This window comes from Streptomyces sp. NBC_01497 (genome assembly GCF_036250695.1).
Classification (GTDB): domain Bacteria; phylum Actinomycetota; class Actinomycetes; order Streptomycetales; family Streptomycetaceae; genus Streptomyces.
On the sequence record NZ_CP109427.1, the window covers coordinates 7247955 to 7305625 of the forward strand.

Annotated in this window: 47 protein-coding genes and 3 pseudogenes (1 of these 50 only partly in view); 24 read left to right on the plus strand and 26 right to left on the minus strand. The window is 73.1% G+C overall.

Going from position 1 to position 57671, the window contains the following annotated elements; genetic code table 11:
* The first annotated feature begins 280 nt into the window (after positions 1-280).
* The 7 genes from OG310_RS30705 to OG310_RS30735 all read left to right on the plus strand — a co-directional run bounded on the left by OG310_RS30705 (position 281) and on the right by OG310_RS30735 (position 8089).
* On the plus strand, positions 281-1345 hold the full coding sequence (locus OG310_RS30705; protein ID WP_329459091.1) for a phytanoyl-CoA dioxygenase family protein: 1065 nt from the start codon (positions 281-283) through the stop codon (positions 1343-1345).
* On the plus strand, positions 1327-2673 hold the full coding sequence (locus OG310_RS30710) for a DUF6271 family protein (RefSeq protein ID WP_329459092.1): 1347 nt from the start codon (positions 1327-1329) through the stop codon (positions 2671-2673). The genes OG310_RS30705 and OG310_RS30710 overlap by 19 nt, the downstream gene beginning before the upstream one ends.
* 8 nt (positions 2674-2681) lie before the next feature.
* Positions 2682-3908, plus strand: a complete 1227-nt coding sequence (locus OG310_RS30715; protein ID WP_329459093.1) for a type III PLP-dependent enzyme — start codon at positions 2682-2684, stop codon at positions 3906-3908.
* On the plus strand, positions 3905-4645 hold the full coding sequence (locus tag OG310_RS30720; RefSeq protein WP_329459094.1) for a GNAT family N-acetyltransferase: 741 nt from the start codon (positions 3905-3907) through the stop codon (positions 4643-4645). Before OG310_RS30715 ends, OG310_RS30720 begins: the two co-directional genes overlap by 4 nt.
* A 5-nt stretch (positions 4646-4650) precedes the next feature.
* A complete protein-coding gene (locus OG310_RS30725) occupies positions 4651-5931 on the plus strand; it encodes an MFS transporter (protein WP_329459095.1) in 1281 nt (426 codons plus the stop codon).
* Between the two features lie 170 nt (positions 5932-6101).
* Positions 6102-6869 (plus strand): SAM-dependent methyltransferase, encoded by a 768-nt coding sequence (locus tag OG310_RS30730; protein ID WP_329459096.1) that lies wholly within the window; start codon positions 6102-6104, stop codon positions 6867-6869.
* A gap of 341 nt (positions 6870-7210) precedes the next feature.
* Positions 7211-8089, plus strand: coding sequence for a lysozyme (locus OG310_RS30735; RefSeq protein WP_329459097.1), 879 nt, complete (start codon positions 7211-7213; stop codon positions 8087-8089).
* 150 nt (positions 8090-8239) lie between these two features.
* Here the strand turns inward: OG310_RS30735 and OG310_RS30740 are convergent, their stop codons facing one another.
* The 3 genes and pseudogenes from OG310_RS30740 to OG310_RS30750 all read right to left on the minus strand — a co-directional run bounded on the left by OG310_RS30740 (position 8240) and on the right by OG310_RS30750 (position 11923).
* The gene (locus OG310_RS30740; RefSeq protein ID WP_329459098.1) at positions 8240-8953 is read right to left on the minus strand and encodes a phosphatase PAP2 family protein; all 714 of its coding nucleotides are present in this window, start codon (positions 8951-8953) and stop codon (positions 8240-8242) included.
* Positions 8954-9195: 242 nt separating this feature from the next.
* A complete protein-coding gene (locus OG310_RS30745) occupies positions 9196-10974 on the minus strand; it encodes a hypothetical protein (protein ID WP_443078910.1) in 1779 nt (592 codons plus the stop codon).
* Between the two features lie 224 nt (positions 10975-11198).
* Positions 11199-11923 (minus strand): annotated as a pseudogene (locus OG310_RS30750) (ABC transporter permease).
* A 341-nt stretch (positions 11924-12264) separates the two neighbouring features.
* On the opposite strand from OG310_RS30750, the gene OG310_RS30755 reads away from it, so the two are divergent.
* A complete protein-coding gene (locus OG310_RS30755) occupies positions 12265-12933 on the plus strand; it encodes a DedA family protein (RefSeq protein ID WP_329459100.1) in 669 nt (222 codons plus the stop codon).
* Between the two features lie 207 nt (positions 12934-13140).
* On the opposite strand, the gene OG310_RS30760 is transcribed toward OG310_RS30755, so the two are convergent.
* Entirely contained in the window at positions 13141-14148 is a 1008-nt protein-coding gene (locus OG310_RS30760) for a COG4705 family protein (RefSeq protein ID WP_329459101.1), read from the minus strand.
* A gap of 498 nt (positions 14149-14646) precedes the next feature.
* On the opposite strand from OG310_RS30760, the gene OG310_RS30765 reads away from it, so the two are divergent.
* Positions 14647-15219 (plus strand): NADPH-dependent FMN reductase, encoded by a 573-nt coding sequence (locus OG310_RS30765; protein WP_329459102.1) that lies wholly within the window; start codon positions 14647-14649, stop codon positions 15217-15219.
* 311 nt (positions 15220-15530) lie between these two features.
* Here the strand turns inward: OG310_RS30765 and OG310_RS30770 are convergent, their stop codons facing one another.
* From OG310_RS30770 to OG310_RS30795, 6 genes are all read right to left on the minus strand, one after another.
* Positions 15531-16499 carry a hypothetical protein gene (locus OG310_RS30770; RefSeq protein ID WP_329459103.1) on the minus strand — a complete coding sequence of 323 codons (969 nt, stop codon included), beginning with the start codon at positions 16497-16499 and terminating at the stop codon, positions 15531-15533.
* Positions 16500-16725: 226 nt separating this feature from the next.
* Complete coding sequence (locus OG310_RS30775) at positions 16726-17958, minus strand: cytochrome P450 (protein ID WP_329459104.1); 1233 nt, start codon at positions 17956-17958, stop codon at positions 16726-16728.
* 52 nt (positions 17959-18010) lie between these two features.
* Entirely contained in the window at positions 18011-19243 is a 1233-nt protein-coding gene (locus tag OG310_RS30780; RefSeq protein WP_329459105.1) for an NAD(P)/FAD-dependent oxidoreductase, read from the minus strand.
* Positions 19240-19440: a ferredoxin gene (locus OG310_RS30785; protein WP_329459106.1), complete on the minus strand. Its 201-nt coding sequence runs from the start codon at positions 19438-19440 to the stop codon at positions 19240-19242. Before OG310_RS30785 ends, OG310_RS30780 begins: the two co-directional genes overlap by 4 nt.
* A gap of 128 nt (positions 19441-19568) precedes the next feature.
* The gene (locus OG310_RS30790; RefSeq protein WP_329459107.1) at positions 19569-20228 is read right to left on the minus strand and encodes a TetR/AcrR family transcriptional regulator; all 660 of its coding nucleotides are present in this window, start codon (positions 20226-20228) and stop codon (positions 19569-19571) included.
* Complete coding sequence (locus OG310_RS30795; protein WP_329459108.1) at positions 20225-21445, minus strand: cytochrome P450; 1221 nt, start codon at positions 21443-21445, stop codon at positions 20225-20227. Before OG310_RS30795 ends, OG310_RS30790 begins: the two co-directional genes overlap by 4 nt.
* Positions 21446-21571: 126 nt before the next feature.
* Here OG310_RS30795 and OG310_RS30800 point away from each other — a divergent pair, with 126 nt between their 5' ends.
* The 3 genes from OG310_RS30800 (at position 21572) to OG310_RS30810 (ending at position 24915) form a co-directional block, all read left to right on the plus strand.
* Positions 21572-23044, plus strand: a complete 1473-nt coding sequence (locus tag OG310_RS30800; RefSeq protein ID WP_329459109.1) for an MFS transporter — start codon at positions 21572-21574, stop codon at positions 23042-23044.
* Between the two features lie 175 nt (positions 23045-23219).
* Positions 23220-23603, plus strand: a complete 384-nt coding sequence (locus tag OG310_RS30805; protein WP_329459110.1) for a BlaI/MecI/CopY family transcriptional regulator — start codon at positions 23220-23222, stop codon at positions 23601-23603.
* Positions 23604-23979: 376 nt separating this feature from the next.
* Entirely contained in the window at positions 23980-24915 is a 936-nt protein-coding gene (locus OG310_RS30810) for a M48 family metalloprotease (protein WP_329459111.1), read from the plus strand.
* A 426-nt stretch (positions 24916-25341) separates the two neighbouring features.
* Here the strand turns inward: OG310_RS30810 and paaI are convergent, their stop codons facing one another.
* Positions 25342-25794, minus strand: a complete 453-nt coding sequence (paaI, locus tag OG310_RS30815; protein WP_443078768.1) for a hydroxyphenylacetyl-CoA thioesterase PaaI — start codon at positions 25792-25794, stop codon at positions 25342-25344.
* Positions 25794-26489 carry a type 1 glutamine amidotransferase domain-containing protein gene (locus tag OG310_RS30820; RefSeq protein WP_329459112.1) on the minus strand — a complete coding sequence of 232 codons (696 nt, stop codon included), beginning with the start codon at positions 26487-26489 and terminating at the stop codon, positions 25794-25796. The genes paaI and OG310_RS30820 overlap by 1 nt, the downstream gene beginning before the upstream one ends.
* A 233-nt stretch (positions 26490-26722) precedes the next feature.
* On the opposite strand from OG310_RS30820, the gene OG310_RS30825 reads away from it, so the two are divergent.
* Positions 26723-27547 carry an LLM class F420-dependent oxidoreductase gene (locus OG310_RS30825; RefSeq protein ID WP_329459113.1) on the plus strand — a complete coding sequence of 275 codons (825 nt, stop codon included), beginning with the start codon at positions 26723-26725 and terminating at the stop codon, positions 27545-27547.
* Positions 27548-27825: 278 nt separating this feature from the next.
* On the opposite strand, the gene OG310_RS30830 is transcribed toward OG310_RS30825, so the two are convergent.
* The 4 genes from OG310_RS30830 to OG310_RS30845 form a co-directional block, all read right to left on the minus strand.
* Positions 27826-28362: a gamma carbonic anhydrase family protein gene (locus tag OG310_RS30830; protein ID WP_329459114.1), complete on the minus strand. Its 537-nt coding sequence runs from the start codon at positions 28360-28362 to the stop codon at positions 27826-27828.
* A 230-nt stretch (positions 28363-28592) separates the two neighbouring features.
* Positions 28593-30890, minus strand: coding sequence for a prolyl oligopeptidase family serine peptidase (locus tag OG310_RS30835; RefSeq protein WP_329459115.1), 2298 nt, complete (start codon positions 30888-30890; stop codon positions 28593-28595).
* 417 nt (positions 30891-31307) lie between these two features.
* On the minus strand, positions 31308-32510 hold the full coding sequence (locus tag OG310_RS30840) for an FAD-dependent oxidoreductase (RefSeq protein WP_329459116.1): 1203 nt from the start codon (positions 32508-32510) through the stop codon (positions 31308-31310).
* Positions 32507-33220 carry a TetR/AcrR family transcriptional regulator gene (locus OG310_RS30845; protein WP_329459117.1) on the minus strand — a complete coding sequence of 238 codons (714 nt, stop codon included), beginning with the start codon at positions 33218-33220 and terminating at the stop codon, positions 32507-32509. The genes OG310_RS30840 and OG310_RS30845 overlap by 4 nt, the downstream gene beginning before the upstream one ends.
* A gap of 157 nt (positions 33221-33377) precedes the next feature.
* On the opposite strand from OG310_RS30845, the pseudogene OG310_RS38615 reads away from it, so the two are divergent.
* Positions 33378-33910: pseudogene (locus OG310_RS38615) on the plus strand (GMC oxidoreductase); the annotation flags it as partial.
* A 175-nt stretch (positions 33911-34085) separates the two neighbouring features.
* Here OG310_RS38615 and OG310_RS30855 read toward each other — a convergent pair.
* A complete protein-coding gene (locus OG310_RS30855) occupies positions 34086-35207 on the minus strand; it encodes a lipid II:glycine glycyltransferase FemX (RefSeq protein WP_329459119.1) in 1122 nt (373 codons plus the stop codon).
* Positions 35208-35337: 130 nt separating this feature from the next.
* On the opposite strand from OG310_RS30855, the gene OG310_RS30860 reads away from it, so the two are divergent.
* The gene (locus tag OG310_RS30860) at positions 35338-35541 is read left to right on the plus strand and encodes a hypothetical protein (RefSeq protein WP_329459120.1); all 204 of its coding nucleotides are present in this window, start codon (positions 35338-35340) and stop codon (positions 35539-35541) included.
* A 253-nt stretch (positions 35542-35794) separates the two neighbouring features.
* On the opposite strand, the gene OG310_RS30865 is transcribed toward OG310_RS30860, so the two are convergent.
* Entirely contained in the window at positions 35795-36457 is a 663-nt protein-coding gene (locus OG310_RS30865; protein ID WP_329459121.1) for a TetR/AcrR family transcriptional regulator, read from the minus strand.
* Positions 36458-36687: 230 nt separating this feature from the next.
* On the opposite strand from OG310_RS30865, the gene OG310_RS30870 reads away from it, so the two are divergent.
* Positions 36688-38112: an MFS transporter gene (locus OG310_RS30870; protein ID WP_329459122.1), complete on the plus strand. Its 1425-nt coding sequence runs from the start codon at positions 36688-36690 to the stop codon at positions 38110-38112.
* A 626-nt stretch (positions 38113-38738) separates the two neighbouring features.
* Here OG310_RS30870 and OG310_RS30875 read toward each other — a convergent pair.
* Positions 38739-40145, minus strand: coding sequence for an FAD-binding oxidoreductase (locus OG310_RS30875; protein WP_443078911.1), 1407 nt, complete (start codon positions 40143-40145; stop codon positions 38739-38741).
* Positions 40146-40510: 365 nt separating this feature from the next.
* Here OG310_RS30875 and OG310_RS30880 point away from each other — a divergent pair, with 365 nt between their 5' ends.
* Positions 40511-41476, plus strand: a complete 966-nt coding sequence (locus tag OG310_RS30880) for a pyridoxal-phosphate dependent enzyme (RefSeq protein WP_329459124.1) — start codon at positions 40511-40513, stop codon at positions 41474-41476.
* A gap of 42 nt (positions 41477-41518) precedes the next feature.
* On the opposite strand, the gene OG310_RS30885 is transcribed toward OG310_RS30880, so the two are convergent.
* Complete coding sequence (locus tag OG310_RS30885) at positions 41519-42418, minus strand: helix-turn-helix transcriptional regulator (protein WP_329459125.1); 900 nt, start codon at positions 42416-42418, stop codon at positions 41519-41521.
* Positions 42419-42545: 127 nt separating this feature from the next.
* On the opposite strand from OG310_RS30885, the gene OG310_RS30890 reads away from it, so the two are divergent.
* Entirely contained in the window at positions 42546-43565 is a 1020-nt protein-coding gene (locus tag OG310_RS30890; RefSeq protein ID WP_329459126.1) for an aldo/keto reductase, read from the plus strand.
* 45 nt (positions 43566-43610) lie between these two features.
* Here OG310_RS30890 and OG310_RS30895 read toward each other — a convergent pair whose 3' ends face one another.
* The 3 genes from OG310_RS30895 to OG310_RS30905 form a co-directional block, all read right to left on the minus strand.
* A complete protein-coding gene (locus OG310_RS30895; protein WP_329459127.1) occupies positions 43611-44219 on the minus strand; it encodes a TetR/AcrR family transcriptional regulator in 609 nt (202 codons plus the stop codon).
* Between the two features lie 164 nt (positions 44220-44383).
* On the minus strand, positions 44384-44800 hold the full coding sequence (locus tag OG310_RS30900) for a VOC family protein (RefSeq protein WP_329459128.1): 417 nt from the start codon (positions 44798-44800) through the stop codon (positions 44384-44386).
* A gap of 10 nt (positions 44801-44810) precedes the next feature.
* On the minus strand, positions 44811-45239 hold the full coding sequence (locus OG310_RS30905) for a helix-turn-helix transcriptional regulator (RefSeq protein WP_329459129.1): 429 nt from the start codon (positions 45237-45239) through the stop codon (positions 44811-44813).
* Positions 45240-45674: 435 nt separating this feature from the next.
* Between OG310_RS30905 and OG310_RS30910 the strand changes: the two genes are divergently transcribed.
* Positions 45675-46031 (plus strand): VOC family protein, encoded by a 357-nt coding sequence (locus tag OG310_RS30910; protein ID WP_329459130.1) that lies wholly within the window; start codon positions 45675-45677, stop codon positions 46029-46031.
* A gap of 198 nt (positions 46032-46229) precedes the next feature.
* Positions 46230-48644, plus strand: coding sequence for an excinuclease ABC subunit UvrA (locus tag OG310_RS30915; protein ID WP_329459131.1), 2415 nt, complete (start codon positions 46230-46232; stop codon positions 48642-48644).
* A gap of 231 nt (positions 48645-48875) precedes the next feature.
* Here the strand turns inward: OG310_RS30915 and OG310_RS30920 are convergent, their stop codons facing one another.
* Entirely contained in the window at positions 48876-51467 is a 2592-nt protein-coding gene (locus OG310_RS30920) for a SpoIIE family protein phosphatase (protein WP_329459132.1), read from the minus strand.
* 321 nt (positions 51468-51788) lie between these two features.
* Between OG310_RS30920 and OG310_RS30925 the strand changes: the two are divergent.
* Positions 51789-53396: pseudogene (locus tag OG310_RS30925) on the plus strand (MDR family MFS transporter); the annotation flags it as partial.
* Between the two features lie 257 nt (positions 53397-53653).
* Here the strand turns inward: OG310_RS30925 and OG310_RS30930 are convergent.
* The gene (locus OG310_RS30930; protein WP_329459133.1) at positions 53654-54091 is read right to left on the minus strand and encodes an Lrp/AsnC family transcriptional regulator; all 438 of its coding nucleotides are present in this window, start codon (positions 54089-54091) and stop codon (positions 53654-53656) included.
* Between the two features lie 261 nt (positions 54092-54352).
* Between OG310_RS30930 and OG310_RS30935 the strand changes: the two genes are divergently transcribed.
* Positions 54353-55507: an acyl-CoA dehydrogenase family protein gene (locus OG310_RS30935; RefSeq protein WP_329459134.1), complete on the plus strand. Its 1155-nt coding sequence runs from the start codon at positions 54353-54355 to the stop codon at positions 55505-55507.
* A 263-nt stretch (positions 55508-55770) separates the two neighbouring features.
* Positions 55771-56256, plus strand: coding sequence for a macro domain-containing protein (locus tag OG310_RS30940; RefSeq protein WP_329459135.1), 486 nt, complete (start codon positions 55771-55773; stop codon positions 56254-56256).
* 348 nt (positions 56257-56604) lie between these two features.
* Here the strand turns inward: OG310_RS30940 and OG310_RS30945 are convergent, their stop codons facing one another.
* Positions 56605-57192 (minus strand): TetR/AcrR family transcriptional regulator, encoded by a 588-nt coding sequence (locus OG310_RS30945; protein WP_329459136.1) that lies wholly within the window; start codon positions 57190-57192, stop codon positions 56605-56607.
* A gap of 95 nt (positions 57193-57287) precedes the next feature.
* On the opposite strand from OG310_RS30945, the gene OG310_RS30950 reads away from it, so the two are divergent.
* Positions 57288-57671, plus strand: the 5' portion of a protein-coding gene (locus tag OG310_RS30950) for an SDR family NAD(P)-dependent oxidoreductase (RefSeq protein WP_329459137.1). It continues 378 nt past the right edge of the window; the window shows 384 of its 762 coding nt (coding positions 1-384); the start codon lies at positions 57288-57290; its stop codon lies beyond the right edge, outside the window.

Here is a 57671-nt window from a genome sequence, read left to right on the forward strand (position 1 = left end):
GAACCCCGCCTCCCAGCGCCGGCGCCCACCCTCTGCCCGTCTGTCCGACCGCCCGTCTGAGGCTTCGGAGAGGCCCCCACCAGTCGGTGTGACAACGGCGCCCTGTCCCACGGCTGTGCGCGGCAGCCACCGGCCCGGCTCCGAACCTGACGGGTCCTCGGAAGCCGTTCCCCCCACTGACCGTGTGTGCCCCCACACCGGATCCCTCCCGGCCCCGTTCGCGTGCCGGAGGCGATCCGTTCAGTGACATCGACACAAGAACGAGCCTTGGAGCGACTCCATGCAGGCATCTGACCGCTATCTGTACCGGGTCCCGTCGGACGTCCCGTATTTCAGCAGGGACGCCGACACCTATCTGGCACAGACACCGCTGCGGGAACTCCGCAAGGAGCACAAGCTCCGCGTGCTGTCGGAAGAGGACTTCACCTTCTGGCAGACCTACGGCTACATCGTGGTCAAGCAGGCCGTACCGACCGCGGTGGCGGAACAACTGCTGGAATTCGCCTGGGATTTCCAGGGCCTCGACCCCCAGCGGCCGGAGACCTGGTACGAGGAGCGGGAATACCGCTCGGACCTCGACCGCGAACTGCACATCTACGGCTTCGTGGAGGCCTACCAGCACCAGCTCATCTGGGACAACCGCCAGGCGCAGCGCGTCTACGACGCCTTCGTCGACGTCTGGGACTGCGAAGAGCTCTGGGTGACGCTGGACCGGCTCAACCTCAACCCGCCCAACGTCAGGACCCGTGACCGCGCGCTCATCCCGTCCACCGAGCGCGGCTTCGACATCAAGCTGCACTGGGACATCGACTCCACGCTCGGCGTCGTGCCGCAGCGCGTGCAGGGCATCATCGCGCTCAACGACACCAAGCCGGACCAGGGCGGCTTCCAGTGCAACCCGGAGCTGTTCCGCCACTTCGACCGCTGGAAGGTGGACCAGCCCGCGGACCGGGACCCGATCAGGCCCGCATACGACCCGGCCGAGTTCCCGGTGGTACGTCCCGACCTGGAGGCGGGCGACCTGCTGATCTGGAACGGCGCCCTGGCCCACGGCGTGGCACCCAACATCTCCACCGACGGGGTGCGCGCCGTGCAGTACCTCTCGATGATGCCCGCGCTGGAGTCCCACGAGGAGCTGCGCCGCTCCCGCGTGAACTCGTGGCGCACCCTGAGCACCCCCGAATGGAACGGGACACTGCTCGGCGACCGGGACAAGCACGAGTCGCTGCGGTACGGCCCGGCCGAACTGAGCGATCTGGGCTCCAAGCTGCTGGGCCTCACGTCCTGGACCGGTGAGCGGTTCGACGAGTCGACCGGGGACGGGACATGCGCAGAATCTGCCTGACACTCCCCACCAACCGGGAGTGCGCCGGGACGATAGCGGCCGTGCACGAGGAAGCCGCCCACGCCGCACGCCACTTCGACGTCGAGGTGCACCTGCTCGTCCTGGACTCCTCCGGCGCCGCCGACTTCGCCGCGCACGCCGAGGCCGTCCGGCGGGCGCCCCGGGTGCCCGGTGTGGTCGTGCACCACCTCGGGGAGAGCGGACAGCGCGACTTCCTGAGGCGGGTGATCCGCCACGCCGACGTGCCCAAACCGGACCTGATGCTCGACCTCATGCTCCCCGGGGGCGTCTCCTACGGTGCGTGCACCAACCGGGCGTTCCTGATCGCCGCAGCGCTCGGCTGCCGGTCCGTGCATCGCAGGGACTCGGACAGCCGCTACCAAGTGCTGGACGGCGCACCCGTGTTCCCCATCCACCACGAGCTGATGTCGCTCGGCAAGCGGGCCGGCGACGCGGCCGGCGGCGTCACGTCGAGCGACCTTGACCCGCGGTACGCGGACCGGCCGGTGTCGATGGTGGCCGGCTCCTTCGTGGGCGAGCTCTCCGTCGACATCGGCGAGATCCAGGAGCTGGACCCCGAGGTCTACGTCGACGTCGTCAGCCTCTGGGCGCCCGTCGACTGGAGTGACAAGCAGAAGCGGGACCTCGTCGCGGAGTCCTTCCGCGGCGCGGGCACCGAGGCGTTCACCGCCGACCGGGCGACCCTCACCGTCGTCGACCCGATGCGGATCGACATGTGCAACATCAGCTTCCACGCGGTACAGGAGCAGTTGCCGCTGCCGCCGGCCACCGACACCATCGGCAGCGACTACTTCCTCATGCACGTCGTGCATGACGCCGGACTGCCCGGTGTGCTGCACAACCGCGACATCGTCAACTTCTACACGCCGGAGCGCCGCACGGGCGCCGGCTTCACCGCGTACCAGACGCGGTTCGTGAAGTTCTTCCTGTCGATGCTCTACTTCAACGCGCTGTACGACCGGATGGCGCGGACCGGCGGGGCGCTGCTCGACGCGGACCACCGGCTGCGGGTGCCCCTGATCGCGGAGATGGTCCGCGAGAGTGCCGCTCACGACCGTACGGAGAACGTCGAGCGGCTGGACACGCTCGATGCGGCCTACCGCAAACTGGGCGGGAAGTACGCCGACTTCGCCGACTCCCTCGCCGGCCGCAGGGAACGGCTGCTGGACGAGGCGCGCGGCGACATCGAGGACTTCGCGTTCCTCATCGAGGAGTGGGGCCCGCTGATCGACGCGAGCCGTGCCCTCGGACTCGGCGGGACCGGCGGACCGGACCCGGCCCGCCCCGGGGACGGGCAGCCGGCTTGAGACCGCCGATGACGCGACCGAACGCGTCCCTGCGCGCCGCGCTGGCCGACTCGGCCGAGGACACGATCATCTTCGACCTGGGTGGCGTACGTGAGCGCTACGAGAGCCTGGTCCGCGAACTGCCCGGGGTGGCCGTCCGGTTCGCCATGAAGGCCTGCCCCGTCGACGAGGTGCTCGACTGCCTCGCCGAGTGCGGGGCCGGATTCGATGCGGCGAGCCCGCGGGAGATCGTCCAGGCCCTCGCCACCGGTGTGCCGGCCGACGCCGTGCACTACGGCAACACCATCAAGTCCGACCACAACATCGCCGACGCCTACCGCCTCGGCATCCGGGACTTCGCGACCGACAGCCGGGAGGATGTCGCGGCGATCGCCGCCCGTGCTCCCGGCTCCCGGGTCTTCTGCCGGCTCGCCACCGACGGGGAGGGGGCCCTGTGGGGCCTCAGCAACAAGTACGGCTGCTCGGCCGACGACGCGGTGCGCGTCATGGAGTCCGCGCGGGACGCGGGGCTGGTCCCCTCGGGGCTCTCCGTCCACGTCGGTTCGCAGCAGATGACGGCCGGGGCATGGCGGAGCGCCTTCGAGCGGATCGGCGATGTGCTGGCCGCGCTGCGCCGCCGCGGCATGGTCCTGGACCAGGTGAACCTCGGCGGCGGGCTGCCCGCGTCCGGATACCTCGACACGCGGGGCAGGCCGCTCGATCCGCCGACGGACAAGATATTCGCGGTGATCAGGGAAGGCACCCAGCAGTTGCGGGACGAGTTCGGGGAGCACCTCACGTTCCTGGCGGAACCGGGCCGTTACCTCGTCGCCGACCAGGGCGCCATCCGGGCGCACGTGGCCCGGCTGACCTCGCGCGAGCAGCCCGGCGGTGAGCGCGCGCACTGGCTCTACCTCAGCTGCGGCAAGTTCAACGGCCTCTACGAGATGGACGCGCTGCAGTACCGGCTCGTCTTCCCGACGCACCCGGACGGCCCGTACGTACCGGCGGTCGTCGCGGGGCCCACCTGCGACAGCGATGACGCCTACGCGCACGAGCACGGCCTCGTCCAGGTGCCCGAGGCGCTCGCCTCGGGCGATCCGGTGTGGGTGATCTCCGCGGGCGCCTATGCGACCAGCTACATGACGCAGGGGTTCAACGGCTTCAGCCCACTGCCGTACGTCTGCGTGGGCGACGGGAGCACCGAGGCGTCCCCTCCCCACGAGCCGGCCGCGCGGAAGGTGCCTCTCGGATGAGCCCGACCCGCCACGGCGTACGCGTACGGCACCTGTCGGACGACGACTGGGACGCGGTCGTCGCCCTGGAGTTCCACACCTACGACCCGGCCGGTCTCTCGGAGGGCCGCGCCGCGCTGGAGTCCCGGGTCCGCGCGTCGCCGTCGACGTGCTTCGTCCTGCACCTGGAGGGGCGGCTCGCCGGCTACGCGCTGGCGCTGCCCTACCCGGAGTCCGCCTACCCGGAGCTGGCCGGCACCGACGAGACCGCGTTCGAGTCGAGCAACCTCCATCTGCACGACCTCGTCATCGCCGAGCACCTGCGCGGCCGCGGCCTCGGCAGGCACCTGCTGCGCCACCTGAGTGCCACGGCCGCCGCGCACGGCTTCGAGCGGATGTCCCTGGTCGCTGTCGGCGGCAGCGACACCTTCTGGGCGGGCAACGGATTCACCGCGCACCAGGGGATCGTGCCCTCCGGGAGCTACGGGGCCGACGCCGTGTACATGAGCAGGACCGTGGTGGCCGGCCGGGCGCAGGCGGTGGACGGGACGGCCACCGCGGGCATGACGGCCACGGCCGGCCGGGCCGTGGCCGGGGCGGTGACCGTGACCCTGGACCGGACTCCCGCGGCCGCCCGGGGCGGCGGGCAGGAGGCGCGGGCCGTGCGGGTGCCCGCGCCGGTGCCCGGCGCCGGGAAGCCGCACGCCGCCAACATGAGCGCGCCGCGCGGCTCGTCAACGCACCGACAGAAGGGCTGATACGCGTGTTCCGCGTCCACGATCCGTTCCGACGGGCACAGCTGGCGATCGCCGCGCTGTTCTGCACCCTCGGCTTCCAGTACGCCACCTGGGCCTCACGGGTCCCGGCGATCAAGGCGCACCTGGGCCTGAGCACGGCCGAGGTGGGCCTGCTGCTGATGGCCACCGGGGTGGGGGCGGCCGCCTCCTTCCCGCTGGTGGCATGGCTGATGAGGCGGCTCGGATCCCAGCGGCTCGCGCTGCTGTCCGCCCTCGGCCTCGCCCTGCTGCTGTTCGCGCTCGCGTCGGCGCCGAACTACCCGGTCGCCCTGGTGATCATGCTGGCCGACGGTGTCCTCGTCGGCGGGCTCAACGTCTCGATGAACGCGCAGGGAGCCGCTCTCGAAGTCCGGTACAAGCGCAACGCGATGGCCAGGCTGCACGCCACGTTCAGCGCCGGGTCCCTGGGGGCCGCCCTGCTCGCGTCCGGTATGAACGCCCTGACCTCCGCCGTCCTCACGCACTTCGCCGTGGCGGCCGTCCTCCTGCTGCTGCTGGTCGGATACGCGCGATCCGGGCTGATGGCGGAGGAGGGAGCAGGGGCCGCCGACGGGCAGGACGGGCAGGTCGCCGCCGCGGGGGCGGACAAGCCGGCGAAGAAATCCGGCCGGTGGTCCCTGCCGACCCGTATGACCCTGTGGATGTGCTGCGCGATGGCGTTCGGCACCGTGACCGAGGGCGCCATGAACGACTGGTCCGCCCTCTACCTCAAGGACGTCGCGAAGGCGTCGGCGGAACTCGCGCCCCTGGGCATCGCCGTCGTCTCCGGCATGATGGTGCTGGCCCGCATCTTCGCGGACGGCTGGCGCAGCCGCTGGGGCGACGGACGCATCGTCACGTTCGGCAGCGCCCTGGCCGGGGTGGGCCTCGCGCTCGCCCTGCTGAGCGGCGGCACGGTGCCCGCGCTGATCGGGTTCGCCTGTGTCGGCCTCGGCATCGCGGCCGTCACCCCCTGCGTCTACGTGGCTGCCGCGGCGCAGGGCTCGGACGCCCTGACCCTCGTCGCCGCCATGGGGACCACGGGTCTGCTGGGCGGTCCGCCGGTCATCGGATTCATCGCGAACGCCGGCAGCCTGGTGTGGGGCATGGGCGCGGTGGCCGGATGCGCCCTCGTCGTCACGCTCTGCGCGACCCGGATCAGCTGGCCGAGCGCGGCCGTGGGGACCGACGCGGCACCCGGGCCTGACGATGCCCCCGGGGTCCCCGAGGGGCGGATCGCGCCGCTGGCCGAGGCGGCGGAGAGCTGACCCCGCGCCACCGGGCGTACTGGTGGTCCCGCCGGGACCGGCGCCCGGCCGGTGAGCGGGACCGGGCATGATCGGGACGGTACCGGGCGCGTCGAGCACCCGGTACCGTCCCCTCGCGGGGTCCCGACGAGGGGCCCGCACGAGAACAGACGGACACCGGAGAGCAGGACATGACGACCGACAGACCCGCATCGCCCATCGACACGAGCACCCCCCACCCGGCGCGCGTGTACGACTACCTTCTCGGCGGCAAGGACAACTACCGCGTCGACAAGGAGATGGCGGAGCGGCTGCCCCCGGCCGTCGCCGAGGGGGCCCGGCACAACCGGGCGTTCATGCACCGCGCCTTGGCCTGGGTCGCCGGCACCGGGATCGACCAGTACCTCGACATCGGCACCGGCATCCCGACCGAGCCGAACCTCCACCAGATCGTCCAGCGCGCCGTGCCGACAGCGCGCGTCGTGTACACGGACTACGACCCGATCGTGCTGCGCCATGCGGAGGCCCTGCTGGTCAGCGCCGCCGGCGGGAGCACCGACTACATCCAGGCCGATGTGCGGGAACCGGGCGCCATCCTCGAACACGCCCGTACCGTGCTCGACTTCGACCGGCCGGTCTGCCTGTCGCTGATCGCGCTGATGCACTTCGTCACCGACGACCAGGATCCCTACGGCATTGTCCGTACCCTCGTTGACGCGATGCCGGCGGGCAGCGTCCTCGTGTTCTCGCACGGCACCTTCGACTTCCATCCGGCGAACGACGCGTACTCGTCCCGGATCGACTCGAAGTGGCGCACCCTCGCGGAGATCGAACCGTTCTTCGACGGCCTCGAACTGGTCGCGCCCGGCATCGTCCCCGCGCCGCGGTGGTACCAGGACACGGCGGCGCCGCAGGACGAGGTGTCCGGCATCTACGCGGCCGTGGCCCGCATCCGCTGACCGCCTGATCCCCTCCCGGGCATCGGCTCACCCACGGGCCCCGCCGCGCTTGCCGCCCCGAGCCGGCCGCGGCGGGGCCCCAGGGGTGGCGGGGCAAAGCCGACGCTGCGCCAAACTCCGTACGAACGGGGCGAGTTGACTGAGCGTGTTGCGCCGCCAGGCCGGTGAAAGTTTCTTTCAGCGTCCGTGGTGGTCGCCGCTTTCGCAGGTATAGACCAACGGCGTGGGCCGATGCCCCTTCACAGCCGCTTCCCTCAGGCCCCACTCTTTCGGCATGCGACGCCCGCACGGTGGGCACGTCGTGAGCGCACCGGAATCTCCCCCCACTGCTGGAGGCACTGATGGACCTCGCACGCACGTTCCGCCGCAGATCCGCCGCCCGCCGCGTACTGTCCGGCGCCGCCGGGACCCTGATCGGACTCGCGGGCCTGCTCGTCGCGGTACCCCAGACGGCGTCCGCCGCCCCGGCCCCCGCGGCGCCCGCCGCACCGGCCGCGCACGACCCGGGACTCGACTGGATGGGCTCCACCGTCCGCGCCCACGAGGGCGGCGCCGCGCAGCCCCCGTCCGACCGGAGCCCGGGCCCGCTCGTCACCCAGACCGCCGGTATGGACGTCAGCCACTACCAGGGCACCATCAACTGGACGTCCGCGTACGCGAACGGCGCCCGGTTCGTGTACATGAAGGCGACCGAGGGCACAACGTACCGTGACCCGAACTTCTCGGCGAACTACACCGGTTCGTACAACGCCGGGTTCATCCGCGGCTCGTACCACTTCGCCACTCCCGACTCGTCGACGGGCGCTGCGCAGGCCGACTACTTCGTCGCGCACGGGGGCGGCTGGTCCAAGGACGGCAAGACCCTGCCGCCGATGCTCGACATCGAGTACGGCTCGACGTCGACGTGCTACGGGCTCAGCCAGTCCGCGATGGTCAGCTGGATCACGTCCTTCGTGAACGAGGTGCACGCCAAGACCACCCGCTGGCCCACCATCTACTCGACCACCGACTGGTGGACGACGTGCACCGGCAACACGGCGGCCTTCTCGGCCAACGACCCGCTGTTCATCGCCCGTTACGCCTCCAGTGTGGGGACGCTGCCGGCCGGCTGGCCGTTCTACACGTTCTGGCAGTACGCCGACTCCGGGACGTTCCCCGGCGACCAGGACCGGTTCAACGGCCCGCTCAGCGGCCTGACGAACCTCGCCAACAACGCCTGAGCCGGGCGTGGCGTGGCGTGGCGGCCCGCGCGGTCGCCACGCCGTGACTCCGGCCGCGTGGCGACGAGCGCGCCGCAGGGCGGGACGCGGTGGGACCGGGGGACCGGCCGGACGGCTGCCCGGGCGTGGCTGCCGGGGGGCGGGGTGGCCTTACGCGCTGCCCATTCCTTCCCGGTCCCGCCCGCTGCGGCGATGCCGCGCCCGCCCGCCGATGGCGTCGGGCCCCGGGGCGGCGTCCGGTGCCCCGGACGCGAGCAGCGGCCTCAGCGGGCCGCCGCCGAGCCGGGCCACCAGCGGCGTTGCCGTCCGGGCGAGCAGGCGGCTTGCGACGTACGCGAGCGGCAGCGACAGCAGCGCCGAACCGAGCACGTCGTGCGGGTAGTGCGCGCCGACGTACACCCGGGTGAACCCTTCGAGCAGTGCGAAGACGGCGGCGACGGCGCTCAGCCGCCGGTCGAGCAGCCACAGGGCCGCGACCGTCGCGAACGCCGTGGTGCTGTGCCCGCTGGGGAAGGCGTAGTCGCCGCGTACGGGGCACGCCTCGACGAAGAAGTCGTGCGGCAGGGAGTAGCAGGGGCGCACCTCGGTGACCAGCTTCTTGACCACCTCGGCGACGGCGAACGTGGCGGCCACCGAAACCGGCGCGGCCAGCGCCAGGGTCATCGCGCGGGCGCCGCGCCTGCGGGCACTCCACCAGCCGATCACCATGAGCACCGCGAAGACGGCGAGGCCCGCGTTGGTCCAGAGGGCGACCGGTTCGTTCAGCCAAGGGGTGTGCCGGGCGAGACCGGTGACATCGGTGAACAGCGAACCGTCGATACCGGAGCCGTCGTAGGCGAGCGTGGCCGCCGTGTGCGTGGTCATTGAGGCCGCTTCCTGCGTGCGTGTCGCGCGGGCGCGGCGGGTCGAACCTCCCGGCCCCACATTCGTCTACGCGAGAGTAGACGATGAATTCCGGGTGGCCAAATCATGAACGAAGGACGAACGCAAGGGGTTCCCGGGTCCCGGGGCGCCGCAGGAGCGGCCACCGCGCGTGGCGGCCGGGGCCTGCCGGGCGGCACCCGCGCCGGTCCGGCCGGGCGGTGGCGGGGCTCACCGTGCGGGTGTCAGTGGGCGTGCGTGGTCGGCAGGAGCGCTGTGGTGATGGTCATCGGCCCGTCCGTCACGGCGATCAGATGCACGGGCACGTGAGGGCCGCGCGGCACCGCGTACAGGCCGTGCGGCGGACGCAGGACGTACGAGGCCGACGCGTGCGGGCCGAGGGTCCCGGGTCCGGACCTGACCGGCCACCAGGCGGACGCCCCCTGCCCCGCCCGGCTCGCGAAGTGCGGGGTGAGCCGGACGCCGGTGGTGTTCTCGGCCCGTACGGCCAGCGAGGTGACGCCGTGCCGGGCGCCCTCCGCGAACCGTGCGGTGACCTTCATGCGCAGCGGAGGCGGGCTCGCGGCCGCCACTGTCGCGCACAGTGCGGCGGGCAGGACGAGAGCGGCCGCGAGGGCGACGCGCCCCCGGCGGCCGGCGAGGGGCCGCGGCAGGCGGGGCCGCCACGCCGTCGCGAGCGCGCCGGCCGGCACGGTGGCGGCCGCCGCCAGCCACAGCGGTGTCATCAGCAGGAAGTAGCCGTCCTGCGAGCGGGTCGCCAGATAGAAGGGGAGCCAGGGCAGCACGGTCAGCGCGGGGCCGAGCCGCCGGATGAACAACGTCAGCGCGGCCAGCAGCCCCAGCAGCAGCAGGAGGCTCGCGTACGAGTAGAAGGCCAGGTGCGCACTGCCCGAGGTGAAGTAGTACGAGATGCCCATCAGGCCCTGGCCGTGCAGCATCGCCCCCTGGGTCATCGGCAGGAGCAGCCCCTTGAACCACGCGGGGACGTCCTGGACCGCGACGTAGGCGTTGACGAGCAGCCAGGTCAGCGCGGCGGACCCGGCGTAGCGCGCGGTGAGGGCGAGGGCGGCGGGGGCCGTCCGGCCGCCCGGCGTGGTGGCGCCCGCGGCAAGATCGCCGCGCCGGACGGCGTAGATGCCGATGAGGAGGAACGGGGCCAGGAACCAGGCCAGTTGCTGGGCGGCGCAGGCCGCGCCGAGGCAGCAGGCGCGCAGCACCCCGTACCGCCCGAGCCGGCCGCCCGCGCCGGTCCCCGGCCAGCGCACCACGGCCGGGACGAGCAGGGCGAACGCGATCAGGGCGGGATAGCCGGCGCGCGCGTAGTGCGGCAGCAGGCCGAAGCCCAGGCACACGGCGGTCGCGGCGGAGCGCCACGGCGCGGGCAGCAGTTTCCAGAGGGTGACGGTGCCCGCGACCAGGGCCCCGCTCGTCACCAGGGTCGCGGCCGCCGTGGAGTGCACGATCAGCCGTACGGGCGCGGTCAGCAGGGCCGCCAGCGGCGGATAGGCGTACGTGTAGTCGCCGCCGCCCCCCATGGTCTTCGTCAGGCCGACCCGGGGTGTGCCGAACAGCCACGGCCAGGGGCTGCCGTAGACGGGCCGGCCGTGCAGGATCTCCGTCGCCGCCTGCGCGGTCAGCACGCCTTCGTCGGTGCCCCCGTGATCGAGCCAGTAGGCGCACACCGCCAGGGCGACGGCCACGGCGAGCACGGCCGCGTCCACCCGGCCCAGTGCCCGGCGCCCGCGGACGCACAGGGCGAGGACGCCGCAGAGGAGGATCGCGGCGTAGCAGAGGGAGATGGCCCCGGCGACCGGCGGGTCGAACCGCATGGCGGTCGTCCAGGTGGCGCGGGTGCCGATGAAGAGACTGGCGGTCGCGAGGATCGTCATCCCCCGATGCCACTGCGGGGGAGAGGCGCCCGGGGCGGAGCCGTCCGGCGGAGCGCTCTGGGCGGACGGGCCGGCCGGCCGCCGGGGGCCGGGTCTCTCCGCGTGAGTGGGCATGGTGTCGTCCACAGCGGCTTCCTTACGTGGTGCGAGCAACCCGGCAGTTGCTACTACATCATGTAGATGGAATGTGCGCGCGCCGGGTTCCGCGCATCGGGTGAGGCGCCGCGCCCGTCGCGTGGGGCGCCGCCGCCGTTGTGCCCGGCGTACAGCAGGCGCCCGACGTGCCCGCCGTACAGCAGGCGCCCGACGCGCCCGGCGCGCGCGCCACGCCCGACTCCTCACGCGGGGGGCCGCTGCGGCCCGCCGCGCGCCACCGTCTCGGTCGTCACGCTCACGGCCGCCGTCTGAACGGCCATCGGGGCGATCGGGACGAACAACCGCACCGCCCCTGCCATGATCGGGCTCGCGCTGCCCGGCAGCACCCCGACGAAAGCGCCGGGGAGGGTGACGAGCCCGATGGTCCTGGTCTGGTCGAGCCCCGGCCACCTGTGCGTCGCAAGCGGCCGGACGGACGGCCTCCAGCCGGGCGACCGGGTCCAGGAATCCCAGGGACAGGGCCGCCTCCACCTCACCGCGGCGGTGCGTCGGCTCGTCCGGTGCGCGCCGCCCGGCCAGGACGGTGGCGGTGGGCGCGCCGCCCAGCAGGATGCCCGCGACGGGGACCGGCGCGATGCCCTTCAGCGGGACGAGCCCGGCCGGCGCGGCGCGGCCGCGACCGGGGCGGTCCCGCGGCGATCGGAACGGCTGTCAGCCACCACGACCGGTCGGGCGTGAGCCTGCGTCCCGCCGTGCGCGCCGCCGTGGCGAGCATCAGCAGGAGGAAGGCCGCCAGGGCCCGGAGTGAGCGGATCACCCAGGTGATCACCACGGAGACGGCGGCCGGCTGCACCGCCGCCCGCGGGCCGGCCGGCGCGATCTGCCGCCACGGGGGAGGGCCGGTCTCCGGGCCGAGGTGGTAGCGGGCGCAGACGACGACCGCCGCGGGCAGCAGGACCGCCGGCATGATGCCGGGCGTCGGGTTGACGGGCGGGAGTCAGGACGCGGTGACCTTCGTGTGGCGCATGGTGCCGTCCCTTTCCTCTTCGTCGGGGGGCGTAGGCCGTTCGCGTTGTTTCGCGGCCGATGCGGCGCCGGTGGCGCGGCGCCGGGGCCGGGTCCGGGGTCGACTGGGGTCCATCGATGGTGCCGGGCCGGTCGTGCCGGTGGCCGGGCGCTATCGACTACAGTGTTGTAGACATTCGTGGAACGGCTCCGCCCGCCGGTCGAAGCCGCCTGTCACACGCACCGGGCGGCGGTCCTCGTGCACCGCGCCCCGGCCGCCCCATGATGAGAAGGTCCCCGCCGATGGCCGTACCCCTGTTCACCGCGACACAGCTCGCGGTGAATCTGCTCGACGCCCGCTCCGTGCTCTCCGCGTTCGGTGTCCTCGGCATCGCCCTGGTGATGTTCGCCGAGACGGGTCTGCTGATCGGGTTCTTCCTCCCGGGTGACTCGCTGCTGTTCACCGCGGGACTCCTGTGCGCCGGTACGTCGGGCCACGGGCCCACGATGTCGCTGCCGCAGGTGATCGTCGCCTCGGTTGCCGGGGCGCTGGCCGGAGCGCAGGTCGGATACGTACTGGGCCGGCGCGGGGGCCGGGCGCTGCTGGAGCGCAGCCGCTCCGCACGGCTGCGGGAGGGTGCCGTCAGGGCGGAGGAACTGCTCGAACGGTACGGGCACGCCAAGGCGATCGTCCTCGCCCGGTTCATCCCGGTCGTGCGGACCGTGCTCAACCCCCTCGCCGGCGTGCTCGACGTGCCGCCGCGCACGTTCGCCGTTTGGCAGGCCGCCGGTGGGCTGGTGTGGTCGGCGGGCCTCGTGGTCGCGGGATACGTGCTCGGTTCCTCGGTGCCGAACGTCGACCGGTACCTGCTGCCGATCATCGCGCTGATCGTCGTCGTGTCCCTGGTGCCGCTCGGGGTCGAACTGCTCAGGTCCCGCAGGCGCGCGGCGCGCGAGGGCGGCGTGAGCTGACGAGCCGCGCCCCCGTCCGAGCGGAGCTTGAGCCGGAACGGGCGAGGCGGCGGTGTCCCGGCGGCGCCCGGGGGAGGGCGCGCCGCCGGGCTCCCGGTCACCGGGCACCCGGTCCACGGTGCTGCCGCGCCGCCGGGCTCCCGTCCCAGGGCTGCCGCGTCGCCGGGCCCCGGTCCCGCCGGGCATCCGTGCCACCGGGCGCCCGTGTCACCAGTGGCGCGGGGCGCTCTCGGCCGCACCGTCCGTTCCCTCTCCGTTGCGGAGCGGCGCGTCGGGCCCGGCACCGCCGCGGAGCGCGGGGGCGGTCGGCGTGCCGTACGGGCGTCCGCCGGGCGTGGTGTCCGGCGCGCGGTCCGGGGAGTCGGCCCGGCTCACCGCCAGCCAGACGACCAGCGCGGCGATCGGGACCGCGAGTGCCAGGCTCACAGGGCCGGTGCCCCAGCCCAGCCCACCGCGGGCGCTGCCCACGCCCATCCAGTCGGCGAACGACGCCCCGAGGGGCCGGGTCAGGATGTAGGCCCACCAGAACGCGGCCACGGAGTTGAGCCCGAGGAAGCGCCATGCGAGGGCGGGGATCATGATCATGGCGGCGAACAGGATGCCCGCCGGCAGGTAGCCGAGGCCCAGGCTGCCAGCGGTCAGATCGCCCGCGGCCGTGCCGAGAGCGAAGGTGGCAAGGACGGTGGACCAGTAGAAGTACTCCCTGCGGCGGGTGCGCACGGCGTGGATGGAGAGCGTGCCCTCCACGGCGTACCAGGCCATCAGGACGGCGGCCAGGATCACCGCGAACGCCACGGTGGAGACCGCGTACGGGATGCCCGCCACGACGTGCACCACATCGGCGGCCATGGTGCCGAAGACGCTCACCATGACGATCGCCGACCAGTACGCCCAGGCGCGGTAGCGGGGCGTGCGCAACTGCAGCCAGAGCAGCACGGCCAGACCGACGGCGCCGAGCGCGCCCGCGACGACCGGCCCGAGCGTCTTCGCCAGGAAGTCCGAGGTCGTCTCGCCCATGCCGGTCGTGAGGATCTTGACCACCCAGAACACCGCCGCGACGGCGGGAACCTTGATCGCCCCGGTGGCTCCCGCGCGGTTCGCCCTGCCGGCGGGCCCCGCGCCGCCGGCGGCCGTCCGCCCGGACGGTCCGCCGCCCGGTCGCCGATGCCTCGGTGCCGGCTCGGTCCTCGCGCCGCCGTCGGGTTGATTCGTCATCACCTTCACCGTTCCGGCGCCGGGCGCCGTCGTGTCCGTCGTTGTCGTCTACGAGACTGTAGACGATAGAAAGGACGGAGGTCGGCGCCGCGCGGTTCCGGCCGTCGGGGCCGGGGGGCGGTGTCCGCCGAGCGGCGCACGCTGCGCGCCCCGGGTTCCGGTCGGTCCTGCGGGCGGCGGCGGGAAGTGGGGGGCGCTGCCGGGAAGCGGGGGCGCCGCCGGTTCGCCCGTCCGGGTTCAGGGAGCTTTGTCACACCGGACCCTGCTTGACGCGTCAATCATTCGCCATATGATTGACACGTCAATTGCTGTTGCGGGCCCCGCCGGTCTCGCTGGTGCCGTGCACGTCCGGTCCCAGGGCCCCGGCGGAGCGATCGGCGCCGCGGCCGGCCGGCAGGCCGTTCCGGGCGGGCCACCGCACCCCATCTGCCCCCGTGCCGTTCTGTCCCTCGCTTGCGCGCCGGGGCCGAACGCGGAGGGGCGAAAGGAACGCTTGCCATGACCAAGATCGGCATCATCCTCGGCAGTACCCGCCCGGGACGCAACGGCGAGGCCGTCGCCAAGTGGGTCCTCGACATCGCCAGGCAACGTCCCGAGGCCGAGTTCGAACTCGTCGACCTGCTCGACTTCCCGCTGCCCCACCTCGACGAGGTCGTTCCCCCGTCGCTGGGCCAGTACCAGAACGATCACACCAAGGCCTGGGCGGCCAAGATCGCCGAGTTCGACGGGTACATCTTCGTCACGCCCGAGTACAACCACTCGACGTCGGGCGTACTGAAGAATGCGATCGACTACCTGTACAAGGAGTGGAACAACAAGGCCGCGGCCTTCGTCAGCTACGGCGGCGTGGGCGGCGCCCGTGCCGTGGAGCACCTCCGCCTCATCATGTCCGAGCTGCAGGTCGCCCACGTGCGCGCCCAGGTGGCGCTGTCCCTGATGACGGAGTTCGAGAACTTCAGCGTCTTCAAGCCCGGCGACTACCAGCTGCCGGCCGTCGAGACAATGCTCGACCAGCTCATCGCCTGGACGAAGGCTCTGGAGCCCCTGCGCGGCGACGCGGCGTCCGCCTGACTGTCGCACACGTGCGCCTGACCGGTGCGCCCGTGTACGGACGTCCCCGGCACCCACCCGGCGCCGGGGACGCCCCCGCCCGCGTGCGCCGGCGCGGAGGCAGTGGCGGTCCGGCCGACGGGTACCCATCGGACCGTCTCCGCGGTCTGATGCACGCCCTGGGCGAACCGGCCCTGTGCCTGTGGGCGTTGCTCGCGGGCGGCGGCGAGGACGACCCCGATCCGACGCGCGACGGCGCGGCTCCGGGGTCCCCTGGGAAGGATCACACCGCGTCCATCCGGGTCGGCTCACGAAGCGTGAACCGACCCGCTTCACGGCAGTGTGATGAGGGCGATACTCTGCGCCTGGGCGACCGCCAGCCGCGTGCCGTCGGGATGGATCGCCGCGACGGGGGTGGGCCTGCCGCGCTGGCCGTAGCAGAGGGTCTTGGTGGACACACCGACCTCGGGCCACTCCGCGACGACGTGCCCGGTGGCCGTGTCGAGCAACCGCGGATGCCCGTTCAGCGTCACGGTCTGATCGCCGCGCGGCAGGAGCAGCACACCGGGGTCGGCATCGGGGACGGGGCTGCGGTGGAGCCAGTCACCCTCGGAGAGCGACCACACGCCGAGGTGGCGCGGCGGCAGCGCGATCGCCTCGTCGTCGTACCACTCCTCCGAGCCTGTCGCCAGGAGCAGCCGGTCCGCGTCGAGCCAGCAACCGGCCGTCACCTCCCCGCCCATGGTGGCCATGGTCGGCAACAGGCCGTCGGCGTCGAGGGTGTTCGCGTCCGCGAGTGCGCGCGCGGTGTCGTGGACCAGAGCGGTCCCGAAGGGCTGCCAGATCCAGCCGACCGACAGCAGATGGCGGCCGTCCGGGCTCAGGCTCAGCCTGGAGTGGAAGACGTCCTGCGGTGAGCGGCTGCCGGCGGTCAGCCGCTCACCGCTCGCCGCGTCCTCGATCTGCAGTGTGTTGTACTCCTCGGGGCAGTGCACGACGACCTGGCGGCCGTCGCCCAGCTCCCCGAGGGCGAGCGGGTAGTCGGTGGCCGGGGCATGGTAGTAGCTGCGGTTCAGCTCTCGGATCACCCGCCCGCCTTCGAGCAACACGCCCTTGGTGCCCCGCTCCTGGTACACGGCCGAGTACGGTCCCGACTCCGAGGCGGTCCCGGAGTCGAACGGAAAACTCCACCAGAACCGCGGGTCGTGCTCCACCCCGTCGCGGTCCCACCGCCGTCCGCCCCCGGCCCAGGACACCAGCTCCTCGCCCTGCCACAGCAGCGACCTCGGTGTCGCCTTCACCGGTATCGACTCCACGGCCACCGATGACCACCCCCGCTTCGAAGAGCTCCGACCGAACCCGGCGAACCCCCGAGCGGGCTCCCCCCGCAATGTAGCCGCCGCCGAGTTCGCACGAGGTCTTCGGCCGCCACGGCCCGGAGCCACGCCGGTCGGGCGGCAGGGCGGTCCTGCGGCCATGTCGAGGGGGCCGCCTGCCGCCCGGGAGGGCTGCTCGTCCCGCCGCCTGCTACCAGGTGACGGGCAGTCGGTGGATCCCGTAGATGACGGCGTCGTGCTTGAAGGGGATCTCGTCCATGGGGACGGCGGTGCGCAGCGTGGGGATGCGGCGGAAGAGGGCCGGATAGAGGATCTGGAGTTCCATGCGGGCCAGGGGCTGGCCGACGCAGTGGTGGGTACCCGCGCCGAAGGCCAGGTGGGGGCGGGCGTCGCGGGTGATGTCGAGGGTGTCGGGGTCGGGGAAGACGCCGGGGTCCCGGTTGGCGAGTTCGCTCAGGAGGATGACGCCGTCGCCCGCGCGGATGGTCCGGCCCGCGATCTCGATGTCCTCAAGTGCCGTGCGACGGCGGCCGAGATGGACGATGGAGAGGTAACGCAGGAGTTCCTCGACGGCGGCGGCGACCACCTGGGGATCGTCCGTGTCGCGGATGGCGGCGAGTTGCCCGGGGTGCTCCAGCAGGAGCAGGGTGCCCAGGCTGATCATGTTGGCGGTGGTCTCGTGGCCGCCGAGGAGCAGCAGGACGCCCATCGCGGCCGCCTGCCGGCGGGTGACCTCACCGGCTTCGACGCGCAGGGCGAGCTGGGACAGCAGATCCTCACCGGGGTCGCCGGCCTTCTTCGCCACGAGTGCGTCGAGGTACGTGGCGAGGTTGGTGTGGGCGGTGTGCCGCGCCTCGGCGGTAGCGGTCGAGGACACGATGGTCTTGCTGTTCGACTGGAAGAACTCGTGGTCCGCGTAGGGGACGCCGAGCAACTCCGAGATCACCAGGGAGGGTATGGGCAGCGCGAGCGCCTGGACCAGGTCGGCGGGCTTGGGCCCGGCGAGCATCCCGTCGATGAAGTCGTCGGTCATCCTCTGCACGGCGGGCCGCATGGCCTCGATGCGTTTGACGGTGAAGGCGCCGCTGACCATGCGGCGCAGGCGCGCGTGTTCGGGGTCGTCCATGCCGACGAAGCTCATGTCCGCCGATCCGGCGTGGGCATGGGCGGGGTCGACCGGGCTGGGGAAGCCGGGGTTGGTGAAGTCCGCGCTGAGCCGGGGGTCGCCGAGCAGTGCCTTCTGCTCGGCATGACGGGTCACCACCCAGGGGCTGCTGCCGCCCCAGGAGATGACCCGGCTGACCGGTCCGAGGCCGACGAGGGAGCGCATGGCGGGCGAGACGCCGAAGGGGCAGCCGACGGCGCGCGGGTGGGGGAATTCGGGGACGGAGGGGGCCGGCTCTGTGCGGGGGGCGGTGCTCATGTGCGTCCTTTGACGGTGGGGGTGTGCGTGGTCCTCGGGGGAGTGGCCGGGCTCAGGGGGCCGGGGGCGGCGCGGCGTTGAGAGTCCTCGCCGGGCCCGTGGTGGCGGCGGACGCGGGCGCCGCCAGCGATCCGCTGTGCAGCCGGGCCTGCTTGGGCATGTTCCAGCCCAGGACGGCGACGGTCCGGCCGCCCTGCTCGTAGCGGGCGACGAAGCGGTCGTCCGCGCCGCGGTACGGCGCGCCCTCGACGACGGTGACGTCGGCGCCGGCGGCGGGGACGCCGTACAGCTGGATCTTCGCGTCGAACTGGTCGGTCCAGAAGTAGGGCACGGGCGCATACGTGAGGCTGTCGCCGAGGATGTTCGCGGCGACGACCGCGGCCTGTGCGGTGGCGTTCGTACGGTTCTCCAGCCGCAGGTGCCTGCCGAGGCCGTCGTGGTGGAAGCGAGCGACGTCGCCGACCGCGTAGACGCCGGGTGCGGCGCGGCACGCGGCGTCGCAGACCACTCCGTCGTCCAGGGACAGGCCGCTGGCGGCCAGCCAGCCGGTGGCGGGTACGCAGCCGATCGCGGCGACGACGACATCGGCGGGCAGGGTCGGTCCCGAGGACAGCTGGACCCCGGTGACGCGGCCCTGCCGATGGGAGAAGGCGGCGACGCTCGTGCCGTTGACGAGGTGCACGCCCCCGCGCTCGTGGTGAGCCGCCAGGAAGGAGGCGACGCACGGCCCGAACCGGTCCTCCATGGGGGCGGCCCGGACTCCCACCAAAGTGGTGTGCAGGCCTAGCGTCGCGCTGGTGGCGGCGATCTCGGAGCCCAGCACCCCGTTGCCCACGACGACGACACGACGGGCCGAACCCAGCGCGCGGCGCAGGTCGCGCGCCTCGTCGAGGGTGCGCAGGACGTGGACGCCGCGCAGTGCGTCCTGGCCGGGCAGGCGCCGCGGGTGCAGGCCGGTCGCCACGACGACAGCCTCGGCTGTGAGAAGACGGCCGGAGGCGGTGCGGACCGTGCGGTCCGCGACGTCGAGACCGGCCGCCGCCTCACCCAGGACGAACTCGGCGTCCAGCGCGTCGAGCGCCTCCCGTGTGCGCAGATGGGCGCGTTCGGGTTCCCAGGCACCGGAGAGGACCTGCTTGGACAGCGGGGGACGGTCGTACGGGGGACCCGTGGCGGCGTCCAGGACGGTGACGCGGCCCCGGTGGCCCTTTCCGCGAAGGGTTTCCACCGTGGCGAGGCCGGCGGCGGAGGCGCCGACCACCAGCACGCTGCCGTCCGTGTTCACGCGTCCTCGCGCAGGTGGATCGCCGCTGCGGGGCACACGCCGGCGGATTCACGCGCGGCCTCGTGGTGGTCCCGGGGCGGGTTCTCGTCGAGGAGGATGACGATGCCGTCGTCGTCGCGCTGGTCGAAGACCCCCGGAGCGATCATGACGCACTGTCCGGCGCCGCAGCACTTCTCCTCGTCCACGCTGATCTTCATGGTGATTCCTTCCTGTAGGGGCTGGGCCGCCGGTCGCGTCACGTCATGGGTGAGCGACCGGTGGTCGGCCGGCGGGCGGGTGGCCGGTGTGCGGTGCTCACGCCTGAACGGGCGACCGTGCGTGGTGGTCACGTCGGCGGGCGGGTGACCGGTGCGGTGAACAGCCCCACGAGCGCGTCGGTCAGCGCGTCGGCCGTGTCGTTCCACGAGCCGTGCAGCGGCGTCGTCTGCTCGGCGAGGGCGCGTTCGCGGTCCGCGCACGTGTGGATGATCAGGTGGCGAGCCATGTCGCCCCGCGCGGCTCTGACGGAGGCGGGGACATGGGCGAGACGGGCGCCGAGGCCGTCGAGGATCGGGCGCAGGCGGGGGCGCTCCACCGCCTCTTCGATGACCACGGCCCGTAGTTGCGGGTCCGTCAGGACCTGCGCGGAGAGGCGGGCGTTCCAGGAGGGGACACCGAGGGAGCCGAGATGGTCGGTCACGGGCCGGACCAGGGCGCCGACCCAGTCCCGGATGTCCTCGCTGCCCTCGACCCGGGCGACGTAGCGGCTCCGGATCTCGTCGACGGGGGTGCCGTGCCGGGCCATGAGGGCGCGCACCAGGTCGGTCCGGCTGCCGAAGTGGTAGCCGACCGCGGCGACGTTGCGCTGCCCGGCCGCCTCGGCGATCTGCCGGTGCGAGACGTTCGACAGGCCGTGTTCGGCGAACAGCCGCTCGGCGGCGGCCAGGATCGCCTCCCGGGTGACGAGGGCGCGCTCGGTCCGTACCGACGGTGCCGTCGCGCTCACCAGGTCACCGGCAGTTCTCGAAGGGGTGCGGTGAGCAGCCCGTCGTGGGCGCGCAGTTCGGCCGGGTCCACGGCGAGGCGCAGAGTGGGCAGCCGGTCGAGCAGGACGTCCAGGACGCAGTGCAACTCGGTCCGGGCCAGCGGCTGGCCGAGGCAGGAGTGCGGACCCGCGCCGAAGGTGAGGTGGGGGTTGGGGCTGCGCGAGAGATCCATCGTGTCGGCGTGCTGCCACGCGCTCTCGTCCCGGTTGGCCGCCGCCATGCTGCACACCACGGTGGTCCCCGCGGCGACCACCGTGCCGGAGAGCTCGGTGTCCTCGTGCGTGTAGCGGAGCATGCCGAAGTTGCTGCCGTTGGGGTCGAAGCGCAGGCTCTCCTCGACGGCGTGGCGGACGAGCGAGCGGTCCGACAGGAGCTGTTCCCAACGAGTGCGGTCGGCCAGCAGGTGCGCCAGCATCAGGGCGATGTAGCCCGCGGTGGTCTCGTGGCCGGCCAGCAGCAGGGCCTGACCCGTTGCGGCCAGGGCGTCCTCGTCCATCGGCTCGCCCGCGCCGCCGTCGCCGGTCATCAGCACGCTGATCAGGTCGTCGCCGGGGTCGGCCCGCTTGGCCGCGACGAGGCCGGACAGGTAGGCGGCGAAGTCCCGCTGTGCGGCGTCGGTTTCCTCGCGGGTGAAGCGGGTGGTGCTCAAGAAGGCGTCCGACCACAGCGTGAAGCGGTCGCGGTCGCTCTCGGGCACGCCGAGCATCTGGCAGATGATGTACACCGGCAGCGGGAAGGCGAGTTCCGCGACGAGGTCGGCGGAGGTGCCGCCTCGCGTCATACCGTCGACGAGCCGACCGGTCACCGCCTCCATGTCGGGGCGCAGGGCGGCCATCCGCTTGGCGGTGAAGTACCGGACGACCATGGACCGCCAGCGGCCCGGCCCCAGCGCGTTGAGTGTGCGTGCCATCGGGCTGTTGAAGATGCCCTCCGAGCCGCCGGCCGCCACACGCGCCGCGTCCGGACGGGTCAGGCCCTCCCGGCTGAAGCGCGGATCGGACAACGCCGTGCGCACATCCTCGTACCGGGTCAGCAGTGTTGCCCCGTCGCCGCTGGGCAAGGTCACCGGTGCGACGGGGCACTCACGTCGCAGACTCTCCCAGTCCTCGGGGGGCGCCAGCGCCGACGGGGCTTTCAGGGGGTAGGGCAGGGCCTTCGTCGCGTCCGTGTCCGTCACGCAGACCTCCTGTGGCCGCTCTTGTCGCGAAGTCGCTTCCGGGGCCCAGTCAAATGCCCGCCCTCGACTAAGTCAATCGCATGACTTAAAGTCGCCGCGAGCAACCAAGTCCTTCGAGGAGAGCCCGTGAAGCAAACAGCCGACCCCTCCCGTGCGACGCGTGTCATCGCCGTGCTCGCACTCGCGGGCACGACGGCGGCGATCATGCAGACCCTTGTCACACCGCTCCTGCCGCGCCTGCCGGGCCTGCTGGACACCACGCCGTCCAACGCCACCTGGATCGTCACCGCCACCCTGCTGGTGTCGGCCGTGTGCGTGCCCGTCACCGGACGCCTCGGAGACCTGCTCGGCAAGAGACGCATGCTGCTGGCCTGCTCGGTCCCGCTGATCGTCGGCTCGGTGGTGTGCGCGCTCTCCTCCACCGTCATACCGATGATCGTCGGGCGGGGGCTGCAGGGGATGGGCATGGGGATGGTCCCGCTCGGCATCGCCCTGCTGCGTGACGTCGTTCCCCAGGAGAAGCTCAGCTCCTCCATCGCCCTGGTCAGCGCCTCCATGGGCATCGGTGGCGGGCTCGGGCTGCCTCTCGCCGCGGCGATCGCCCAGTACGCCGACTGGCGGGTCCTGTTCTGGGGTTCGGCCGCCCTGGCCGTGCTGATCGCTGGCCTGGTCCTCGCGGTCGTCCCCGATGTCCCGGCCACTGCGCGCGGACAGCGTTTCGACCTTGTCGGCGCCCTCGGGCTCGGCGCCGGGCTGGTCTGCCTGCTCCTGGGTATCTCCAAGGGAGCGGACTGGGGCTGGGGTTCCGCGCCCACCCTCGGGCTGTTCGTCGCCGCCGTGGTCCTCCTGCTCGCATGGGGAGCGTGGGAGATCCGCACCACCGATCCGCTGGTCGACCTGCGCTCCACGGCCCGGCCGCGCGTGCTGCTGACCAACACCGCCTCAATCTTCACCAGTTTCGCGATGTACGCCAGCATGCTCGTCCTGCCGCAGCTGCTCCAGTTCCCCGCCGCCACCGGCTACGGCCTGGGGCAGTCCATGCTGGCCGCGGGCCTGTGGATGGCGCCCGGCGGCATCATGATGATGCTCATCTCCCCGCTCGGCGGGAAGCTGAGCGACGCAAAGGGGCCCAAGGTCACCCTGATCAGCGGGGCCCTGGTCATCGCGGCCGGCTACGGCGTCAGTCTGATGCTGATGGGATCGGCCTGGGGCATCATGCTCGCCGTCATGGTGATCAACAGCGGCGTCGGCCTGGCCTACGGCTCCATCCCCGCCCTGATCATGAGTTCCGTCCCGCGCTCGGAGACCGCCGCGGCCAACGGTTTCAACACGCTCATGCGCTCCCTGGGCACCTCCGTCGGTGCGGCCGTGATCGGCCTGCTCCTCGCCCACCTGACGACCGCCTCGCGAGACGGCCGGAGCCTCACCTCGGAGGCCGGCTTCCGCACCGCCCTGGGCGTCGGCATCGCGATGGCGGTCGTCGCCGTGGCCATCGCGGCGGTCATCCCCGCCGTGCGTGCCGCCCTTCAGGGCGACGGGCCGCAAAGCGACGAGCAGCCGAGGAGTGCCGGCGCCGGGGAGCCCGCGCACTCCCTCTGAGCGTCCTCGCGCGTTCGCGGTCGTGCCGGGCCGGGTCGGAGCGGCGGTCCCGGACCGTGCGCGGGCCGCGGGCGGGGGTCGGGCCGCTGCGGGACCACGGCTCGCCCGAGCTCTACAGGCCGTAGTAGCCTGGCTCGGTCCGTGACCCGCACGGACCGGGACGAGCGGGAGCAGTGTGAGCGGAGACGGCACGGCGCCGCCGGGCAGGCGGGCGCGGGGGCAGCTGGAGAGCGAGGTGCTCGGTGCCCTGTGGGCGGCGGGCGGCCCCGCGTCGGCCGCGACGGTACGCGAACAGGTCGATGGCGATCCCGCCTACACGACGGTGCTGACCATCCTGTCCCGGCTGTACGAGAAGGGGCTCGTCACCCGCGAACGCGCGGGCCGCGGCTACCTGTACACGCCGGTGCGGGACGAAGCCGGGCACACCGCGGCGGGCATGCGCGCGCTGCTGGAGAAAGGCGGCGACCGGGCCGCGGTGCTGGCCCGTTTCGTCTCCGAACTCCCCGCGGAGGACGAGCGGCTGCTCGAACAGCTGCTGCGTGCGGCGACCGAGGACTGACAGCGGGCGAGCGCGTACGTGCCGGCGACGTGGAGCCGGCCGCCGGAACGGCCGGTCGACGCCGCGCCGCGAGCCTCGTGCGCCGGGCATGCCCTGCGACCCGTATGCCCTGGTCCGTGACGTTGTGCCCCGTGCCCCCTGCCCTGTGCCCCGTGCCCCGTGCCCCGTCCCGGGACCGTGACCGCCGGCCTCACGTCGTCAGCCACAGGCCGCGGCGGTACCTTCAGCTGTCACCGACCCCGGCACCCCACCCGCACCGGTCACGAGGGTGCCGGCCACCGGACCCTGCCCCCCGCAAGCACCGGACTCCCGGCATCCGGACACCCGCACAGGTCCCGACGCGGACCCCGACGACGGCCGAAGAGGACTGGGACACATGCGGATCGCTCTGTGCACACCCCTCGCGGTCAGCGCCGTGCTGGCCCTGACCGCGCCCGGCGCGGCCCGGCGGCTGCCACCGCGGATGGCGTCCTGGCTGCTGGCAGTGGCTTCCGTCATCGCGGGCGGCGGCTGGGCCGCGGCACTGGGCATGCTCGCCTTCACGCTGATCGACCGCTTCCCCGACCTCGCAGCCGAGGGCGGCTGGTCGTCCGGAGTGCTGGTCGCGCACACCCCGATCGGCTGGCCGGTGGGCGTGGTGTGCGCCGCGACGCTCGTGGTGTGCGCCGCTCTGCTCGTCACGTCCGCCAGCCGCAGGACACGGTTGCTTCTCGCCGCCCGGCGCGAGGGCAGGCTCCTGCCTCCCGGCGGGGAACTGGCGGTGGTGGACGATCCCCAGCCGGGCGCCTACGCCCTGCCGGGCACGCCGGGGCGCATCGTGGTGACGTCCGGCATGCTGCGCACGCTGAACGCCCGTGAGCGCAGCGCCCTGCTGGCCCACGAACGGACCCATCTGCGCCACCGCCACCACCTCTTCCTGCTGGTGCTGCACCTCGCGGCCGCGGTCGACCCGCTGCTGCGGCCCGTCGCCACCGCGGGTGCGTTCGCCCTGGAGCGCTGGGCCGACGAGGACGCGGCGGCGGCTCTCGCCGACCGTCCCCTGGTGGCCCGCGCGGTCGCCCGCGCCGCGCTCGCGGCGGCCCACCGCCCGCAGCCGGGGCTCGCGGTCACGGGCGGGCCCGTCCCGCAGCGGGTGCGCGCCCTGCTGGCCCCGCCACCGCCGATGCGGCGCCACCTGATCCTCGCCCACGCCGCGTTGCTGTTCGCCTGCTGCGTCAGCCTGGTGCTGTCCGCCCAGGACATGGACCAGATCTTCGACATGGCGGGTGCCCCGGCCCGGGCCGCGGCACCCTGCCACCACGCGCGGAGCTGACGCCGGTCGCGCGGCGACCGACGGCCGCGGGAGCCCGTCGTACCCGCACCGACGGCGTGCACGGCACTGCGCCGCCGTCGGTACGGAGCGCCGCCGGGATGGCTCCCGTGACCGACGGCCGCAGGAGCCCGTCGTACCCGCACCGACGGCGTGCACGGCACTGCGCCGCCGTCGGTACGGAGCGCCGCCGGGATGGCTCCCGTGACCGACGGACGCGAGAGCCCGTGGTACCCGCACCGACGGCGTGCACGGCACTGCGCCGCTGTCGGTACGGAGCGCCGCCGGGACGGCTCCCGGTGAGCCAGGGAGCCGGTGGCTTCCGCCTGCCGGCGAGCGGTGGGCGGGCCCACCGGGCCGATGCCGTCCGGCAGGACGGCCCGGCCGCGGCCGGGGCACACCGCCGCCGGGCCGTGCCGCTACCGCCGCTCAGGTATCCCGTTGCCGCAGTGTGCAGCTCTGCCCCCGGAACTCCGCGACGACCGTGCCGTCCGCCGGCCGGCGCACCGTCACGTCGTACACGCCCGTACGGCCCGACCGGGCGCGTTCCCTGGCCTCGGCCCTGAGGTCGTCGCCAGGACGCGCCGGACGCAGGAACGTGACCTGTGCGGACTGGGCCACCGTCACGGGGCCGTGCGTGTTGCACGCGAAGGCGAACGCCGCATCGGCGAGCAGGAAGAGGAAGCCGCCGTGCGCGGTGCCGTGGCCGTTCACCATCGTGTCGGACAGTTGCATCGCGACATCGGCCCGCCCGGGACCCGCGTCGAGCAGGGTGATCCCGAGCATCGCGCACGTACCGTCCCGCTCGTGGAGCTCCCTGGCCCGCCGCAGAGCGAGGTCCGGGGTGGTGAGCGCCTCGTCGTCCCCCGTCACCGCCGTCATCAGGCCAGCCTGCCCAGCAGCTCCTTGGCGAGCGGCCCGGAGGAGGCCGGGTTCTGGCCGGTGATCAGATTGCGGTCGCTCACCACGTACGGGGCCCAGGGTTCACCCTCCTGGAAGTCCGCGCCGATCTCGACCAGGCGGTCCTGGAGCAGCCACTTGGCGCGGTCGGCGAAGCCGGCCTGCGTCTCCTCGGCGTTGGTGAAGCCGGTCAGCCGGTACCCCGAGAAGGCGTTGCCGCCGTCGTCGGTACGGGCCGCCAGCATCGCGGCCGGGGCATGGCAGACCACACCGAGCGGCTTGCCCGACGCGAGGGTGCCCGCGAGCAGCCGGCCGGAGACGGCGTCGACCGCCAGGTCCTCCATCGGGCCGTGGCCGCCCGGGTAGAAGACCGCCGCGTACGCGTCGGGGTCCACGTCCTCCAGGGCGATCGGCTGCCGCAACTCCTTGAACGCCTCCAGGCCGGCCGCCACGCGGTCCGCGCCCTCCTGCCCGCCGTTGGCCCCGGGCGCCAGGCTTCCCCGGTCGACGGTGGGTACGACGCCGCCGGGTGTGGCGACCACGACCTCGTGTCCCGCCTCCTTGAACGTCTGGTACGGGACGACGGCTTCCTCCGCCCAGAAGCCGGTCGGGTGACCTGTGCCGTCGGCCAGGGTCCAGCTGTCGGCGCCGGTCACTACGAAAAGGATCTTTGCCATGTAGCTCATCTCCGAGAATGCGGGCGTTCGTGGTGCGCGCCGGAGGGGGCCCGGCCACCGGACCGGCGGGTCCCGCCGGTCCGCCGGACGGCCCGTGCCGCCGACGCGCCCCACCGACGGTAGGCCGCCTTGCCGCGCGGGACCAAAAGGACCGCGCCGGCGGCGGTGGCCGTGCCGTGACGCCCCGCTGCTCGTAGGGTCGTCGCAGGACGGACACGGGAAAGGGACCGCCAGTGAAGTACGGCATTTCCACCTTCATCACCGATCAGGGCATCGCCCCGGTCGCCCTCGGCAGGGCGCTGGAGGAACGCGGCTTCGACATGCTGCTGATCGCCGAGCACTCGCACATCCCGGTGGAGCGGCGCTCCCCGTGGAACGGAGGCGCCGAACTGCCGGTGAAGTACTACCGGACGCTCGATCCGTTCGTCGCGCTCACGGCGGTCGCCGTGGTGACGAAACGGCTCCTCGTGGGGACCGGCGTCGCCCTGCTGGCCCAGCGGGACCCGATCCATACGGCGAAGGAGGTCGCCTCCCTCGACGTGGTGTCGGGCGGTCGGGCCGTGTTCGGCGTCGGGGTGGGCTGGAACCGTGAGGAGATGGAGAACCACGGCACCGACCCCACCACCCGGGGCCGGCTGGTCGACGAGCGGCTGGCGGTCATGCTGTCGCTGTGGACGCAGGAGACCACCGAGTTCCACGGGGAGTTCATCGACCTCGACCCCGTGTACTCCTGGCCCAAGCCCGTCCGCGCGCCGCACCCCCTGGTCTTCGTGGGCGGCGGCGAACGGGCCTTCGGCCGTGTGGTGAAGTACGGCGACGCCTGGCTCGCCAACGGGGTGCCCCCGAAGGAACTCGGTCCCCAGATGAGGCGGCTGAACGAACAGGCGGGCCGCGAGGTCCCCGTCACCGTCTTCGACGCGACGCACAAGCCGCAGGACATCGCCGCGTACGCGGAACTCGGCGTGGACCGACTGCTGTTCGAGCTGCCCACCGAAGGGGAGGCGGACACCCTGCGCGTCCTGGACAGCATGGCCGCGGTGAGCGCCCTGGCCGGCTGACTCCCGGCTCGGGTTCCCGGCCTGGCGCGGGCTCCCTGTTCCCGGCCCCGGCCCCCGCTCCGGCGCGGGCTCACTGCTCCTGGCCCCGGCTCCGGCGCGGGCCGGGGCGCGGCGCCCGTACCTCCCCACCGCCGTGGGGCTCCCGCCGGGAGCGAAGCCGTCCCCGGGCTCTGCGAGGGGACCTCGACCGGAGCCCTGTGGCGGGGCGACAGGACGATGGGGGCGGGGACGGGCGACAGGACGATGGGGGACAGGGGACAGCGGGCAGGGGGACGGTGTCAGGACAGGGCGGCGCGGTGGCGCCCCGCCAGTTCCCGGTAGAGCTCCGCGTTGTGCCGGATCTTCGCCGTCTCCTCCGCGCGGAGGAGACGCCGTACGCTGCCCGGCACGCCCACCACCAGCGAACCCGGCGGCACCACGGACCCCTCGGGGACGACGGCGCCGGCCGCGACGAGCGTGCCCGCCCCGATCCGCGCACGGTTCATGACCACCGCCGCCATGCCGATCAGGCAGTCGTCGCCGATGACGGCGCCGTGCACGACCGCCGTGTGCCCCACCGACACCCGGTCGCCGAGCACGGTCGGGCATCCCGTGTCGTTGTGCACGACCGCGTTGTCCTGGAGATTGGAGTCGCGGCCGATCGTGATCGGCGCGAGGTCGGCGCGCAGCACCACGCCGTACCAGACGGACGATCCGCTCCCGACCGTGACCTCGCCGAGCAGCCGGGCGCCCGGGGCGATCCAGGCACTCTCCTCGACCTCGGGGCGGGCCTCTCCAAGGGCCAGGAGCAGCGGGGCGTCGTGCCGTATGTCCATCGACGGTTCCTCCGGGGGACGAGTGCGCGGGAGAAGGCCTCCGGGAAGTATGTGCCCCGGCTGTCCCGCCCGGCGGACGCGGCATCCTCGGCACCGCCCGGCCGGCACGCCGGTAACGGGACCGGCCGGCGGTGGACCGTACGAGGGCACCGGTCCGGCGGGCCGCCGGCGCGGGGCGGTGGTCCGCAGGGCCGGCCACCGCCCCCGGGGCGCTCCGGCCGCCGGGACGCTCAGCCGTCCGGGTGCTGGAGGTGGGTCGTCGTGGAGCGCCACAGCCGGACCGCGGGGGACGGCCCGGGGACCGCCCGGTGCTTGCCCCGCCCGGGACCGGTGCGCTGCTCGGGCACGGCGCCCTGCGGCGCGAGCCCGGTGTGCAGGGCGAGGAAGGTCAGGATGTCGGCCTCCAGGGCCGACGACGTCGTGCCGTGCGGCGCGTGGTGGTCGCGGCGCATCAGGACCGGGGGGCCGGTGGTCGCGTGCTGCAGGGCCGCGCACATCTTGCGTACGTGCTCCGCGCCGGTGTGCTCGTCGTCGGCCGACCCGCACAGCAGCGTGGCCGGGTAGCGGACACCGGGGGTGACGCGGTGGTACGGGGACAGTTCCAGGAGCGCGGCGGTCCTGCGCGGGCCGGCGGGTGTGCCGTACTCCTGGATCCAGGTGCTGCCCAGGCCGAAGCGGTCGTAGCGCAGCATGTCGGTCAACGGGCCGTTGACCGACACGGCCGCGTACAGGTCGGGGCGGCGCGTGACGGCGGCGGTGACCAGCAGACCGCCGTTGGACCCGCCGAACGCCGCCAGCCGGGTCCGGTCCGTCCAGCCCTCCCTGATCAGCCACTCCGCCGCGTCGTTGAGGTCGTCGGCCGCGCGGGCCCGGCCGAACGGGCCGCTGCCCGCCTCGTGCCAGGCCCGGCCGCCCTCGCCGCCGCCCCGGACACAGGCGACCGCGAACACCCCGCCCGCCGTGGCCCACGCGTACGCCATCGGGCGGTAGCTCGGTCTCATCAGCACCCCGAATCCGCCGTATCCCGTGATCATGAGCGGGCGCGGGCCGTCGTCGGCGTCTCCCCGGCTGAGCAGGAAGAGGGTGACCGGGACACTGTCGCTCGCCCAGTAGGTGAACTGGCGGGTCGCCAGTCCCGTGCGCACCGAGGGTGCGACGGTGTGGACCGCCGGCGCGTACGCCGTATCCGGGGGCGGGTCGGCGGGCACGTCGGCCGGTACGACGGGGGCCGGACTCTCCGACCACTCCTGCCAGAGGAAGACCGTGCCGGTGGTGGCGTCGTAGCAGTACACCCGGGGCGGGGTACCGAAGTCGGAGTACGTGAACCAGGCGCGCGGCCCGCCGGACGGGTCGGCGCGCAACGCCGTGACCGTGCCCGTCCCGGGCAGCGGCACCTCGGCCATCTCCTGACCGTCCGTCGCGTTGTGCACCGTCAGCCGGCTCACCGCCGCCGACGTACGCAGCACCAGCAGTACCGGGGCGGCCAGTGACGCGTGGTGCAGCATCGCGCTGTCACCGAGGACGGCTCTCGGGTGTTCGGGCACCAGCTCCCGCCACTGGTCGGCGCCGTGGCGGGGGCTCAGCGGCCCGGCGGAGGCGAGGATCCGCCCGCGCGGGGCCAGGTGGTCGGTGTGCATCCTGGCCGTGCCGTCCGGGTGCAGGCGCACGGAGGCGAGCGCGGCGCCCTGCGTGCCGTTCACGATCTTGTGCCAGCTGGGCCGTGCGGGGTCCTCGGGGGAGACCGAGGCGAGCCACAGGTCGTTCCCGGACGCGGCGCCGGTGACGACGGAGACGATCAGGCGCCTGCCGTCGGGGGCGATGGTCAGTCCGAAGTGCGTGGCGCGGCCCACCGTGTTGCCGAACACCTCCTCGTCCTCGGCGGCCGGGCGGCCGATCCGGTGCAGCCTGACCCGCAGCGGGTCGTCCGCCGCCTCGGAGCCGGACACGTAGTAGAAGGCGCCGGCGCCGGGGAGCCAGGCGACGGGGGAGTGGCGCAGGCCGGGGATCGGCTCACCGAGCGGGCCGCTGCCGTCCGCCGCGTACACCAGCAGGACGGTGGTGTGCCCGCCGTCGGGCGCGAACTGGCAGGCCACCCGGTCGCCCTCCCACGACGGGCGCCACAGGGCGAGGCGGGTGCGGCCGCCGAGATCCGCCGCCGGGTCCGCCACCAGGTACTCGCGGGGCTGGTCCCACGCGTCGGGTTCCGCCGCGAAGAGCTGGGCCTGCCCCTGGCCCGGCAGCAGGCGTTCGGTGAAGGACCGCCGCCCCCGGCTGACCGGTGCGGACATCCGGAACGGCGCCGCGGCGTCGGCCAGCGCGCGGTTCCACGCCTCACGGTCGATCCAGGTCGCCCGGTGCGCGCCGAACAGCGCGTCCTGCCGGGCGGCCCAGGTCCGCGTCCTGGAGCTGTCGGGCGCTTCGAGCCAGCGGTAGGGATCGGGGACCTGGCAGCCGTGGATCTCCTCCACGAGCAACTGGCGGTAGGCGTCGGGGGGACGGAACGCGTCGTCGGAGCGGGATGCGCACATCGGTGGCGGCCTTGGCCTCTCGGTCGAAGAAATGGGGGAGCCGACGAGGGGCGCGAGCGACGCCGGGAGGCCCACGCCACCCGCCGCGCCGCGCCACCACGCCGCGGGAACCGGACCCGCCAGGGGCGGACAGGTCGTCAGTTCTGGTCACCCTCGTAGACGTCGGCGATCCACCGGGGCACCGAGGCGTCTGAGACCGGGCCGTCGTGCGGGCTCCAGTCGTCCGCCGGAAGAAGCATCTCTTCTCTCCCTTTATCACTGAACAGCCGGACATCACCGGCTTGGACACAACACTGCCCAACGGTCACCTGGAGTAACGCGAAGTAACCTGGGAGCGTGAAAAGGAAGTTCGTCATACCGGGCGGCGGCCGCTGACCGCCCGGTGGCGGAGGGGAAGGCTACCCGGCCGGCGGCCGCTCAGTGCCGCTGTGCGTAGGCGGCGAACCGTTCCAGCAGGCCGCTCGGCGCGTCCTCGCGGAAGCAGAGAACGAGGTTGTCCGCCGACTCCCTTGCCGACGCCTCGCTGCGCACGAACAACTCGGCCTCGTACGCGGTGAGTCCGGCCTCCGTGTCCCGCGGGTGCGCGGCCAGGCACTCGGCGAGGCGGGCACCGTCCAGCATCGCGAGGTTGGCGCCCTCCCCGGCGAACGGGGACATCAGGTGCGCGGCGTCCCCGAGTAGCGTGACGCCCGGCACCCGCGGCCAGCGGTGCTCCACCGGCAGTGCGTGGACCGGACGCGGGACCAGGTCGCCGTCGGCGTCCGTGACCAGAGCCCGCAGGCGCGCGTCCCAGCCGGTGAAGTGGCCGAGCAGCGCCGCCTTCGCGGCGCCCGGGTCGCGGAAGTCGACGCCCGGGGCCCAGTCCTGCGGGACCACGAGCGCCGCGTACACGTGCAGGCTTCCGTCGCTCTCGCGGTGGGCGAGGAAGCCCTTGCCGGCACCGAGCGCGAACAGCATGCCGCCCCCGACCACCGCCGCGGCCGCCGGGTGGCGGGCGTCGGCGTCCCGCAGGTCGAACTCCACGAACGACACACCCGTGTACGCGGGTACGGCATCCGAGAGCAGCGGACGGATCCGCGACCACGCGCCGTCGGCGCCGACGAGCAGATCGGCGGTGAACACGGAGCCGTCGGCGAGGGTCACCTCGTGGACGCCGGAGGCGAGCCGCCGCGCCCCCGTGACCTTGGCGCCCCAGCGGATCATGCCCTCGGGCAGCGAGCCGAGCAGCAGGTCGCGCAGGTGGCCGCGGTCGACCTCGGGCCGGGTGCCGTCACCGTCGTCCTTCTGATCCATGCGAACGGACCCGTGCCGGTCGAGGACCCGCATGGCCTCACCGCCGGGGTGGACGAGCTCGCGGAACGCGTCGTGCAGACCGGCGGCGCGCAGGGCGAACTGACCGGAGTCCTCATGGATGTCGAGCATGCCGCCCTGGCCCCGGGCGTCCGGGGACGCCTCCAGGTCGTGGAGCGCGACGTCGATGCCGTGCGTGTGCAGGACGCGGGCCAGGGTGAGACCGCCCAGCCCGGCGCCGACGACGGCGACGCGGTGATGGGGCGGCGGGGGAGCGGACGCCGTGGGGTGAGCGGGATCCGTGTGATCGGCCGGGTGGTGGGAACTCATGCGGGGTCTCCCGTGGGTGCGGACGCCGCGGAGGGCGTCGGGGTGTGCAGGATGCCGTTGATCAGCGCGTCGAATCCCCAGGCGAGCCGCTCGCGCGGGGCGCCGGACAGGAGGTGGGGCGCGGCGGCGGCGAGGTGGGGGTGCGTACGGTCCGACAGGCCGTCCACCACGCGGGTGAGCGTGTCCCAGTCCCCCTCCGCCTCGGGCGAGCGGTCGCGGGTGGCCTGCTCGGCGGCGGTCGCCGTGGCGTACTGGGTCAGCAGGTCCACCCCCCAGGCGGCGCGGTCACGCGGCACGCGGCCCTCGTCCAGCAGGCCGAGCAGCGTCTCGATCAGCCGCAGGTAGTGCTCGCCGCTGGGGCGGGCCGTGAGCGCGGAGCGGGCGAGCCCCGGATGGGCGAACAGCGTCTCGACGTACGAGGTGAGCACGGCGTGCAGCCGGGCCCGCCAGTCGCCGGCGGCCGGCGCCGGTGCGACCGTGCCGAGCAGTTCGTCCAGGAGCGCCGCGTGCAGTTCGGCCGTGTTGCTCACGTAGACGTAGAGCGAGGCGGGTCCGGTGTCGAGTTCCTGTGCCAGGCGGCGCATGGTCACCTTGGCCAGGCCCTCGGCCCGCATGACCTCCAGGGCGGTGGCCACGATGCCCGGCCGGGTCAGCGCCGGCTTGGCGGGGCGCTCGCGGCGGCTGGGGGATCCTTCGGGGTGCGCTGTCATGGCCTCAGCGTAACGAACATGTTCGTTACGAACAAGGTCGTAGCGAACATGTTCGTTACGACCTGATGTGCTGCAGGGCCGGCTGCCCCCTGGGCCCGCTCCCGGCCGCGTCCCCCGCGCTTGCCGGGAAGCCGGGCGGCTGGCCAGGATGACCGCCATGCCGGCCGCCGAAACCGCGTTCACCCCGTCCATCCCGTTCACCGCATCCGACGGGGCACCGCTCGCCCGGCACGAGCGGGGCGAGGCCCGGGGCGAACCGCTGCTCTGCCTGCCTGCCTGCGTGCCTGCCTGTCGGGCGGGCCCATGCGGGCGTCCGCTGCCCGGACAGCCCCGTTACGCCTTCGGGTTCAGCGCGATCACACCGGACAGTCGTGGTTCGGTGTCGCTGCGCTCCTGTGATCCCGGCGTCGCCCAGGCGATCGATCCCGGGCTCCTGAGCGACGAGCGCGACCTGACGACCATGGTCGCGGCGGCCCGCACGGCCCGGGCGATCGCCGCCGCCCCCGCGCCGACGCCTGGCGCGGGCACGAGGCGCTGCCCGGCCCGTCCGTCGCGACGAACGACCAACTCCGCTCCTGGCTCCGACAGAAGACCTCGACCTACTTCCACCCGGTCGGCACCTGCCGCATGGGCGGCGTCACGGACGCCCGCCTCCGCGTGCACGGCCTTGACGGCGTACGTGTGGTGGACGCATCCGTCATGCCGTCCATCCCCGCCGCCAACCCCCACCCCACCGTCCTCGCGGTGGCGGAACGGGAGGCGGAACTTATCGTCGCCGACCACTTCTGAACCTCTGAGGGCACGGGTGGGCACAGGTGGGCGCGAGGGCGCCTCGCGAAGCGGCGGGTGTGCGGTACGGCCTGCGTCAGCGGCGGGACATGTAGAGGTCGAGGGCCCTGTGCAGGAGCTTGTTGAGCGGGAAGTCCCACTCGCCGAGGTATTCCACGGCCTCACCGCCGGAGCCGACTTTGAACCGGAGGAGGCCCAGCAGGTGGTTGCTCTCCTCCAAGGTGTCGGTGATGCCGCGGAAGTCGTAGATGCCCGCGCCGAGTTCATGGGCGTCGGACATCATCCGCCACTGGATCGCGTTGTTCGGCTGGACCTCGCGCTTCCGGTCGGTGGAGGCGCCATAGGAGTACCAGGCGTGCTCACCGACAGTCAGCATGGTGGCCGCCGCGAGCACGTCACCCTCGTGGTGGGCGAGGTAGAGCCGCATACGGTCGGGGTCCTCCGCCGTCAGTACGGTCCACATGCGCTGGAAGTAGGCCTGGGGGCGCGGGATGAAGCGGTCACGTCGGGCGGTCTCCACGTAGAGGTGGTAGAAGACGGGCAGATCGTCGTACCCCCCGAGGACGACCTTGACGCCTGCTTTCTCGGCCTTCTTGATGTTGCGGCGCCACTGCTGGTTGAGTCCGAGCCGGATGTCCTCCAGCGAGCGGCCGGCGAACGGGACGTGGAACACATAGCGCGGCTGACCGGCGGCGAAGCTGTCCTCATTGCCGGGCTCGGTCTGCTGCCAGCCCATCCCCCGGAGCCGGTCGGCGACGTCGAAGGCGCCTGGCTCGTGTGCGGTGGCCTTCACGTCACGCAGGTGTCCGGCCCGCGGGTCGGCGATCGCGGCCTTGACCGCCTCCGCGCTCCAGCGGCGGGTGACGACGGGCGGCCCCATCTTCACGGAGAAAGCGCCCTGGGCCTTCAGATAGGTGAGCATCGGCTCCAGCCACTGCTCAAGATCCGGTGCGTGCCAGTCGATGACCGGCCCTTCGGGCAGATAGGCGAGGTACCGCTTGAGCTTCGGCAACGGCCGGAACAGCACCAGCCCCACACCGGCGAGACGGTCGTTCTCGTCGATCCAGCCCAGACTCTCCGCCCGCCAGTCCGGCTTCACATCGCCCCAGGACGGAACCTGCATGTGACTGGCCGAGGGCAGCGCCATGATGAAGGCGAGATGCTCCTCACGGGTGATCGCCTTGAGGCGGAAACTCATGAGCGGTGCTCCTTTGCTCGACGCGTCAGCCTACTGAAGGGCGCTGCCGCGCATCGGCCCCGACCGCGCGGGCTCCTCGGGCCGGGCACTCCACCGCGCGTGTCGTGCCGGACCGTGGGTACGACCCCGCTTGAAAGCGGTGCTCGCCCGCCAGGTGTTGGAGAATTCGGTCGACGGTGTGCTTCCGCTTCTTCCCGGTCTGAAGGTCCTCGTGGAGCATCGCGTCGAAGAAGCCCTTGACCGCTTCCAGGACGCTCGCGCGGGAGTGGTTTTCCGGCCTGAAGGCACCGCGGACGCCCGCGCCTTCGCGGCCGTGTTCCACGACGCCTCGTAGCGCTGAGCCACCATCCGCCCCGGGACGGTCGCCTCCCACCGGGGATCAGGACCGATCCGTTCCACGATCCCCCCACGCGGCCTGTGCACCCACGGACCCCTGGAATGACCGTGACCACCGCAGCACAGCGTGACCGGTCCGACGCCCCGAAGCCCCGATTACGCCATCGGCGGCATGTCACACGCCATCAGCCGGCGCGGCGATCCGTCTCGTCGGTCGGATGCAGGCCACGTGCCCGTGCCCAGCGGCGTGGTCAGGGCACGCGCACGTGCCGCATGCCGCCGACGATCGCGTGCACGCCCCGCTCGTAGTACGCGTCGCCGTTGGGGCAGTCCGCGAGCACGTCGGCGGCCGCGACGACGTGCGGGTACCGGGCCGGGGGCAGCGCCGAGAGCGTCGCCCGCCGGGCGCGGACCGCCGCCTCCCGCTCCTCGGGGTCGACGGGTGCGGCCGGGCCGCCGCCCGGCTCGCTGACCACGAGCGCCCCGAGGGAGCACAGGGCCTGTCCGGCGATCTGTGCCGCGTCCTCCACCGGGAACCCGGCGTTCGCGAGCAGTCCCAGCGCCCGTTCCGCGAGGGTGAGCGCGGGTTCCGAGTCGAGGCCGCGCGTGACCACGAGCGCGGCGACCGCCGGGTGCGGGCGCAGGGCCCGTACGACGGCCGAGAACACGTCCGCCATCTGCGCGTCCCATGGGCGGTCGTCCTGGTAAGGCATCTCGACCTGCTCGAAGAGGCGTGCCGCGAGGGCGTCCAGGACGTCTTCCTTGTCCCGGAAATGGCGGTAGAGCGCCATGGGGGTCACGCCGTGCTCCTGCGCGAGCCGGCGCACGGTCACGGCCTCCAGGCCCTGTGCGTCTGCGATCTCCATGGCCGTGGTGACCAGTGCTTCCTTGCTCAGGCGTGCTGTGGCTGCCATGCCGTCCGACCTTCCGTGGTTCGTTCGCCCCTGCACTGAGTGTACTGTGTAAACCATGAAGTGTACGGCGTATGCATACGTCGCACGCATTCAGCGTACGCATAGGGCGTACGCAGTCGAGGACGGGCGAGATGCCGCGTCCGCCGCGCGGTGGACCTCGTGCCGTGCCGCGGTGGGCGTGCCGCGCCCCTCCCTTCCCTGCCGCTTCCTGAGGACGAGGTGATCGCACCGTGCGACGCAATCCCTGGGCGACTCTGGCCGTCCTGGCCTTCGCGCAGTTCATCGTGGTGCTGGACGTGACGATCGTGAATGTCGCGCTCCCGCACATCCAGACCGACCTGCACTTCTCCCCGGCGAACCTCCCGTGGGTGATCAGTGCGTACACCCTCGTGTTCGGCGGCTTCCTGCTCCTCGGGGGCCGCGCCGCCGACCTGTTGGGCTCGCGTCGCGTGTTCGTCGCGGGCCTCGCACTGTTCGGTGCGACCTCGCTGATCTGCGGGTTCGCCGGATCGCCCGGGGTCCTGATCGCGGCTCGCGCGGTCCAGGGGCTCGGCGCGGCGATCCTGTCGCCGGCCGCCCTGTCGATCCTGACCGTGACCTTTCCGCACGGCCGGGACCGCAACATCGCCATGGGGGTGTGGGGCGGCCTCGCGGGGCTCGGCGGCACCCTCGGTGTGGTGGTCGGCGGCCTGCTGGTGGACGCGCTCGACTGGCGGTGGGTGTTCTTCGTCAACGTCCCCGTCGTCGCGCTGATCATGGCTCTCGCGCCGCGGTTCATCAGCCCCGTGCCGGGCGCGAGCGGCCGGCGCTCCTTCGACGCGGCCGGCGCCGCACTGGGCACGGCGGGAGTGCTCGCCGTCGTCTACGGGGTCGTGCGCGCGGAGCCCGCGGGGTGGGGATCGCTGGAGGTCCTGGGCTTCCTTGTGGGCGGCGTGGCGCTGCTCGCGGCGTTCGTGGCCGTCGAACGCCGGTCCGTGGCGCCGCTGGTGCCGCTGCGCCTTTTCACCTCCCGCGCGCTGTCGACGTCGAGTACGGCGCTGGCTCTCAACGGGGCCTCGTTCCTCGGCATGTTCTACCTGACGTCGCTCTACCTGCAGCAGGTACGCGGTGATTCGGCACTCGACGCGGGACTTCAGTTCCTGCCCATGGGGGCCGCTGCCATCGCGGCTGCCGTGCTCTCCACGCAACTGGTGCACCGGTTCGGCACCAAGCCGGTCCAACTGGCCGGCGCGGTGCTGATGCTCGGCGGCCTCGCACTGCTGATGGGGGCAGGCGCCAGCGGCAGCTACGTCAGCGAACTGCTGCCGGGCCTGGTGCTGTTCGGACTGGGGATCATCACGGTCGGTGTGCCGGCCCAGATCGCGGCCGTCGTGGACGTGCGGAACGAGGAGGCGGGCGCCGCGTCCGGAGTGGTGACGGCCTTCTACCAGGTGGGCGGCGCGCTGGGGCTCGCGATCGTCACCACCCTCTCCCTCTCCGCCACCACGGCGTCACTCGGGTCCGGCTCCTCTCCACAGCAGGCGCTGGTGGACGGGTTCCACCGGGGTCTGCTGATCGCCGGCGTGTTCACACTGATCAACATCGGTGTCTCGCTGATGGCGCCCCGGCTGACTCCCGACGAGAAGCAGATCGCGCAGGCGACGGCGGCGGCCTGACCCCTCCGGCCGGCTCGCGGCCGGAGGCGGCACGGCGTACTGGTCCGCCACCTCCGCCTCCGCCTCCGGTGACCGACCCGCGCCGCCGCGACCGGCGGCGGCAGCCGGGCGCGGCGGCCCTCGCCGGACGAAGCGCCGTCAGTCGTCCTCGGGGTCCTGCTCGAAGGTGGGACAGATGCCCAGCGTGTACGGCTCGTCCTCGTCGTGCGCGAAGTCCCAGGAGACGTCCACCAGGAAGACCTGCTGCGCGCCGACCCGTTCACAGGCTTTCCTGAAGGCCTCCGCGGCCGTCGCGGCGGGGAACAGCTTCCTCGCATGCGATGCACCTGGGTCTCGGCGTCCGATTCGTCGAACCCCTCCGGACGGACGTCCCGGCACGGGCCGGGGCCGGACTTCATGGACCACACCCTTCCATCGGTTGCCGTGTCACATCGGCGGAGGCCGGCCCTTCGCCGACGGCACCCGGGAGGACTGCCCGCCACCCGGCCGGGCTGCCCCGGCGGCCCTCCCGGCGGGCGACCCTCGGCCCGGCCCTTTCCGTCATGCCCCCAGCGCCGCGTCTGGCGACGTCCCGGGCGCCGCGATCCGGCCCGGTGCCCCCACGGGGGCGGAGGTGGGGTCCCCCGTCACCTTGGGTCCCCCGTCACCTTGCCCGGGTTGAACAGGCCGAGCGGGTCCAGCGTGAGCTTGAGCGCGTCCTGCATCGCGCAGACCTCGGGCCCCAGTTCCCCGCGCATGCCGCCGCGCTTGAGCAGCCCGACCCCGTGCTCGCCGGTGACCGTGCCGCCCAGTGCCACCGCCGCCACCAGCAGTTCCTCGAACGCGGCCTGCGCCGCCCGGCGCGCCGTGTCGTCGCCGGGTGCGGTGATCAGCAGCGGATGCAGGTTGCCGTCTCCGGCGTGCGCGATGGTCGCGATCCGTACGCCGTGCCGCGCGCCGATCTCCTCCGTGCGGGCGAGCATCTCGGGGACGGCCGAGAGGGGCACGCACACGTCCTCGGTGAGGACCGGCCCCAGTCGTTCCAGTGCGGGGTAGGCGAGCCGCCGCGCCTCGAACAGCGCCTCCGCCTCCGTGGCGTCCGTGGAGCGCTCCGCCCAGCGGGCGCCGGAGTCGGTGAAGGCCGCGGCGACCGCCTCCGCCTCGTCGAGGCCCGCCTGCCCCGGCGCGTCGAGCCGTGCCAGCAGCAGCGCGTTCGCCTCCGGACCGATTCCGAGATGCTTCCACTCCTCCACGGCCTCCAGGCAGGCGCGGTCGAGGAGTTCGAGCGCGGCGGGCCGCAGTCCGCGCCGCGTGCACAGCGCGACGGCCTCGCCCGCCGTCACCAGGTCGTCGAAGGCCCCGACCACCGTGTGCGGGGCGTCGCGCAGCGCCGGGCGCAGCCTGAGGGTGATCTCGGTGACGACGCCGAGAGTTCCCTCGGAGCCGACGAACAGACCGGCGAGGTCGTACCCGGACACGCCCTTCGTCGTGCGCCGGCCGAGGCGCACCACCGTGCCGTACGCACCCGCGGGGCCGCCCACGACCGCCTGGAGGCCGAGCACGTAGTCGCGCGTGACCCCGTATTTGAGGCAGCACAGGCCGCCCGCGTTGGTCGCCACGTTGCCACCGATCGTGGACCAGGGCGCGCTCGCGGGGTCCGGCGGGTACCACAGGCCGCGCTCGGCCACGGCGGCCTTGAGGTCGTTGTTGACGACGCCCGGCTGGACGACGGCGATCAGGTTCTCCTCGTCGATCTCCAGAACCCGGTTCATACGGGACATGTCGAGGACGAGGCAGCCGTCCGTGGCGTTGGCCCCGCCGGACAGTCCCGTCCCCGCGCCGCGGGGGACCACCGCGACGCCCAAGTCCGCGCAGGCGGCGACGGCCGCCGCCACCTCCGCCGTGGAGGTGGCGCGCAGCGCGGCCAGCGGGCGCCCCGCGGGTGCCCATTCGGCGTCGTCCGCGCTCAGGGAAGCCAGCACATCGGGATCGGTGACGAGTTCGCTGTCCGGGAGCGCCGCGGCGAGGGCTGTACGGGGATCTGCGGTCGTGATGGCGTGCCTCCTCGGTCGTGGCGTGTGTGCGTGGCGTCCCGGCCGCGGTGGTCCGCGCGTCCGGCCGCGCACCCGCGTCCGTGTCCTTTACACCTAAGACGCTAACGCGTGGTCGCGGGAGCTCGGCGGCCCGGACCGGAAGTGTGCGGGCCCCGCCCGCTCACGGTGCCGGGCGACCGGCCGTGCCCGATGCCCGATGCCCGATGCCCCAGGCCTCGGCCGGTCCCGCGCCGCGGCGTCGGCGCGGCTGCCCGGAACCGGGAAAACCCACTGGCCGGGGAGGGGATGGCATGGGATACGTTCGAGGCTGTTCGGTAACCCGTACGGCCGGTCCCGGCCGTCTCCTGCCGCCCTGGAGGGCCAGTATGACGAAGACGCCGCCGGTCACCCTGGACGACGTCCGTGACGCCGCCGAGCGGATCAAGGGTGTCGCGCACCGCACGCCCGTCCTGCGCTCCCGGACCCTGGACGAGCTGGTGGGTGCGGAGGTGTTCCTGAAGTGCGAGAACCTCCAGCGCGTCGGGGCGTTCAAGTTCCGCGGCGCGTACAACGCGGCGTCCCGGCTGTCACCCCGGCAGCTGGCCGCCGGCATCGCCGCGTACTCCTCCGGCAACCACGCGCAGGCCGTCGCGCTCGCCGCACGGGAGCTCGGCAGTACCGCGGTCATCCTGATGCCGCAGGACACCCCGCGCTCCAAGCGGGAGGCCACGGCCGGCTACGGCGCCGAGGTCCTCACGTACGACCGCTACACCGGTGACCGGGTCGCCCTCGGCGAGGCGATGGCCGCCGAACGGGGGCTGACCCTCATCCCGCCGTACGAACACCCGGACGTCATCGCGGGGCAGGGGACGGCCGCGCTGGAGCTGATCGAGGAGGTCGACGGGCTCGACACGCTCGTCGTGCCGGTCGGCGGCGGCGGGCTGCTCGCCGGGGCCTCGACCGCGGCCAAGGGGCTGAACGCCGGTATCCGGGTGATCGGGGTCGAACCCGAGGCGGGCGACGACACGAAGCGCTCCCTCGCTGCGGGCCGTCGTGTCACGGTCCCGGTCCCCAGGACCATCGCGGACGGCCAGGCCGCCGAGACGCCCGGCGAGCTGACGTTCTCGATCAACGAGCGGCTGGTGGACGGCATCGTCCTCGTCTCCGACGACGAGATCCGCGACGCGATGCGGATGGCTTTCGAGCGGCTGAAGACCGTGATCGAACCGAGCGGAGCCACCGGCCTGGCCGCGCTCCTCACAGGCCGCGTGCGGAGCCCCGGACGCGTCGGCGTGATCATCTCCGGCGGCAACATCGACGCGCGCCGTTTCGCGGAGCTCTGCGGCGACTGAGATGCCCCCACGGGCGCGCGGCCTGCTGTCCCCGCGCGCCCCTCAGAGCGCGGTCCGCACCGGTGCCCGGGCTGCCAGCCGCCGGAGCGCCGCCTCCGAGGGTGAGCCCGGCTCCGCCGTGTGCATGCCCAGGATCTGGTCGGGGTCGGTGGTCGGGGTCAGCGACTCGTAGCCGAGGACCAGGTCGCCGACCACCGGGTGGTGATAGCGCTTCACGCCGTACCCACGCTCCGACACGTCGTGCCGGGCCCACCACCGCCGGAAATCGCCGTCCCGGTCGGACAACTCGGCGACCAGGCCCGCCAGCAGGGGATCGCCGGGATGCCGCCCCGCGTCGAGGCGCAGAGCGGCGACGGTGCTGCGCGCGGCGGCCGGCCAGTCCACGTACAGGCTCCGTGCCGTGGGGTCGAGGAAGAGATAACGCAGCATGTTGCGGTCCGGGGCGGGCATCGCGTCGAAATCGGTGTAGAAGGCGCGGGCGAGGGCGTTGCTCGCCAGGACGTCGTAGCGGCGGCCGAGCACGAGCGCCGGGGCGTCGTCGAGCCCGTCGAGGAGCCGTAGGAGTCCGGGCCGTACGCGCTGCACCGCGTCCACCGGCGCGCGGGCCGCACCGCGTCCGCGGCGGCGCCGGTGCGCGGGCCCCGCGAGGGTGAAGAGATGCGCGCGCTCCGTGTCGTCCAGCCGCAGCGCGCGGGCGAGTGAGGCCAGCACGGCGTCCGAGACGTTCGCGCCCCGCCCGCGTTCCAGACGCACGTAGTAGTCCACGCTCACCCCGGCCAAGCGGGCGACTTCCTCGCGGCGCAGTCCCGGCACCCGGCGCGGACCCTGCCCGGCGAGCGCGGACAGGCCCGCCTCGCCGGGCGAGATCCTGGCCCGCCGGCTGCGGAGGAACTCCCTGAGCTCCGTGTTCGCGTCATGGTCCGCCTCGTCCGCTTCGCGCATACCGCCAGGGTATTCCCGCCGCCCGCGGTGCCCGGGGGGTTCTCCTGGTACCTGGCTCGCGCGCTGCGACCGCCCTCCGCCGGTGTTTGGCTGGTACGTGAACAGACGAGAGCGGCGGGAGAGGGCAATGGAACGCAGAATCCTCGGCGGTACGGGCATGTCGGTCAGCGAGTTCGCGCTGGGCACGATGATGCTCGGGGAGATGGGCAACACCGACCACGACGAGTCGGTGCGCATCATCCACACGGCGATGGACGCCGGCATCAACTTCATCGACACGGCGGACGTCTACTCCGCCGGGGAGAGCGAGACCATCGTCGGCAAGGCGCTCAAGGGACGCCGCGACGAGGTCGTGCTCGCGACCAAGTTCGCGATGCCGATGGGCGCCGACGACAACCAGCGTGGCGGATCCCGTAAGTGGATCATGCGTGCGGTGGAGGGGAGCCTGAGCCGCCTGGGCACCGACCACATCGACCTGTACCAGATGCACCGCTGGGACCCGGTCACGGAACTGGACGAGACCCTTTCCGCGCTCTCGGACCTCGTCAGGGAGGGCAAGGTGCGGGCCTTCGGCTCGTCGATGTTCCACCCCGGGCAGACCGTCGAGGCCCAGTGGACCGCGGAGCGCCGGGGCCACCACCGCTTCCGGTCGGAACAGCCCCAGTACAACATGCTGTTGCGCGGCATCGAGGCCGATGTCCTGCCGACCGCGCAGCGTTACGGCATGGGCGTCCTGACGTTCGGACCGCTCGGCTCCGGCTGGCTCTCCGGCCGTGCCGATCCGACGGCCGGGCACCGCAACGCCGGCCCCGGTGCGCGGCTGTTCGACCAGTCGGACCCGGGCAACCGTGCCAAGGCCGAGGCCGTTCAGAAGCTGTCGAAGGTGGCGGACGAGGCGGGCCTGCCGATGCCGCACCTGGCCACGGCCTTCGTGCGGGCGCACCCGGCGGTCACGTCCGTCCTCATCGGGCCGCGCACGCCGGAGCATCTCGCGGGCCTGCTGTCGGGCGCGGACGTGGTGCTCGGTGACGACGTGCTCGACCGGATCGACGAGATCGTTCCGCCGGGCACCGACCTGAACCACAACGACCGGATGTTCGTGCCGTCCGCGCTGGACGACAAGCGGGCCCGGCGTATCGCCCGCTGACCGCCCGGGCGGTCGGACCCGCTTGACCGGCGGCCGTCCCCGCGCTCACCGCACGGGGACGGCCGCCGCCTCGCGCATCCGGGAGATGTTCCAGTCCAGGGCGGCCTTGAGGTGCTCCGACCGACCCGTCGCCAGCATGATCGCCACACCGCCCTGGACACCGGCGAGGAGGGCCGCCGCCGCGGCCTCGACGTCGTAGGACTCGGGCAGCAGGCCGCCGTCCCGCAGGGCCCTGATGCCGGTCGCGAGGTGCTCCTGCCAGGAGCTGAGGAGCCCCACGACGATGGCACGGGCGCCCGGCGTCGACCGCCCGACCTGCTGGAACAAGGAGCCGAGCGGGCAGGTGTCGCCCTGCGCCTCGTACCGCGCCACGACGGCGTCCCGCCAGCGGTACCAGGCATCCCAGGAGTCCAGGCAGCCCAGGTACGGCTGCTGGTCGTCGAGGACGCGGTCCGCCTCGTACTGTGCGACGGCCAGCAGGAGCTGGTCCTTTCCCTCGGGGAAGTAGTGGAACAACTGGCTCTTGCTGGTGCCGGACCGCTCCCTGATGTCGTCCAGGGTCGCGGTGACCCCCGCTTCGCGCAGGACGAGGGCCGCGGACTCCACGATCCGGGTGCGGGTGGCCCGGCCCTTCGCGGTCAGGGCGGCTGTCATCGGGTCCTCCCGGGATCTCGCGGTCGACTCACTGGACCAGATAGTCCAGATCCTGTCGACCAGATTACCGCGGGAGCCGAGCCGACCGGGTCCGGTGCCCCGACCGTGTCCAGGTCCTGCGGGAGGAGCGCTCGCCGGGCCCTGGCCCGGGGGGCGTCACGGCCTCACTTGGCGAGCGGCTGGTTGAAGCGCAACAGGTTGCCCGCGGGGTCGCGGAACGCACAGTCGCGGACGCCGTAGGGCTGGTCCATGGGCTCCTGCAGCACCTCGCCGCCCGCGGCGCTGATGCGCTCGAAAGTGGCGTCGCAGTCGTCCGTCACGAAGATGACTCCGCGCAACAGGCCCTTGGCCATCAGCTCCGCCATGGCCTGCTTGTCGGCCGACGAGGCGTTCGGGTCCGCGAGGGGCGGTTCCAGCACGATGTTCACGTCCGGCTGCGAGGGCGCCCCGACGGTCACCCAGCGCATGCCCTCGAACCCGACGTCGTTGCGTACCTCGAAGCCGAGCACGTCCCGGTAGAAGGCGAGCGCCCTGTCGTGGTCGTCCACGGCGATGAAGCATTGCGAAACCCTGATGTCCATGCCGCACACGCTACGGCCGGGGCGCGGGGCCCGCTTCTCTGTTCCTGACCGGTCGCGTGTGGATCTTCGCCATGCAGGCCGGGATGGCGGCGCTCGCGTCGTGGTTCCGGGCCCGGTAGACGCTCGGGCTCTCGCCGACCAGTTCGGTGAAGCGCGAACTGAACGAGCCCAGCGACGAACAGCCGACGGCGAAGCAGACCTCCGTCACACTCAGGTCGCCCCGGCGCAGCAGGGCCTTGGCCCGCTCGATGCGGCGGGTCATCAGGTAGCTGTACGGGGTCTCGCCGAAGGCGGCGCGAAAGCTGCGGGAGAAATGGCCCGCCGACATCAGGGCGTCACGCGCGAGCGCCGGCACGTCGAGCGGCTGCGCGTAGTCCCGGTCCATCCGGTCGCGGGTGCGCCGCAGCCGGACGAGGTCGTCGAGGTCCTGCTGTCTCATTTGATCAGTTTGTCATGGCGGCGGGAGTGTTGTCCGCCGTCCCGGACACTCGTCCTGGACTCCGCTGCCGGCCGGCCGGCCGGCCTGGATACATGCGCCGTGCGCCGTCTGCCGTCTGCCGTGATCCGTGCGCCGTGGGCCGGACCCGGCCGTCGAGCCGGGGCCGCGTCCTCTCCGCGACAGGCGGACGCCGTCGCGCCCGGAGAGTGACGGGCGGACCGATCAGGATTCGAGAAGCGCGTCTGGGGGCGCCGCGGCTAGCGTGAGCGTCGTTGACACACCGACACCGTTCGCCGGACCTTCCGTCCGCACACCGACCGGGACGTCTCCTGGACGTCGCGGTCGCGAAACCGGCCCTCGGTTCCGCGCCGCGCCGCCCGTCCCGCACGACCGTGCGACACCGGGCCGACGCGGCCCACGACTTCAGGAGTGACCATGACCGGCTCTGCCACCCAGGGGATCAAGACCGTGCTGCATCCCGTGTCCGACCTGGCGAAAGCCACAGCGGTGTACGCCGCGCTGCTCGGCGTGGAGCCGACGACGAACGAGTCCTACTACGTGGGCTTCGAGGCCGCGGGCCAGAACATCGGTCTGGTGCCGGGCGGCGGCTCCCGGGCCATGACCTCCCCGGTGACCTACTGGCACGTGCCGGACATCGAGGCGAAGCTGGCCGAGGTGACCGCCGCCGGTGCCACCGTGCGGGAGGCGGCGCACGACGTCGGCGGCGGCCGTCTGGTGGCCACCTTCACCGACCCTGACGGCAATGTCCTCGGGGTCCTTCAGGACCACTGAGCGCGGGCGCCTGCTCCGGGGCTGCCGTCGCCGGCCCCGGCCGGACCCGCCGGGCCGGCGGCCGACGGCACCGCGACCGTGCGGCCGGCCGAGGTCGCGACGTACTGTTCGAAGCTGCTCGAAGACGGTCGGAGCGGGCCGGGCGATGCCGGCGGGCACCGCCGAACGCGGTCCCGGCCCCGAAACGATGGAGAGACGATGACCAGGGCCACGAGGACGGCCACGCCGTCGCCCGAGCCGCGCGACGCCGGCCACCATGACCTGATCCGTGTGCACGGCGCGCGCGAGAACAACCTCAAGGACGTCAGCGTCGAGATCCCCAAGCGGCGGCTGACGGTGTTCACCGGCGTCTCGGGCTCCGGCAAGAGCTCCCTGGTGTTCGGCACCATCGCCGCCGAGTCGCAGCGGCTGATCAACGAGACCCACAGCGCCTTCGTGCAGGGCTTCATGCCGACGACGGCGCGACCCGAGGTCGACGTACTCGAAGGGCTGACGACCGCGATCGTCGTCGACCAGCAGCGGATGGGCGGCGACGCGCGCTCCACGGTCGGCACCGCGACCGACGCCCACGCGATGCTGCGCGTCCTGTTCAGCCGGCTCGGGCAGCCGCACGTCGGCTCGCCCGGTGCGTTCTCCTTCAATGTCGCCTCGGTCCGGGCGAGCGGCGCGATCACGGTCGAACGCGGTGCGGGCAGGACCGTGAAGCAGTCCTTCACCCGCACCGGCGGCATGTGTCCGCACTGCGAGGGCCTCGGCAGGGTCTCCGACATCGACCTCGCGCAGCTCTTCGACGACTCCAAGTCGCTCGCGGAGGGCGCGATCACCGTTCCCGGCTACACCGTGGACGGCCACTGGACGGTGCGGCCCTTCATCGTCTCCGGCTTCCTCGACCCGGACAAGCCGATCCGCGACTACACCGCGGGGGAGCTGCGTGACTTCCTCCACCACGAGCCGGCCAAGGTGAAGGTCGACGGCGTGAACGTCGCCTACGAAGGGCTGATCCCCAAGGTCCAGAAGGCGTTCCTGTCCAAGGACCGGCAGTCGATGCAGCCGGCCGTCCGGGCCTTCGTGGACCGGGCGGTCACCTTCACCGCCTGCCCCGAGTGCGGCGGCACCCGCCTCAGCGAGGCCGCCCGCTCGTCGCGTATCGCGGGGATCAATATCGCCGACGTGTGCGCGATGCAGGTGAGCGATCTGGCCGACTGGGTCCGCGCTCTCGCCGAGCCCTCGGTGGAGCCGCTGCTCGACGCTCTGCGGCGCACGCTCGACTCGATCGTGGAGATCGGGCTCGGCTACCTCTCGCTCGACAGATCGTCCGGCACGCTGTCCGGGGGCGAGTCGCAGCGGGTGAAGATGATCCGCCACCTCGGCTCGTCGCTCACCGACGTCACCTACGTCTTCGACGAGCCCACCACGGGGCTGCACCCGCACGACATCCAGCGGATGAACGACCTGCTGCTGCGGCTGCGGGACAAGGGCAACACCGTGCTCGTCGTGGAGCACAAACCGGAGACGATCGCGATCGCCGACCACGTCGTCGACCTCGGCCCCGGGGCCGGTTCCGGCGGCGGCAGCGTCTGCTTCGAGGGCACGGTCGAGGGGCTGCGGGCCAGTGGGACCCTCACCGGCCGCCACCTCGACGACAGGGCCGTCCTCAAGGAGAAGGTGCGGACACCCACGGGGGCGCTGGAGATCCGCGACGCCACCACGCACAACCTGCGCGGCGTCGACGTCGACATCCCGCTCGGCGTTCTCGTCGTCGTCACCGGGGTCGCCGGGTCCGGCAAGAGCTCGCTCGTCCAGGGGTCGCTGGTGGGCGGGCCCGCGGCCGCCGGGGTGGGGGTGGTGTCGGTCGACCAGGCCGCGATCCGGGGCTCGCGGCGGAGCAACCCGGCGACGTACACCGCACTGCTCGACCCGATCCGCAAGGCCTTCGCGAAGGCCAACGGCGTGAAGCCGGCGCTTTTCAGCGCGAATTCCGCGGGTGCCTGCCCCAACTGCGGCGGTGCCGGCGTCATCTACACCGACCTGGCGATGATGGCCGGTGTCGCCACCACCTGCGAGGAGTGCGGGGGGAAGCGGTTCGAGGCCTCGGTGCTCGACCACCGGCTCGGCGGCCGGGACATCAGCGAGGTGCTGGCGATGTCGGTGGCCGAGGCCGAGGAGTTCTTCGGTACGGGCGAGGCACGCACGCCGGCCGCGCACAGCATCCTGGGCCGGCTCACCGACGTCGGGCTCGGCTACCTGACTCTGGGCCAGCCGCTCACCACCCTGTCCGGCGGCGAGCGGCAGCGGCTCAAGCTCGCCACCCACCTCGTGAAGAAGGGCGGCGACGAGCTCGTCTACGTCCTCGACGAGCCGACGACCGGCCTGCACCTCGCCGACGTCGAGCAACTGCTCGGCCTGCTCGACCGGCTCGTCGACTCCGGTAAGTCGGTCGTCGTCATCGCCCACCACCAGGCGGTCATGGCGCACGCCGACTGGATCGTCGACCTCGGCCCCGGCGCGGGGCACGACGGTGGCCGGGTCGTCTTCGAGGGAACCCCCGCCGATCTGGTCGCGGCCCGCTCGACCCGCACCGGCGAGCACCTCGCGACCTACCTCGGCGACTGACCGCGATACGCCCGAGAGCCCGGGGCGAGTCCGCCCCTCGGCGCGACCCGTCGCGCGCGGCGCGTCGGGTGGGACCCTCCGGGGCGGGCGGCCGGTGGCGGACCGGATCGCGCGGCCGTCAGCCGGGGGCCCCCGCGCGGGCGGCGGGTGGCGGATCCGTCCGGCTCGGCTCATCCCCAGCGGGAGGCGCCGGCGCCTCCCGGTGACGCCGACCGCGCCCGCGGGCGGAGGTCAGCCGCGTGACGTCTCCGCCCAGATCGTCTTGCCGTGCGGTGTGTGCCGGGTTCCCCAGCGGTCGGTGAGCTGCGCGACGATGAGCAGGCCGCGTCCGCTCTCATCGAGCGTGCGCGCATGGCGCAGGTGGGGGCTCGTCGGTGAGGAGTCCTTGACCTCCACCGTCAGGACCCGGCCGAGGATCAGGGCCAGGCTCACCGGTGGCGTGCCGTACCGCACCGCGTTCGTCACCAGTTCGCTGACGACCAGTTCCGCCTTGAACACGCTCTCGGACCCGACGCGGTCCGCGAGCCACGCGTCGGCCAGGCCGCGGGCCCGGGCCGGTGCCTGTTCGTCGAGGTCCAGGGGCCAGGAGGCCGAGGTGTCCCGCGGCAGCGCCGTCGTCCTGGCGGCGAGGAAGACGGTGTCGCCCCCGGGCCGCCCGGTCTCCCCGGCGTGCGCCAGTACGTCGCACACCTCCTGTACGGAGCCGGGGGCGACGGTCTCCCGCAGCGCCCGGCCGACCCGGGCCTCGGCCGACGCCGGCATCACCAGGGTGCTCCGCTCGGACAGTTCGACGCTGAGGCAGGCGAACGGTGTCACGTCCGGGTCCCCGAGCACCGGCCCGTCCGGCGCCCCGAGCGGTGCGAACAGGCCGTCGGGACCGGCCAGCCACGGGTCCGCCCCGCCCGCGCGCGCGACGGTGCAGATCCCCTCGCCCGCGTCGTACACGGCGTACGCGCAGGCGACGGTCAGCGGCTGGTCCCGCAACGGATCGTGCGCGGGCAGCGCGCGCCGTTCGGAGGCGAGCTGCGACACCGTCTCGTCGAGCCGGGCGAGGAGTTCGTCCGGCTCGATACCGAGCGTCGAGAAGGCCCGTACCGCCGTCCTCACCTGGCCCATCGCCGTCGCCGCGTGGATACCGTCGCCCGCCACCTCGCCCACCACCAGGGCGCTGCACGCTCCGGAGAGCGGGATCACGTCGTACCAGGCACCGCCGCCCTCGGCGCCCGGCAGATAGGTGTGCGCCGTCCGCACGCCGAGCGGCGGTTCCGTCGCCCACTGCGGCAGGAGACGGCGCTGGACCGTCGCGGCGAGTGCCCTTTCGTGGGCGTAGCGGCGGGCGTTGTCGATGGCGAGCGTCGCGTGAGCGGCGATCTCGGTCGCCGTCGCGACCTCGTCCGTGAGGAACGGCTCCGACGTGCCCACGCGGTACAGCGTCAGCAGGCCGAGCGCGCCGCCCCGCAGGGACAGCGGGACCACGAGGAGGCTGTGCGCGCCGTGGGGGACGCCCTTGGCGTCGTCGGGTACGGGAGTGCCGGCCCGCAGGTCGAGGAGGCGCGGCTGCAAGTCGGCGAGTGCCAGGGTCTCCGGGCTCGGGCCGTGCAGCACGCGGGCCTCCCCGACCCGGTCGCCGTGTACGGCCCCACCGTCGTCCCGGCCCTCGGTCTCCGCGTCCCGGCCCTCGCCGACGAGTGGGGACACCACGTTCACGCCGCAACCGGCGTTCCGGCCGTCCGGACCGCCCCGGGTTCGCGGGGGCCGCTCGCCGCCGTCACTGCCGTGGCCGGATCCGGCTCCGGCGCGGTTCGCCGTGCCCTCGGCGTCGCCGGCCGCCGGGTGCTCGTCGCCGCCCCTCGCGGAGGTCCCGCGCCCCTCCCGTGCGCCGTCATCCAGGGGGGTCCCGCCGCTGTCGGCCGTCGGATCGTCACCGTCCTCGACCGGGGCGCCTGCCACCGCCGCGCACCGCAGCAGTGTGGCGGACGCGCTGTCCGGTACGGGTGGCTCGGCGCCCCGGATCACCGGGTCCGCGATCTCGACCTCCGCCCGGTCCGCGAACCCGGGGGTGAGGGTGTCCGCCAGGTCCTGGCAGGTCGCCACGACGTCCAGCGTCCTGCCGACGCGCTCGCGCTCCGCCGCGAGCAGGTCGGCCAGCACTTTCGCGCGCTCGTGCTCCGTGCGGTCCACCACGACGAGGGCCAGGCCGAGGACCCGCCCGTCCGTGGCGTGCAGCCGGAACCCCGACACCGAGTACAGCCGCTCCCGTGTCCGGTCCTCGTCCTCGAACCCCCGGACCGTTCGCTCGATCGTGGGCACGCCCGTGGCGAGGATCCGGCGCGCCACCGCCTCCTGCTCCGCCGGTTCCACCAGGCGGTACACCTCGTCGAAGCGCCGGCCGACGAACTCCTCCGCGTGCTCCTGGCGCCGGGTGCCCGCACCGGTGTTGACGCGTACGACGCACAGGTCCGGGTCGAGTACGTGCAGCCCCACGGGCGACTGGCCGAACAGCGCGTCCAGCACGGCCGCGTCCCAGACCACCGCACCCGGTTCCTCAGCGAGGTCCACCGCCCAGTGCAGCTCTCCTGCCGGATCAGCGCCCTTTCCGCCCTCCCCGCTCGGGGCGCCCGTGCCGGTCCGGTCCATACGAGGCCGTACGCGCAGCGCGAGGTCCCGCGACGAGGTCGCCCAGATCGCCGGCCGGCCCAGGGCCTGCGCGGCGGTGCGCCCGAAGACCCGCTCCGCCCGCGCGGTCCAGGACCGCACGGTGCCGGTGCCGTCCACGACGAGCAGCGGCCCGTCGTCGGCCGGTTCCGACAGCTCCTCCGTCACCTCGGGCTCCCTTCGTCCGGCGCTCACAGCGCCGCGTGGTTTTCGCCCGTACAGGCAACGGTGCCAACAGCCGGACCGAACGGCGACCCGAGACGGTACGAACCGTCCGGGCGCCCGGGGCGGCCCCGCCTCCTCGCCGCGCCCGGGGGCGGAAGCGGTGACGCTCCTGCGCGTGACGGCGGCGGCGGGGAGTGGCGGCGACAGCGGGAGCGGTCAGGACGGCGAACGGGCTTGCTGACTTGCCGGGCGGCTAGTAAGTTACTTGTCGACCGGTAAGTAAGCGGGTGCCCTCAGGCGCGCACCCCGCCGAGGGCAGAAACGGACGGACGGTTCCCGATGACCGCAGACGCAACGAGCGCCGCGCCCCCCGCGCGGCTCTCGCCACGGGAGATCATGGCCGCGATGGTCGCCCTGCTGATCGCCATGCTGCTGGCGATGCTCGACAACACGATCGTGGCGCCCGCACTGCCGACGATCGTCGGCGATCTCGGCGGGCTGGAACACCTGTCCTGGGTGACGACCGGGTACATCCTGGCCTCCACCGCCGCCACCCCGATCTGGGGCAAACTCGGCGACCTCTACGGCCGCCGCAGGACCTTCCTCGCGGCCATCGCCCTCTTCCTCGTCGGCTCCGCGCTCTGCGGAATGGCCCAGAACTTCGACGAGCTGGTCGGCTTCCGCGCGCTCCAGGGCCTCGGGGCCGGCGGACTGATGGTCGGCGTGCTGGCCGTCGTCGCCGACATCGTGCCGCCGCGCGAGCGCAGCAAGTACCAGGGCGTGATGATGGCCGCCATGCCGGTCGCCATGATCGGCGGCCCGCTGGTCGGCGGCTTCATCACCGACCACCTCACCTGGCGGTGGGCGTTCTACGTCAACCTGCCGCTCGGTGCGATCGCGCTGGTGGTCGCCTGGTTCACGCTGCGCACCCTGCCCAAGGGCACCAACGACGGCACCAAGCGGGTCGACTGGTCGGGTGCCGCGCTCCTGACCACCTGGATCACCGCACTCGTCCTGATGACCAGCTGGGGCGGCGGCCAGTACGCGTGGCTCTCCGCGCCCATCATCGGCCTGGCGGTGCTCACCGTCGCCGCGTTCGTCGCCTTCGTGTTCGTCGAGCGGCGCGTGGCCGACCCGATCATGCCGCTGAGCGTCTTTCGGAACCGCAACTTCTCGCTGGCCGGCACGCTCGCGTTCCTCTCCGGGTTCGCGATGTTCGGCGGCGTGACCTTCCTGCCCCAGTTCCAGCAGTTCGTCCAGGGCGCGTCGGCCACGAACAGCGGGCTGCTGCTGATGCCGATGATGATCGCGGCCATGGTGGTGTCCATCGCGAGCGGTACGGTCATCAGCCGCACCGGCCGCTACAAGATGTTCCTCGTCGCGGGAGCGGCCCTGATGGCGGCCGGCCTCGGCCTGTTCGGCAGCATGGACACCGCCACCTCGTCGCTGGTCACCGGGCTGTTCATGGTCCCGCTCGGCATCGGCCTCGGCGGTCTCATGCAGACCACCACGCTCCTCGCGCAGAGCAGCGCCCCGCTCAAGGACATCGGGGCGGCCACCGGCGCCTCGACCTTCCTGCGCAACATGGGCGGCTCGATCGGCGTCTCGGTGCTCGGCTCGATCTACGCGAGCGGGCTCAGCTCCCACCTCGGCGGCCTCGGCGGCGCGGCGGGCGCGGGCAACGCGGCACAGTCCATGACGCCCCAGGCGCTGCGCAAGCTGCCGGCCGCGGCCCAGCATGTCTTCGCCTCCGCGGTGACGCACGGCATCGTGGAGGTCTTCACGGTCGCCGCGATCGTCGCGGCCTGCGGTGTGATCGTCGCGCTGTTCATCAAGCAGGTGCCGCTGCGCGGCTTCGGCGGCGGTGCGAAGGACACGAAGGTGACCACATCGGGATCCGGGACGCCGGCCGAGGTGGAGATCACCGTCTGACCGGCCCGGCGGCGTGGCCCGGCTCCCGCCGTGCCACGCCGCCGCCACCGCTCACACCGCGCACGCGGTTCCGGCCACCGCCCCCGTACAGCGGGGGCGGTGGCGGTGGCGGTGGCGCGCCCGGTACCGGGGCCGGCGCGCCGGTACCGGGGGAGCCGGTACGGGGGGAGCCGGTACGGGGGAGAGGCCGCCGCGCCCGTACCGAGGAGCGGCGGTGCCCTCGTGGCCGGGAAGCCGGTGGCGCGCACGTCTCATCGTCAGGCCCGGGACCAGGACCCCAGGACCATCAGGGTCTTCGTGCCGGTGATCTGGCCGGAGCGGCGCAGACCGTCGATCACGTGCTGGAGGTGGTCGAGATCCCGCACCCGCACCTGTAGGAGCGCGTCGGGATCTCCCGCGATCGTGAAGACCGCCTGTACCTCGGGCACCGTGTGCGCGCTCCCCACGATCTCGCGTACGGGCGTCGTGCCCGCGTACCGCAACTCCACGAACGCCTCGATGCCCCACCCGAGTTTCGCGTGGTCGACCTGGACCGTGAAGCGGGTGATCACCCCCGAGTCGCGCAGCCGGTCCACCCTGCGCTTGACGGCGGCTACGGACAGGCCGACCTCGGCCGCCATCTCGGAGAAGGTCCTCCTGCCGTCCTCGCGCAGCATGCGAAGCAGCCGGTGGTCCGTGTCGTCCAACTCGGCCATGGGACACCCCTCCCTACGCACACATCTGGTCGTGGCAAGCAAACTATTACAGGCGTACCGGTCTCTGGCGGAAAAATTTTGCGACTTCCCGACCATTCCGCGCCAGATACTTGCCCGCACTCCGGTGCCGCGCTCTGATCAGCGAGTAGCGTGGCGAGGGTCCGACGTCAGGTCCGCAGTCGGGGCTCGCGCCACCCGCAGCCCGTCCGCCCGTACCGGTGCACCCCTACCGGTTCCGGTACTTGTCAGAAGGAAGCCGCCGTGCCCGTCGACCGCCTGCTGCCCAGTGAAGAGGCCCAGGACCTGATCGCGCTGACCCGCCGGATCGCCGACCGCGAGCTGGCCCCGCTCGTCGACCTGCACGAGCGCAAGGAGACGTACCCCGACGGGCTGTTCGCGATGCTCGGCGAGGCCGGGCTGCTCGGATTGCCGTACCCGGAGGAACTCGGCGGCGGGGGACAGCCCTACGAGGTCTACCTGCAGGTGCTTGAGGAACTGTCGGCGCGCTGGGCGGCGGTGGCGGTGGCGGCGAGCGTGCACACGCTGGCCGCCTTCCCGCTCGTGACCTTCGGTACCGACGCCCAGCGCGAGCGCTGGGCCGAGGACGTCCTGTCGGGCGCCCTGGTCGGCGGCTACAGCCTCTCCGAGCCGCAGGCCGGATCCGACGCGGCGGCCATCGTCTGCAAGGCCGTGCCGGAACCGGACGGTTACCGCATCACCGGGTCCAAGGCGTGGATCACGCATGGCGGGAAGGCCGGTTTCTACGCGCTGTTCGCCCGGACCGCGCCAGGCAGCCACGGTGTCTCCTGCTTCTTCGCTCCCGGCAGTGCCGAGGGACTCTCCTTCGGCGCCCCCGAGGACAAGATGGGGCTGCACGCCGTGCCCACGACCGCCGCCTACTGGGACGGCGCGCTGCTGTCCGGGGACCGGCTGATCGGCACGGAGGGCCAGGGCCTCGAAATCGCCTTCAGCGCCCTCGACTCGGGGCGTCTCGGCATCGCGGCCTGCGCCACCGGCCTCGCACAGGCGGCGCTGGACGCCGCCGTCACCTACGCCAACGAACGCACCACGTTCGGCCGCCGCATCATCGACCACCAGGGCCTCGGCTTCCTGCTCGCGGACATGGCCGCCGCCGTCGGTTCGGCCCGCGCCACCTACCTGGACGCGGCCCGCAGACGCGACGCGGGACGCGAGTACAGCAGGCATGCGAGCATCGCCAAGCTCACCGCCACCGACGCCGCGATGAAGGTCACCACGGACGCGGTCCAGGTCTTCGGCGGCTACGGCTACACGCGGGACTACCCGGTCGAGCGCTACATGCGCGAAGCGAAGATCATGCAGATCTTCGAAGGCACGAACCAGATCCAGCGCCTGGTCATCAGCCGCGGACTCGCGACCCACTCCGAGCGCGAGTAGACCTTCCGGCGGTCGCGCGGACCACTTCTCGGGGTGACCGTTTCGCGGTCCGTGGCGAGGGTCGGTCCGGTCGCGTGACGGCGGCCGGGCGGGCAGGCGGGAGATCTCCGGGAGGCCGTCGGCGCCCGAGGGCCGTGCCCCGGTGGGTGTACCGGGTCACCGGCCGCCCACCCGGCACCCGACACCCGACCCCGCCACTGGTCGGCCGTGCGCCGGGCGCATGTGGGGAGCGGAGCGCGCGTGCGGCCGTCCAGAATGGCCCCATGACTCTTCCCGTGCGATACGTGGAGGGCGACGCGACGGCGCCCGTGGCCTCCGGCCCCCGCATCATCGCCCACGTCTGCAACGACGTCGGCGGCTGGGGCGCCGGCTTCGTCGTGGCCCTGTCACGGCGTGGACCGGAGCCCGAGGCCGCCTACCGGACCTGGTACCGGGGCCGCGCCACCAACGACTTCCGCCTCGGAGCCGTCCAACTGGTTCCGGTCCAGGTGGACATGTGGGTCGCCAACATGATCGGGCAGCACGGACTCAGGCGTGCGGGCGGACGGCCCCCGGTGCGGTACGAGGCGATCGAGGAGGCGCTGGGCCGACTGGCGGAACACGCGCTGCGGCTCGGCGCCTCGGTGCACATGCCGCGGATCGGCTGCGGACTGGCCGGTGGTGAGTGGTCGCGCGTGGAGCCCCTGCTGAGGGCGGGTTTGGGGGAGCGGGGCGTCCCCGTCACGGTGTACGACCTGCCCGGCCGCTGACGTCGGGTCGTCGGCGGTCGGCCGTTGGCGGCCGACCGTTGGCGTCCGGTTGTTGACGGCCGGCTTCTGGTGTCCGGTTGCCGCGGTCCGGTGAACGGCGCCCGGTGCTGCCCGTCCGTCCCCTGCTGCCTCGCCCCCTGCCATCCGGCGTCTGATACCGGGCAGTTGGCGCTCCCGTTCGCCGGCAACCGGCGCCCGCCACCCACCGGCTGCCGTGCGGCGGCCGGCGCGTCGGCCGCCGGCGGCCCGCAACCGGCCCCCGACGCCCGGACGTCGACAGCCCGGACGTCGACAGCCCGGCCGTCCGCGGCCATGGCCGCTGCCCCGGGCAGGAGGCGCCTGCCTTCGTCAGTGGCGCAGTTGGTCGATCGCCGTGTGCAGGGCGGTACGCAGGCGACCCGTGTCGCCGGTCGCCTGGGACATCAGCACGGCGCCCTGAACGCACGCGAGCATGGTTGTGGCGGTGGCGAGCGCGTCCAGGTCCGCGCGTACCTTGCCCGCCGCCTGCAGGGCACGTACGCCCTGCGCGAGGCGCTCCTCCCAGCGGCTGTACGCGACCGCGAGGATCTCCCGCATCTCCGGGCTGTCCTGTTCGAGCAGGCGCGGTAGCGCGCTCAGATCGGTGCGCCCGCGCTGCGTGAAGCGCTCGAACACCGCGTCCGCCCATTCGTCCCAGGCCCGCCAGGTGGTCAGCCGGGAGAGGTACGGCTCCTGGTCGGCGATGACGGCGTCGGCCGCGTACCGCGCCACCGCGAGCATCAGGGCGCGCTTGCCCTCGGGGAAGTAGTGGAACAGCTGGCTGCTGCTGACGCCCGCGGCCTCCCGGATGCTCTCCAGGCTGGCGTTCGCGACGCCGCGCTCGCACACGACGACCGAGGCGCGCTCGACGATCCTGCTCCGGGTGGCGAGGCCCTTGGCAGTGAGTTCACGCGGCATGCGCTTACCGTAACAAGTCGATAATGGATTTTGCGATCCATTTCTCACTGCCCTACGTTATGGATTGTACGATCCATTTCGAGGAGGGACGCGTCATGGGCTCACGGCTGCGCGAAAAGACGGCACTGGTGACGGGCGGGACGGGGAGGATCGGCCGGGCGGTCGCCGCCGCACTGGCCGCGGAGGGCGCCAGGGTCGTCGTCTCCGGGCGGGACCGGGCACGCGGCGAGGCCGTGGCGGCGGCGATCAGAGACGCCGGCGGCAGCGCCGACTTCGTGGCCGCCGACCTCGACGGCCGGGCCGACGCGAGCCGCGCGCTGGCCCGCGAGGCCACCCGTGTCCTCGGCGGGCGCGTGGACATCCTGGTGAACAACGCGGGCGTCTTCCCGGGACCCTCCACGCCGGAGACGGACGAGGCGACCTTCGACGCGGTGTACGGGGTCAACGTGAAGGCGCCGTTCTTCCTGACGGCAGCGCTG

Excerpts from the sequence above, each read along its gene's own strand:
- OG310_RS30705 (WP_329459091.1), top strand. The coding sequence starts at position 281 with ATGCAGGCATCTGACCGCTATCTGTACCGGGTCCCGTCGGACGTCCCG.
- OG310_RS30710 (WP_329459092.1), top strand. The coding sequence starts at position 1,327 with ATGCGCAGAATCTGCCTGACACTCCCCACCAACCGGGAGTGCGCCGGG.
- OG310_RS30715 (WP_329459093.1), top strand. The coding sequence starts at position 2,682 with ATGACGCGACCGAACGCGTCCCTGCGCGCCGCGCTGGCCGACTCGGCC.
- OG310_RS30720 (WP_329459094.1), top strand. The coding sequence starts at position 3,905 with ATGAGCCCGACCCGCCACGGCGTACGCGTACGGCACCTGTCGGACGAC.
- OG310_RS30730 (WP_329459096.1), top strand. The coding sequence starts at position 6,102 with ATGACGACCGACAGACCCGCATCGCCCATCGACACGAGCACCCCCCAC.
- OG310_RS30735 (WP_329459097.1), top strand. The coding sequence starts at position 7,211 with ATGGACCTCGCACGCACGTTCCGCCGCAGATCCGCCGCCCGCCGCGTA.
- OG310_RS30740 (WP_329459098.1), bottom strand. The coding sequence starts at position 8,953 with ATGACCACGCACACGGCGGCCACGCTCGCCTACGACGGCTCCGGTATC.
- OG310_RS30745 (WP_443078910.1), bottom strand. The coding sequence starts at position 10,974 with ATGCCCACTCACGCGGAGAGACCCGGCCCCCGGCGGCCGGCCGGCCCG.
- OG310_RS30755 (WP_329459100.1), top strand. The coding sequence starts at position 12,265 with ATGGCCGTACCCCTGTTCACCGCGACACAGCTCGCGGTGAATCTGCTC.
- OG310_RS30760 (WP_329459101.1), bottom strand. The coding sequence starts at position 14,148 with ATGACGAATCAACCCGACGGCGGCGCGAGGACCGAGCCGGCACCGAGG.
- OG310_RS30765 (WP_329459102.1), top strand. The coding sequence starts at position 14,647 with ATGACCAAGATCGGCATCATCCTCGGCAGTACCCGCCCGGGACGCAAC.
- OG310_RS30775 (WP_329459104.1), bottom strand. The coding sequence starts at position 17,958 with ATGAGCACCGCCCCCCGCACAGAGCCGGCCCCCTCCGTCCCCGAATTC.
- OG310_RS30785 (WP_329459106.1), bottom strand. The coding sequence starts at position 19,440 with ATGAAGATCAGCGTGGACGAGGAGAAGTGCTGCGGCGCCGGACAGTGC.
- OG310_RS30810 (WP_329459111.1), top strand. The coding sequence starts at position 23,980 with ATGCGGATCGCTCTGTGCACACCCCTCGCGGTCAGCGCCGTGCTGGCC.
- paaI (WP_443078768.1), bottom strand. The coding sequence starts at position 25,794 with ATGACGGCGGTGACGGGGGACGACGAGGCGCTCACCACCCCGGACCTC.
- OG310_RS30820 (WP_329459112.1), bottom strand. The coding sequence starts at position 26,489 with ATGGCAAAGATCCTTTTCGTAGTGACCGGCGCCGACAGCTGGACCCTG.
- OG310_RS30830 (WP_329459114.1), bottom strand. The coding sequence starts at position 28,362 with ATGGACATACGGCACGACGCCCCGCTGCTCCTGGCCCTTGGAGAGGCC.
- OG310_RS30835 (WP_329459115.1), bottom strand. The coding sequence starts at position 30,890 with ATGTGCGCATCCCGCTCCGACGACGCGTTCCGTCCCCCCGACGCCTAC.
- OG310_RS30840 (WP_329459116.1), bottom strand. The coding sequence starts at position 32,510 with ATGAGTTCCCACCACCCGGCCGATCACACGGATCCCGCTCACCCCACG.
- OG310_RS30845 (WP_329459117.1), bottom strand. The coding sequence starts at position 33,220 with ATGACAGCGCACCCCGAAGGATCCCCCAGCCGCCGCGAGCGCCCCGCC.
- OG310_RS30855 (WP_329459119.1), bottom strand. The coding sequence starts at position 35,207 with ATGAGTTTCCGCCTCAAGGCGATCACCCGTGAGGAGCATCTCGCCTTC.
- OG310_RS30865 (WP_329459121.1), bottom strand. The coding sequence starts at position 36,457 with ATGGCAGCCACAGCACGCCTGAGCAAGGAAGCACTGGTCACCACGGCC.
- OG310_RS30880 (WP_329459124.1), top strand. The coding sequence starts at position 40,511 with ATGACGAAGACGCCGCCGGTCACCCTGGACGACGTCCGTGACGCCGCC.
- OG310_RS30885 (WP_329459125.1), bottom strand. The coding sequence starts at position 42,418 with ATGCGCGAAGCGGACGAGGCGGACCATGACGCGAACACGGAGCTCAGG.
- OG310_RS30890 (WP_329459126.1), top strand. The coding sequence starts at position 42,546 with ATGGAACGCAGAATCCTCGGCGGTACGGGCATGTCGGTCAGCGAGTTC.
- OG310_RS30895 (WP_329459127.1), bottom strand. The coding sequence starts at position 44,219 with ATGACAGCCGCCCTGACCGCGAAGGGCCGGGCCACCCGCACCCGGATC.
- OG310_RS30900 (WP_329459128.1), bottom strand. The coding sequence starts at position 44,800 with ATGGACATCAGGGTTTCGCAATGCTTCATCGCCGTGGACGACCACGAC.
- OG310_RS30905 (WP_329459129.1), bottom strand. The coding sequence starts at position 45,239 with ATGAGACAGCAGGACCTCGACGACCTCGTCCGGCTGCGGCGCACCCGC.
- OG310_RS30910 (WP_329459130.1), top strand. The coding sequence starts at position 45,675 with ATGACCGGCTCTGCCACCCAGGGGATCAAGACCGTGCTGCATCCCGTG.
- OG310_RS30915 (WP_329459131.1), top strand. The coding sequence starts at position 46,230 with ATGACCAGGGCCACGAGGACGGCCACGCCGTCGCCCGAGCCGCGCGAC.
- OG310_RS30930 (WP_329459133.1), bottom strand. The coding sequence starts at position 54,091 with ATGGCCGAGTTGGACGACACGGACCACCGGCTGCTTCGCATGCTGCGC.
- OG310_RS30940 (WP_329459135.1), top strand. The coding sequence starts at position 55,771 with ATGACTCTTCCCGTGCGATACGTGGAGGGCGACGCGACGGCGCCCGTG.
- OG310_RS30945 (WP_329459136.1), bottom strand. The coding sequence starts at position 57,192 with ATGCCGCGTGAACTCACTGCCAAGGGCCTCGCCACCCGGAGCAGGATC.